The 57,671-nt window shown below is 40.8% G+C and carries 49 protein-coding genes and 1 pseudogene (1 of these 50 running past the window's edge); 9 read left to right on the top strand and 41 right to left on the bottom strand.

Annotated elements, in window-relative coordinates:
* The 4 genes from CA600_RS07180 to CA600_RS07165 all read right to left on the bottom strand — a co-directional run.
* Positions 1-224, bottom strand: partial view of an AI-2E family transporter gene (locus CA600_RS07180; RefSeq protein ID WP_094869578.1) — the 5' portion only. The gene continues 892 nt to the left of window position 1, outside the view; the window shows 224 of its 1,116 coding nt (coding positions 1-224); its start codon is at positions 222-224; its stop codon lies beyond the left edge, outside the window.
* Between the two features lie 41 nt (positions 225-265).
* The gene (locus CA600_RS07175; protein ID WP_094869577.1) at positions 266-1,684 is read right to left on the bottom strand and encodes a sensor histidine kinase; all 1,419 of its coding nucleotides are present in this window, start codon (positions 1,682-1,684) and stop codon (positions 266-268) included.
* Positions 1,662-2,366 carry a response regulator transcription factor gene (locus CA600_RS07170; RefSeq protein WP_094869576.1) on the bottom strand — a complete coding sequence of 235 codons (705 nt, stop codon included), beginning with the start codon at positions 2,364-2,366 and terminating at the stop codon, positions 1,662-1,664. Before CA600_RS07170 ends, CA600_RS07175 begins: the two co-directional genes overlap by 23 nt.
* A 196-nt stretch (positions 2,367-2,562) precedes the next feature.
* Positions 2,563-3,402 (bottom strand): DegV family protein, encoded by an 840-nt coding sequence (locus CA600_RS07165; RefSeq protein ID WP_094869575.1) that lies wholly within the window; start codon positions 3,400-3,402, stop codon positions 2,563-2,565.
* 171 nt (positions 3,403-3,573) lie between these two features.
* On the opposite strand from CA600_RS07165, the gene CA600_RS07160 reads away from it, so the two are divergent.
* A complete protein-coding gene (locus CA600_RS07160; RefSeq protein WP_094869574.1) occupies positions 3,574-3,798 on the top strand; it encodes a hypothetical protein in 225 nt (74 codons plus the stop codon).
* Positions 3,799-3,874: 76 nt separating this feature from the next.
* On the opposite strand, the gene CA600_RS07155 is transcribed toward CA600_RS07160, so the two are convergent.
* From CA600_RS07155 to CA600_RS07125, 7 genes are all read right to left on the bottom strand, one after another.
* Positions 3,875-5,110, bottom strand: a complete 1,236-nt coding sequence (locus CA600_RS07155; protein ID WP_094869573.1) for an MFS transporter — start codon at positions 5,108-5,110, stop codon at positions 3,875-3,877.
* A 153-nt stretch (positions 5,111-5,263) separates the two neighbouring features.
* Positions 5,264-5,737, bottom strand: a complete 474-nt coding sequence (locus CA600_RS07150) for a MarR family transcriptional regulator (protein ID WP_094869572.1) — start codon at positions 5,735-5,737, stop codon at positions 5,264-5,266.
* Between the two features lie 200 nt (positions 5,738-5,937).
* Positions 5,938-6,585, bottom strand: a complete 648-nt coding sequence (locus tag CA600_RS07145; protein ID WP_094869571.1) for a FusB/FusC family EF-G-binding protein — start codon at positions 6,583-6,585, stop codon at positions 5,938-5,940.
* A gap of 231 nt (positions 6,586-6,816) precedes the next feature.
* Complete coding sequence (locus CA600_RS07140; RefSeq protein ID WP_094869570.1) at positions 6,817-7,611, bottom strand: PHP domain-containing protein; 795 nt, start codon at positions 7,609-7,611, stop codon at positions 6,817-6,819.
* Between the two features lie 34 nt (positions 7,612-7,645).
* Entirely contained in the window at positions 7,646-8,479 is an 834-nt protein-coding gene (locus CA600_RS07135) for an energy-coupling factor transporter transmembrane component T family protein (RefSeq protein WP_094869569.1), read from the bottom strand.
* Positions 8,466-10,214 (bottom strand): ABC transporter ATP-binding protein, encoded by a 1,749-nt coding sequence (locus CA600_RS07130; protein WP_094869568.1) that lies wholly within the window; start codon positions 10,212-10,214, stop codon positions 8,466-8,468. Before CA600_RS07130 ends, CA600_RS07135 begins: the two co-directional genes overlap by 14 nt.
* A complete protein-coding gene (locus CA600_RS07125; protein WP_094869567.1) occupies positions 10,207-11,085 on the bottom strand; it encodes a cell division protein FtsQ in 879 nt (292 codons plus the stop codon). Before CA600_RS07125 ends, CA600_RS07130 begins: the two co-directional genes overlap by 8 nt.
* Positions 11,086-11,265: 180 nt before the next feature.
* Here CA600_RS07125 and CA600_RS07120 point away from each other — a divergent pair, with 180 nt between their 5' ends.
* The 3 genes from CA600_RS07120 (at position 11,266) to CA600_RS07110 (ending at position 14,699) form a co-directional block, all read left to right on the top strand.
* A complete protein-coding gene (locus CA600_RS07120) occupies positions 11,266-12,099 on the top strand; it encodes a MurR/RpiR family transcriptional regulator (protein WP_094869566.1) in 834 nt (277 codons plus the stop codon).
* Positions 12,100-12,335: 236 nt separating this feature from the next.
* Positions 12,336-13,853 (top strand): glycoside hydrolase family 5 protein, encoded by a 1,518-nt coding sequence (locus tag CA600_RS07115; protein ID WP_256989776.1) that lies wholly within the window; start codon positions 12,336-12,338, stop codon positions 13,851-13,853.
* Positions 13,854-14,024: 171 nt separating this feature from the next.
* Positions 14,025-14,699, top strand: coding sequence for an SOS response-associated peptidase (locus CA600_RS07110; RefSeq protein ID WP_094869564.1), 675 nt, complete (start codon positions 14,025-14,027; stop codon positions 14,697-14,699).
* A 146-nt stretch (positions 14,700-14,845) separates the two neighbouring features.
* Here the strand turns inward: CA600_RS07110 and CA600_RS07105 are convergent, their stop codons facing one another.
* From CA600_RS07105 to aroA, 3 genes are all read right to left on the bottom strand, one after another.
* On the bottom strand, positions 14,846-15,526 hold the full coding sequence (locus CA600_RS07105; RefSeq protein ID WP_094869563.1) for a hypothetical protein: 681 nt from the start codon (positions 15,524-15,526) through the stop codon (positions 14,846-14,848).
* A 224-nt stretch (positions 15,527-15,750) separates the two neighbouring features.
* Positions 15,751-16,806 (bottom strand): chorismate synthase, encoded by a 1,056-nt coding sequence (aroC, locus tag CA600_RS07100; RefSeq protein WP_094869562.1) that lies wholly within the window; start codon positions 16,804-16,806, stop codon positions 15,751-15,753.
* Positions 16,807-16,824: 18 nt separating this feature from the next.
* On the bottom strand, positions 16,825-18,171 hold the full coding sequence (gene aroA, locus CA600_RS07095) for a 3-phosphoshikimate 1-carboxyvinyltransferase (RefSeq protein ID WP_094869561.1): 1,347 nt from the start codon (positions 18,169-18,171) through the stop codon (positions 16,825-16,827).
* A 105-nt stretch (positions 18,172-18,276) separates the two neighbouring features.
* Here aroA and CA600_RS07090 point away from each other — a divergent pair, with 105 nt between their 5' ends.
* Positions 18,277-19,218, top strand: a complete 942-nt coding sequence (locus tag CA600_RS07090) for a LysR family transcriptional regulator (RefSeq protein WP_094869560.1) — start codon at positions 18,277-18,279, stop codon at positions 19,216-19,218.
* On the opposite strand, the gene CA600_RS07085 is transcribed toward CA600_RS07090, so the two are convergent.
* The 13 genes from CA600_RS07085 to CA600_RS07025 all read right to left on the bottom strand — a co-directional run bounded on the left by CA600_RS07085 (position 19,215) and on the right by CA600_RS07025 (position 31,581).
* A complete protein-coding gene (locus tag CA600_RS07085; protein WP_094869559.1) occupies positions 19,215-19,475 on the bottom strand; it encodes a helix-turn-helix domain-containing protein in 261 nt (86 codons plus the stop codon). The genes CA600_RS07090 and CA600_RS07085 overlap by 4 nt on opposite strands.
* Positions 19,476-19,490: 15 nt before the next feature.
* Positions 19,491-20,483 (bottom strand): hypothetical protein, encoded by a 993-nt coding sequence (locus CA600_RS07080; RefSeq protein WP_094869558.1) that lies wholly within the window; start codon positions 20,481-20,483, stop codon positions 19,491-19,493.
* Positions 20,484-20,773: 290 nt separating this feature from the next.
* The gene (locus tag CA600_RS07075; protein ID WP_094869557.1) at positions 20,774-21,538 is read right to left on the bottom strand and encodes a VOC family protein; all 765 of its coding nucleotides are present in this window, start codon (positions 21,536-21,538) and stop codon (positions 20,774-20,776) included.
* 2 nt (positions 21,539-21,540) lie between these two features.
* Entirely contained in the window at positions 21,541-22,347 is an 807-nt protein-coding gene (locus CA600_RS07070) for a pyrroline-5-carboxylate reductase family protein (RefSeq protein WP_094869556.1), read from the bottom strand.
* 18 nt (positions 22,348-22,365) lie between these two features.
* Entirely contained in the window at positions 22,366-23,193 is an 828-nt protein-coding gene (locus tag CA600_RS07065) for a MetQ/NlpA family ABC transporter substrate-binding protein (RefSeq protein ID WP_094869555.1), read from the bottom strand.
* An 11-nt stretch (positions 23,194-23,204) separates the two neighbouring features.
* Positions 23,205-24,224, bottom strand: a complete 1,020-nt coding sequence (locus CA600_RS07060; RefSeq protein WP_094869554.1) for a uroporphyrinogen decarboxylase family protein — start codon at positions 24,222-24,224, stop codon at positions 23,205-23,207.
* 31 nt (positions 24,225-24,255) lie between these two features.
* Positions 24,256-24,915, bottom strand: a complete 660-nt coding sequence (locus tag CA600_RS07055; protein WP_094869553.1) for a methionine ABC transporter permease — start codon at positions 24,913-24,915, stop codon at positions 24,256-24,258.
* Positions 24,890-25,933 (bottom strand): methionine ABC transporter ATP-binding protein, encoded by a 1,044-nt coding sequence (locus CA600_RS07050; RefSeq protein WP_094869552.1) that lies wholly within the window; start codon positions 25,931-25,933, stop codon positions 24,890-24,892. The genes CA600_RS07055 and CA600_RS07050 overlap by 26 nt, the downstream gene beginning before the upstream one ends.
* Positions 25,934-25,979: 46 nt before the next feature.
* On the bottom strand, positions 25,980-27,131 hold the full coding sequence (locus CA600_RS07045; protein WP_373455876.1) for an amidohydrolase: 1,152 nt from the start codon (positions 27,129-27,131) through the stop codon (positions 25,980-25,982).
* 30 nt (positions 27,132-27,161) lie between these two features.
* Complete coding sequence (locus tag CA600_RS07040; protein ID WP_094869550.1) at positions 27,162-27,833, bottom strand: GntR family transcriptional regulator; 672 nt, start codon at positions 27,831-27,833, stop codon at positions 27,162-27,164.
* Between the two features lie 322 nt (positions 27,834-28,155).
* Positions 28,156-28,641, bottom strand: coding sequence for a DUF2199 domain-containing protein (locus CA600_RS07035; protein WP_094869549.1), 486 nt, complete (start codon positions 28,639-28,641; stop codon positions 28,156-28,158).
* 130 nt (positions 28,642-28,771) lie between these two features.
* On the bottom strand, positions 28,772-29,866 hold the full coding sequence (locus CA600_RS07030) for an ABC transporter substrate-binding protein (protein ID WP_094869548.1): 1,095 nt from the start codon (positions 29,864-29,866) through the stop codon (positions 28,772-28,774).
* Between the two features lie 101 nt (positions 29,867-29,967).
* On the bottom strand, positions 29,968-31,581 hold the full coding sequence (locus CA600_RS07025; protein WP_094869547.1) for a helix-turn-helix domain-containing protein: 1,614 nt from the start codon (positions 31,579-31,581) through the stop codon (positions 29,968-29,970).
* A gap of 247 nt (positions 31,582-31,828) precedes the next feature.
* On the opposite strand from CA600_RS07025, the gene CA600_RS07020 reads away from it, so the two are divergent.
* On the top strand, positions 31,829-32,668 hold the full coding sequence (locus tag CA600_RS07020; RefSeq protein ID WP_094869546.1) for a YitT family protein: 840 nt from the start codon (positions 31,829-31,831) through the stop codon (positions 32,666-32,668).
* A gap of 35 nt (positions 32,669-32,703) precedes the next feature.
* On the opposite strand, the gene CA600_RS07015 is transcribed toward CA600_RS07020, so the two are convergent.
* From CA600_RS07015 to CA600_RS07000, 4 genes are all read right to left on the bottom strand, one after another.
* Complete coding sequence (locus CA600_RS07015; protein ID WP_094869545.1) at positions 32,704-33,051, bottom strand: hypothetical protein; 348 nt, start codon at positions 33,049-33,051, stop codon at positions 32,704-32,706.
* Between the two features lie 69 nt (positions 33,052-33,120).
* A complete protein-coding gene (locus CA600_RS07010; RefSeq protein ID WP_094869544.1) occupies positions 33,121-34,473 on the bottom strand; it encodes a sodium-dependent transporter in 1,353 nt (450 codons plus the stop codon).
* Positions 34,474-34,685: 212 nt separating this feature from the next.
* Positions 34,686-35,558 (bottom strand): carbohydrate ABC transporter permease, encoded by an 873-nt coding sequence (locus tag CA600_RS07005; RefSeq protein ID WP_042129067.1) that lies wholly within the window; start codon positions 35,556-35,558, stop codon positions 34,686-34,688.
* 15 nt (positions 35,559-35,573) lie between these two features.
* Positions 35,574-36,524 carry an ABC transporter permease gene (locus CA600_RS07000; protein WP_094869622.1) on the bottom strand — a complete coding sequence of 317 codons (951 nt, stop codon included), beginning with the start codon at positions 36,522-36,524 and terminating at the stop codon, positions 35,574-35,576.
* Positions 36,525-36,679: 155 nt separating this feature from the next.
* Here CA600_RS07000 and CA600_RS06995 point away from each other — a divergent pair, with 155 nt between their 5' ends.
* The 3 genes from CA600_RS06995 (at position 36,680) to CA600_RS06985 (ending at position 41,903) form a co-directional block, all read left to right on the top strand.
* Positions 36,680-38,491, top strand: coding sequence for a sensor histidine kinase (locus CA600_RS06995; RefSeq protein WP_094869543.1), 1,812 nt, complete (start codon positions 36,680-36,682; stop codon positions 38,489-38,491).
* A gap of 4 nt (positions 38,492-38,495) precedes the next feature.
* Positions 38,496-40,106 carry a response regulator transcription factor gene (locus tag CA600_RS06990; RefSeq protein WP_094869542.1) on the top strand — a complete coding sequence of 537 codons (1,611 nt, stop codon included), beginning with the start codon at positions 38,496-38,498 and terminating at the stop codon, positions 40,104-40,106.
* 105 nt (positions 40,107-40,211) lie between these two features.
* Entirely contained in the window at positions 40,212-41,903 is a 1,692-nt protein-coding gene (locus tag CA600_RS06985) for an ABC transporter substrate-binding protein (RefSeq protein WP_094869541.1), read from the top strand.
* A gap of 93 nt (positions 41,904-41,996) precedes the next feature.
* Here the strand turns inward: CA600_RS06985 and CA600_RS06980 are convergent, their stop codons facing one another.
* The 10 genes and pseudogenes from CA600_RS06980 to CA600_RS06935 all read right to left on the bottom strand — a co-directional run bounded on the left by CA600_RS06980 (position 41,997) and on the right by CA600_RS06935 (position 57,376).
* Positions 41,997-43,433, bottom strand: a complete 1,437-nt coding sequence (locus CA600_RS06980; RefSeq protein ID WP_094869540.1) for an FAD-dependent oxidoreductase — start codon at positions 43,431-43,433, stop codon at positions 41,997-41,999.
* A 200-nt stretch (positions 43,434-43,633) separates the two neighbouring features.
* Positions 43,634-44,230, bottom strand: coding sequence for a DUF1349 domain-containing protein (locus tag CA600_RS06975; RefSeq protein WP_094869539.1), 597 nt, complete (start codon positions 44,228-44,230; stop codon positions 43,634-43,636).
* A 173-nt stretch (positions 44,231-44,403) separates the two neighbouring features.
* Positions 44,404-47,526 carry an ATP-binding protein gene (locus CA600_RS06970; protein WP_094869538.1) on the bottom strand — a complete coding sequence of 1,041 codons (3,123 nt, stop codon included), beginning with the start codon at positions 47,524-47,526 and terminating at the stop codon, positions 44,404-44,406.
* A 166-nt stretch (positions 47,527-47,692) separates the two neighbouring features.
* Entirely contained in the window at positions 47,693-48,301 is a 609-nt protein-coding gene (locus tag CA600_RS06965; RefSeq protein ID WP_094869537.1) for an ankyrin repeat domain-containing protein, read from the bottom strand.
* 87 nt (positions 48,302-48,388) lie between these two features.
* Entirely contained in the window at positions 48,389-49,234 is an 846-nt protein-coding gene (locus CA600_RS06960; protein WP_094869536.1) for a sugar phosphate isomerase/epimerase family protein, read from the bottom strand.
* Between the two features lie 310 nt (positions 49,235-49,544).
* Positions 49,545-49,707 (bottom strand): annotated as a pseudogene (locus CA600_RS06955) (DUF255 domain-containing protein); the annotation flags it as partial.
* A gap of 97 nt (positions 49,708-49,804) precedes the next feature.
* On the bottom strand, positions 49,805-50,554 hold the full coding sequence (locus CA600_RS06950; protein WP_094869535.1) for a hypothetical protein: 750 nt from the start codon (positions 50,552-50,554) through the stop codon (positions 49,805-49,807).
* A 191-nt stretch (positions 50,555-50,745) separates the two neighbouring features.
* A complete protein-coding gene (locus CA600_RS06945) occupies positions 50,746-51,615 on the bottom strand; it encodes a hypothetical protein (RefSeq protein WP_094869534.1) in 870 nt (289 codons plus the stop codon).
* 108 nt (positions 51,616-51,723) lie between these two features.
* Entirely contained in the window at positions 51,724-53,208 is a 1,485-nt protein-coding gene (locus CA600_RS06940; protein ID WP_094869533.1) for a hypothetical protein, read from the bottom strand.
* A 325-nt stretch (positions 53,209-53,533) separates the two neighbouring features.
* Complete coding sequence (locus tag CA600_RS06935) at positions 53,534-57,376, bottom strand: AAA domain-containing protein (protein ID WP_179281562.1); 3,843 nt, start codon at positions 57,374-57,376, stop codon at positions 53,534-53,536.
* Positions 57,377-57,671 lie beyond the last annotated feature (295 nt).

The following is a 57,671-nucleotide window of genomic DNA, read 5'->3' as shown; positions in this document are numbered from 1 at the left end:
ATGATGATCGCAACAGAGCGATTTAGTTTATATCGCTCCAAAGTATTGATTAGAGGCCGGAGTAAATAATAGAAAAATCCTGCCAACATTAAGGGCACGATAATAACATTGAACAAAGACAAGATTGGACTGAAAATAAAATTAACTTGTGAGCCTAAAAATACGATGCCTAACACCAAAAGGATCGCTATACAAACTCGAATGAATGTGTTCAGTTTAGCCATAGTTCTCTCCTATCTTCTATTTTCGGGAGGCTTTCATCTCGCTATTTGGGAATACGGATGGTGAATACCGTTGGTTCCTTCTTTTCGCGACTGAGATGAAGCGTGCCACCCATTTTCTCTGTATTTTTCATAGCAATGGATAAACCAAGACCCGTTCCACCTGTAGTTGACCGCGCTTTATCTCCACGAACAAACGGATCAAAAAGCGTTGACCAAAGCTCTTCAGGAATACCTACTCCGGTATCTGCAATTTCAATTGCAACCTCACTCTCCGAAGGGATAACCTCCACACGTAGATGAGTACCTGGCGGATTATAGGTCAAAGCATTGGAGATCAAATTATGAACTACACTCGAGAGCAGCTCCGCATCGAAGCTTGCGAATACTTCCTGTTCAGGAACATTCAGCTGCAGGATGAAGTTCTTTTGTTCAATCTCACCATAGGAGTCTGCAACGATTTCACGAATAAACTCACCCAATTCATGACGCTCCATTCGTAGTAAAAAATCTGGGGAATCTATTTTAAGCAGCTCCACCATATTTTGAATCAGCTTGGTCACTTGCGAGGATTTATTATAGATATAGGTTAAATACCTTTTCTGGCGTTCTTCATCCTCCCCACGACCTTCAACCAACGCCTGTGCAAACCCCTGTATACTCGTAATGGGTGTCTTCAGATCATGAGAAAGATCAACCATCATGCGTTTCTTACTTTCTTCCGCTTGACGTTTTTCTTTCGTTGTCTTCTCAATGACGTCCGCCATATAATTAAAAGTCTCCCCTATTTGCGAAAATTCTTTCTCTGCATATAGCGAGATACGAGTATCATAATTTCCTTCAATCATCTGCTTCAAACCAAGCGTAATAATACGCAGCGGCTTCCTGATTCTTCGTGCCACCCAATAGCTGTACACGATAATAAGCAAGAGAACCATTCCAACTCCTAAAAAAACATAATATGAGAGCGAGTGGTTGAAGTATTCAACTAATGGATCACTGTTAATTGAAATGTCGATAACTTCTCTAGGGATCTTCAAAAGCAGCCACTCTGATTCATTCTCATTATTACGTGTAGTCAACGAGTAGAAGTACGCCTGATCTTCTCCGTTTTCCAGATTATTTAAGAGCTGGTTGTCGGTATATTGTGTTACATCGTCTTTCTTCTCACCAACAACGTCGATGACCTTCTTGTCTTGACCCAAGATCTCAATCCACCCACCGCTACGCAGAAGCCGTTTGGTTTCTATACCATGCTCCAGATTATCTCGATAGGCACTCGCTTCAACCTTCAAATCAGGATCAGCGATTTTATTTTTTTCGAACATATGGGTCACATCAAGATTAATGAACAAATAATAAACAATCACAAGAAAAAACAAAATGCAGATGAATAACAAAAAATCCAGCGTCAGCGATGATTGTAAAGGTCGTTGATCTCTATTGCTCCATAGGCGCTTCAATTTTGTATCCCAGCCCTCTAATAGTCTTTAAATAAACCGGCTTTTTGGAATCTTCCTCGATCTTTTCCCGGATATTACTGATATGTACCATGATACTATTATCTTCGTACACATAGAAATCTTCCCATACCGCCTCATATATTTTTTTTCGTGTAAAGACCCGGCCCGGTTGTTTCATCATTAATTCCAGAATTTTGTACTCAGTAGAGGTAAGAACGACGGGTTCTCCTGAACGATAGATCAGACACTGGCTTTGATCCAGCCTCAATTCTCCCAACACAATCTGTTCAGCTGTCTTTTCTTCAATTATCTGTGCGTCAAAATGATGTACCCGCCGCAGTAAAGCTCCCGCACGAGCTACAATCTCCAATGGATTAAACGGTTTGGAAATATAATCGTCGGCACCGAGTTCAAGTCCCAGTATTTTGTCGTAATGTTCGCTTTTTGCAGATAAAAACAACACCGGGAAATGATGAGACTCACGAATCTTCTTCAATAATTGCAGTCCATCTAGACCAGGCATCATAATATCAAGAATCGCTAAATCAATTTTATGGTTCTGTACTTGCTTTAACGCTTCAGTCCCACTGTTCGCTTCCACAATGTTGTACTCTTTCTCTAAATATAATCTCAACAATTCCACAATTTCTGCTTCATCATCTGCGATTAGAATTGTATACATAGTAATCACCCCATCTAACTATAATCTTCGATTATTAAACCCACCTAAACGCAATCTAAAGAATAGCTAAATTATTACATCCATCAAATTCTTATATTTAAATAAAAATCGCACACAGGAACCCGTCCCATGTACGATCGTATAATTCCAGAAATCCGAACGCCTGCTGGCAAATATAAACGCCCTCAGAGTCCTATTAAAAAGCAACACCAATTCCACCTTCACCCGCATAGGTTCCCATTACAGGTCCCATACTTGAGAGTAAAACTTCTTTGAACGGGTGCTTTTGTAAGATGCGTTCTTTAATCTCAAGCGCAAGCTTCTCACAGTTACTGTGTACTATAGCGATAACAGCCTTTTCGTAGTCATGCTGCTTCTCATCCAAATGTGCAAGCAGTCGGTTTAATGCCTTTGGAAGACCCCGGGTCTTCTCCACTACCTCAACAGTACCCTCTTCGCTGATTTTGAGCAGTAGTTTGATATTTAACACGGAAGCAACCGCTCCAGATATCCGGCTTAAACGTCCGCCCTTCATCACATTCTCAAGTGTGTCCAGTGTAAAATATGCTTGAACTTCATCCATTTGCTGAAGCACCTTGACCTTCAGTTCCTGCAGACTTGAACAAGTCTGTGACCACTTCGCCGCAAGACCCACGATCAGCGACAACCCGCCAGAAAAGGTCTTGGAATCTATAACCTCTATCGCATTGGTGTGTCCTTCTTCTTGGTACATTTCCATAGCGATCATAGCCGTCTGATAAGTGCTACTAATATTAGAGGACATACAAATGACCATAATGTCAGTACCTTCCTCTACTTGCCTGAATGTCTCAAGGAATTGGTTTGGACTGGGACTTGCTGTAGTAGGTAGCTCCTTGGATTCACTCATTTTAGCATAAAAGATTTTCGTATCCGTATCCGCAGGCATTAACTCATGCCCAAAATGAACAGGTAGATGGACCACGGAAACATTATACTTCTCCATGTAGTCAAGGGGTAGGTCAGAACCGCTGTCTGTTATGATCTTGATTGCCATAATATAAGTACTCTCCTTTCAATATCAGTACTATTATAGCTATCGGCAAATGAAATCTCCAGTAACCAATATAACTTGAAAAATCCTTCGATTTGTGCTTATGTCTTTCTTCCTTAACTTGTCCTAATATGATATGGTTTATGAATAAGCGTATAGAAATGGAGTGTATGTATGAGTAAGGGAAGAGTATGGAACAGAGGCAAGCATGATGGAACAGGACTATCGAGGAAAAAAACCGCAGATCAAGAAGTAACGGCGTCTACCGAAACAGAAACCACTGAAGCTTTAAATGAACCGTCAAATGACAGAATTGATACAGTTAAACCGATGAATCGTTCGAACTGGGTAACTCGTCCAGCACGGGTCATCAATAAAAATTCTAAAGACAAACAATGAATTTGACAAAAAGGGTTTCAGAACTTGTCCCTGAGTTCTGAAACCCTATTTTTATATGTTCTTAAACGTAGGTAGTTTACATATTTACATCCGGGCGCTTATACAAGACGAGTATGGCTGCTGCTATAAGGATCATCCCCATAAATGCGGGTGCGGCATGGCCTAGTGATACATAAACCTGACCTCCAATGATAGGCCCAATCATTCTTGCTAAAGCCTGAATAGACTGGCTACCTCCTTGAATCCTACCTTGTTCACTAGAATCGACAGACTTGGAAAGCATCCCGTTAAATGAAGGCCCAAAGATCGAATCCCCAAAGCCAAATATAAACATTCCAGCGATTAAAAGAGGATAGAATGAGAGCAAAGCAGATAAAGCAATAAAACTGTAACCGATAATTTCCGAAGCCATTCCAAGAATTGCTATATGTTTATCACTAAGTTTCTTCAAAAGCTTTGGCATGATCAAACCTTGTGAAATGATGTCTTGGAGACCCATAATCGAAAACATAACTCCGATTAGTGCAGGCTTCCAGCTGAAAGTATCTATCGTAAATTGAGAAAATACTGCCTGTAAAGATCCGTTAGGAATCCAGAGTAAAAAAGCTGAGACTAGCAGCCTATTTAAGTTTTTCGTAGAAAGTAAGTTGGCAAGCTGTGAAAATGGATTCAGTCTTACAAATGTAATCTCCTTCAGTCTATTCTTCTCGGCAAGGCTCTCTGGCATAAAAAAGAATCCATAAACAACATTCAATAAAGTTATGATTGCTCCAAAATACAAAGGAACAGAATAACCAAACTTAGCAAGTAATCCGCCTATCGTTGGGCCAATGACGGTGCCTACACCTACAACTGCACTCACCCATCCGAAGTATTTGGTTCTCTGTTCTGCAGGAATGATGTCTGCAAAATATGCGAAGATCGTGCTTATGCTCCCGCCTGTTATACCTTCGATTATGCGCCCAGCAAATAGTACCCATAGAGCCCCTCCTATACCAAAAACCAAGTACCCGATGGCGGAACCCAACAGGCATACTAAGAGTAATGGACGCCTGCCATATTTGTCGCTCAAAGCTCCAAGTACGGGGGCTGCAAAAAATACACAGACTGCATAAACCGAGGTCAGCATCGTAACAACTATTGCTTGTTCTCCCGGACTGCTTGTATATGGCTGCACTAAGAAAGGGACGACAGGCATTACGATACTAAAGCCAATTCCGCAAAGAAACACAGAGATAAGACCGAATATTAATGCGTGCTTATCTACGGATTGTCCTGTGTTCTGTTCATTGTGAGATTTAAATATGGACATTTATGTTCACTCCTTAAAGTTGCATTTTGATTCCTAGGAAACATGTTTATCGTATCGCCATTTTGTTTCCTTGTCAACAAAATAATCACAATAAAAATACAGCCGTTCTCCATAGAGCCCGACTGCATCTGGTTCATTTTCATTATTCAAATTTTATTCCGATTTCATATCTTTACCCTGTTTTTTTATTTCCGCATCCAAATGACTACTATATTTTTCCACGAAACTAAGCATACTATCAAATTGTTCCTCGGTTATCTGCTCAAAGACGGCCTTATCCCGCTCTTGAAACTCTTTGTGAAGGTTCTCATGGATTTTATAAATTACTTTTCCTTGCTCAGTAAGCCTAAAATAGATTTCTTTTTTGTTATCCGACTTCTGGTAGCTTTCGATCAGGCCTTTTTCTATGAGTTTCTTAGTTAATTTACTTATGGCACCGCGCGTCATAAAAAAGGACTCCGCAAGTTTTGTTACGTTGGAATCTACATTTTTTTCAATGTATTCAATACAATGTACTTCAGAAGATGTATAACCCTTAAGACTGGCTTCCATCTTATCTTTGTTAAGCCAGACCATCTTATTATATAGGTCCCTGACACCCGTTAGGATCTGATCTTCTTTGTTCATGACCTGTCCTCCCACCCGCTCTTGCATTAACAATATTATATCACATTATTTTTTGTTTCTATTTCAACAATATTTAAAATCATTAATTCAGGAATTGAGCGAACAGCAAATAGGGTTTCGAAACGAAATCATTCGTTTCAAAACCCTATTGCTCTATAGTCTGAAGCTACTTACAAAAGCAGCCTTTGCTAATCCTAACATTATGCACGAGTGGAGAGAATGAATCTCTCTAGTGCTGCTGTATCCGTAATCCTATGATTACATGCTTGGCTCTCAATGCAAATATATTGGCCAATGGAAGAGTAATCATCCGGCGAAGATTTCGCAAGCTTGGTCTTGACCGTAAAAAAGGCGAGCTGTTGCTGCCGATTACAGAACAGGCAATACCCCTTCTTGTTCATTGGTGTCATTCTACCTTCAATACCGATAAACTGCCCTTCGAACGGATATACAATAAATAATTTATTGGTAGCAATATCTATCCAGCTCAAATATGTCATATATCGAAAGTCGATGGCTGATAAATCAGGTACCTTCAGCTTTTTATTCTTAGGGAACAACTTCTGAATCTGTTTCGGTGTAATCTGCGGAAAAGGTTCTAAATAAGGCTCTAATCCACTAAGATACTTCTGAAAATCGTATGCAGTCTCAAAGGCTGATATTTGTTGCAGCAACTGCTGCTGACTATCACTTAGTGTTGAAAAAGCTTCTACAACATTCAACGATGAACGATATCTTACCGTCTCCAAGACTCTTCGATCCGCTACAGTTCGCAGTGTTTTTAGAAGAAAGTCTGTTTGTTTTTTAATAAAATTATATTGATGGTTTCTAATAAATGGTGTATTCATTGCTCTTCAGCCCCTTATTTGTTATGAAAATTTCATAAGGTGCAAAGCCCATTATTAGAAACGATAATATTTAGTTTGGGCGATCATCCATCCTATCGCACCTCACGCAAAGTATCGCCCTAATTTAGGCTTTGCGTGAGGAACTTCTAGCTAATGGGCAAACCAGCATTAGCACAGTACCACCTCCGATTACATTCACGAAAAAAGTATAACAGGAATGTTTGCCATCGGCTAGACCATGTTGCCAACCTCTGCTTCATCTCTGGAAGGTGCTTCACCAATGAGCTGCTTCAAAAGTTTCTTCATCATGACTGAAGCTTTCACTTTGGTGTGTAGACACGGCGAAAGCTCAATTTCGTAGTTGCCTTGCTTAATGGTTTCTTTCAATTCCTCAACCGTTGAGCAGGTAATATTCAACCGATTCAGAACACTACCATATTGCAGACATTGATGACTATCACTACCGGCAATCACCGGTACACCAAGCTTTTCAGCAAAAGGTGTGATCAGGTTCTTGTAAGTCTCTGCCCCCTGCATGTAAATATCCTTTGCATTGAAATCAAAAGCATCTAATCTCCGAAGCAGCTCTGGATCCAGTTGATGTAATGGCGTAGAGATTCGGAAGGGATGAGCTCCGATTTTCCAAAGCTTATGTTCATCAGCCATGTCCAGCAGATCCTTGAAAGGAATAAAATCCCCCTCCTTCGTATGCTCATCCAGTAAAGCGCGAACGGCTAGAATATTCTCCTTAAGTCCGATCAGCAGAATATGACCCGTCTCCGCGATATCCACCTCCATACCCGGAAACAGTTTAAGTCCGTTTACATCATAATAATGTCCGTTATAAGGATACGTCTGGTCCAGCGTCTCATACATCGCAAAGAAATTAGAAGTGTTAAAGTGCTCGGTCAAAGCTACTGCCTGTAATCCGTTCGCTTTCGCCTCAAACATCATTTCTGCAAAGTATTCAGGGGAAAAGGTTGATTTCTTAGATAATTTACCGTGGGTATGCAAATCAATATTCATGTCTAATTCGTCTCCTTTGAGCTTATGAGTGATGTCAATACACCAGTTTAGGGTAGAGGTAACCGATCCAAAAAAGCAAAATAATATAAACGGTGGATCCGGATAAAAAGTACCAGTCGGACCGCTTCATTTTTAAATAAGATAGCTTAATCTTCTTCACTTTCTTATTGTTAAGACCGTAGCTAAATCCCCGAGTCTCAAGCGCCTCGATCGTGGTCCGGGAACGTTTAGCGGTATTTAGCATGAGTGGATAAAAAGCCAGGATCACAATGCGCAAATAATATGTTGCTGTTCTCCAATACAACAAACCATGTTGCAGCGGTCTTTGCCCTCTCAGTCTGAAGGATAACAAAATCTGATGGAATTCCTCCAGTAACGTAGGTAAAATACGATAACCATAAGATAAGCTGAAAGCAAATGTATCAGGAATCCCTAAGGATAGCAGGCCGTCACTAAGTCTTTCCGGATCGAGACTGGAGAACACCGTAATACTAGCTAGTGATATTACTGAGAGCTTAAGTGTCAGCGTCAACATAGGCAGCAACGATTCAATTCCTCCGCCGAAAAAGAGAGACAGGATGAACATCCACCCAATTTGGCTGATTAATCCCAGACACAATATAAAAATAATATACGGGCTGACCCGGGAGAGGACAGTCGTTAAGACCATAAGCACGAACATCCCTAACAAAACTGTACGGTTATGTACGAACCAAGGCACGATGGCAAAGAACAAATACCAAAGTAGCAGCGTTCGCGGGTCGAGCCTTCCCAGAAATGTACTGCTACTGTTATAAGCAGTCCCTAAGAGCTCCAGTTTAATTTGTTCAACAGATATACGGTCAAGTGCCCGTTTAACAGCTTCCATGGATTGCAGCCACCTCCTTTTTCACTTCCACTAGACTTACGAATTCCTCTAAGCTGCTGCAAATTTTGGGCAGACCGAGCATACGGCTCAGCTCCATCAATTGCGTCTGAGCCAGACCCGCCCTCCGTAATAGAAGTCCGTCAGCGAAGATTTCATCTTTCGTTCCGTCAGCAATAATCCTGCCTTGATGCATAACGATAATCCTGGTCGCCCACTCAGACACAAGCTGCATATCATGTGTCGCGATCACCACTGTCTCAACATGACTGCGAAGCGTTTCCAGCACATGAACCATTTCCTGTTTGGTCGAAATATCCAAATTGGCCGTTGGTTCATCGAGCAGCATGACGGCAGGACGAACAGCTGCACCAATGGCTAGCGATACCCGGCGCTGCTGACCCCCACTCAGAAGTCGAGCGTCACGTTCTGCTAATTCATGGAGCCGGAATGCTTTTAGCATTTCTTCTACTCTCTCTTCTGCGTCTGGTAGCTTCCGCGCCTTCAAATAATAAGCAATTTCTTTGCGTACAGAATCCTCAATGAACATTTCCTCTGGGTTCTGAAATACGTATGCTACGGTACCGGAGAGACGCTCGGGTGGCAGACCGTTCACGGTCATCCCTTTCACATTTACGGTTCCAGCTGTAGGTCTGACAATTCCAGCAATCAGCTTCATTAAAGAAGATTTCCCCGCCCCGTTGTTGCCAATAAGAGCGATAGACTCACCCTGCTGCAGTTCCAGCTGAACACCATTCAAGACAGGATGCATCGTCTTATGAATGGTACGGTATGAGAGGTAAACGTTCTCCATCTGAACGACACTCTTCACTTCCCGATTTACAGTAAGGGACTGCTCCTTCATATAGTCAGATGGATCATTTCTCTGGATCCTATCCTGCCGCAATATCATGTGGGCATTCCCTTCTTCAGCGCTCAAGGGAAGGAATTGGGTTAGCGGCGCATCAGATTGCAAGAGCCAAGCTGCCCGAGTCACATCCGGGGGATAAATGCCCAGCTCCAGCAGTTCTTTTACAGATGATAAAGCTTCGCGCACCGGCTTCTGCCAGCACATTCTCCCCTTATCCATCAGGACGACATTCTTACAATAGTCGGCAATAAATTCCGCATGATGTTCGATCACTACAATGGTCTTCCCATGCTCCTCATTCAAACGGCGCAGAATATCATAGATATGGCGGGCATGCTGCGGATCCAGCTGAGCTACCGGTTCATCAATGACTAGAATTTCTGGATCCATCGCTAGTGCTCCGGCTAAAGCGAGCAAATGTTTTTGCCCGCCACTCAATTGCCAGATGAATTCATTTCTTAAATCGCTAAGTCCGGTTAGTGCCAGTGCCCGCTCTCCCCGCTCCCTATAATCGGCAAATCCATAATTAAGTGGCGTAAACGACACATCATCTAGGACCGTCGGACGCACCAATTGATTCTCAAAATCCTGATAAACATACCCGATATGCCTGGAAAGCTCAGCTACACTTTTCCCATCCGCCGGTTGTCCACAGATCGTCGCCTCTCCAGTGAAGTCCCCTGTGTAATAATGAGGAATCAAGCCATTAAAGCATTTACACAGCGTGGATTTTCCCGAACCATTACTACCTATAATGGCAATGAAATCTCCTTCTTCTAGCCGCAAAGATACATCTTGCAGTACAGGTTGTTCGGCTCCCGGATAAGTAAAGGTGACTCCATTCAGTTCGAGTATTGATTTACGCATCTACTTGACCCGCTTCCTGTCTTTTACGTACTGACCGCCGAATCAGGGATATAATTGCTGTTGCTGCAACAATTGCCGCTACCAGCATACTTAGCCAGATTAAGCTCTCTTCATTCGACTCTGCCCAAGCAAACTCAAAATCACCAAAGTTCCATCCGGATTCCGAGAGCAATTCTGATCCAAGCGCAACCATGACCAGAATCGTTCCAAAAATAACTAGCTTAGGAGATAGCCAAGCCCCTGTAGCATATTTCATGTTCCGTTCACGCGGCTTCATACCAAGCAAAGGTTCGATTTTCCCATATAAACGTGGGACCAGATACATAGTAGGAATTAGAGCGAACAAGATACCGGAGAAGAGTACGTCGTTCAAAAAGCCAACTCCCTCGATTACAACGATACTCTCTGCCAGACCTTTAACAGCTTCAAGTTCTTCTACACCCACCCATACTTTCACTATATCCACAACAGAGCTGAAGAACTGGTGAATCGCTACGCCAGTAATCGCTGCTACTCCAACCTGTCTACGATTCTTCGGATCAGATACCATACGGCCAGCGGTATACATCGCTAGTGAGAAGGTGATGAATTTCTCCAATTCGCCCAGCCCGCCAAATTGACCTAACATCAGTTCCCCAAAGATCACTTCACCCACAGCTGCCCCAATGGCCGCATACAGTGGATGAAACAGCATACATAAGGTCAAAGGAATGAATGCGAAATATTCAATCGATAATTCAATGGGGCCTAGTTTGATCCCAGGCACAAGCTCCGTAAACATATTGGACAAACCGTAAAGCGACATCGACAGTACAAAAATCATCATTTTTTGTGACTGAGTCAACGTGTAGCGCGTTTTTATCGTACTCATGAATATTTGACCTCCCTACAAGAATTTATCTTCATTATAAGAAGGTCATGTCAGCACAACTTTTACCAATTGTTAAATGGGAGTAATATTTTTTTCAGTATTTTTAACGTTGTAAAAATATTTACAACATCTTCATACGTTATATTCTATTTAACACTTCATATTAGGAGGAATGAGAGATTGTATAAAGATTGGAATCGCCGCGCCTTCTCACCAAATCAACGAATAATTGCTGACTTTATTCAGAAAAATGAGCAACGTGTAGTCTATATGACGGAACAGGAAATGGCAGATGAACTTCAATTAAGCATTGCCTCCGTCTCGCGGTTCTGGAAAGCGGCTGGATTCAAACATGCCAAAGATTTCAAAAACCGGCTCCGTTTCCGCTTTGAATCCACCCCTTCCATAAAAATGCGTGATGCCATGCAAAGATCGGATGATCGTTCACTTCCTCAAGTGCTGCTGGACAATTGCTTACATCATCTGCAAGAGACACGCCGCTATTTGAGCGACGAGGCGCTGCAGCGTGCAGTAGTAGCACTATCTGCAGCACGCATTGTATATGTATATAGCCCAGGCCCTTGTGCTGGACTAGCCGAGCTGATGATTTATCGAATGGCGCGTTTTGGACTACAGATGAAAAAAATGGCCCCCAGCGGACACGAACTGCTAGAGTCCTTAATGCATGCTGATCAAAAAGATGTATTGCTTGTCTTTGGATTCGTTCAACTGTTACCTGAAATCGAAGTGATTCTGGACCAAGCACGTGAAGCTAATTACCAGGTCATCCTGATCACCGATAGACTCGTGTATCCACGATCCCAAGATGCAGATATTGTACTGTATGCCGGAAGAGGTGAGGTTTGGGAGTTTCACTCCATGGTCGGTCCCACGTATATTATCGAGAATCTGATTCTTGGGGTAGGTTTAGCAAATAGAGATAGTAGTCTAAGCAAATTAGACAAATTACAGCAGCTAAGAGCACAGTATGGAGGGAAGCTTCCGAGGAATTGAGTTCTTAATAAAAAACAATTTTTAAAGCGAAATTTAGTCAATTGCATAAAATAATCATACGCTTTCAAAATAACATAATGCTAATATAATAACGATAAATCCAAAGAAATTAGTGAATTCATGAACGCACAGTTAAATATGACTCCCTCATTATTCTAACAATAGGAGGTGAACGGACGTTACCAGTATAAACTTAATGAGGGTTTACATAAATAAAATTCATGAGGTGGTTTTTGGTGATTTTACGCAAGTGGTCGATTACATTTGTAGCATTCTTACTGATTTTCACATGGACCGGACAACTTTCGAACAAAGCACATGCTGCGAGCGGATTTTATGTAAGCGGTACCAAATTAATGGATGCTACAGGACAACCATTTGTTATGCGAGGAGTCAATCATGCGCACACATGGTATAAGGATCAATTGTCTACCGCAATACCAGCCATTGCTAAAACTGGTGCCAACACGGTACGCATTGTATTAGCGAATGGATACAAATGGACGATTGATGATGTGAATGCCATCAAAAATATCATCAGCCTCTGTGAACAAAATAAACTAATTGCCGTTTTGGAAGTACATGACGCAACAGGAAGCGATAGTCTATCCGATTTGGACAACGCCGTTAATTACTGGATCAGTATTAAAGACGCACTGATTGGCAAAGAAGACCGTGTACTCATAAATATAGCTAACGAGTGGTACGGAACATGGGATGGAGTAGCCTGGGCTAATGGTTATAAGCAAGCTATTCCTAAATTACGAAACGCCGGTCTAAATCATACGCTGATTGTTGATTCTGCTGGCTGGGGACAATATCCAGATTCGGTCAAAAATTATGGGACGGAAGTACTGAATGCGGATCCGTTAAAAAATACATTGTTCTCTGTCCATATGTATGAATATGCTGGGGGCAATGCAAATACCGTCAAATCCAATATTGACGGTGTGCTGAACAAGAATCTTGCGCTGATTATCGGCGAATTTGGCGGACAGCATACAAACGGTGATGTGGATGAAGCCACCATTATGAGCTATTCCCAAGAGAAAGGAGTCGGCTGGTTGGCTTGGTCCTGGAAGGGCAATAGCAGTGATTTGGCTTATCTTGATATGACGAATGATTGGACAGGCAACTCCCTCACCTCGTTCGGCAATACCGTTGTGAATGGCAGTAACGGCATAAAAGCAACTTCTGTGTTGTCCGGCATTTTCGGAGGTGTAACTCCAACCTCAAGCCCTACTCCTACACCTACACCTACACCTACACCTACACCAAGCCCGAGTCCGGGAAATAACGGGGCGATCTTATATGATTTTGAGTCGGGAACTCAAGGTTGGTCGGGAAACAATATTTCGGGAGGACCATGGGTCACCAATGAATGGAAAGCTACGGGAGCGCAAACTCTCAAAGCCGATGTCTCCTTACAATCCAATTCCACGCATAGCCTATATATAACCTCAAATCAAAACCTGTCCGGAAAAAGCAGTCTGAAAGTAACGGTTAAGCATGCGAACTGGGGAAATATTGGCAACGGAATCTATGCGAAACTATACTTGAAGACCGGGTCCGGGTGGACATGGTATGATTCTGGAGAGAATCTGATTCAATCGAACGTCGGTACCACTTTGACACTATCCCTCAGCGGCATTTCGAATTTGTCCGCAGTCAAAGAAATTGGGGTGGAATTCCGCGCCTCCTCGAACAGTAGTGGCCAATCCGCTATTTATCTAGATAGTGTGAGTCTGCAATAATTTATTAAAACTGTTAAATAACAAAAAAGATAAACTGCGAGGGGCCGTACCTTACGGCTCCTTTATTACTGTCAACCACAGGATTCAGGTCAATTAATAGGCGACCTCGGAAGCCATGAATAATTTACCTCCTTTTACAAACACTACGAAACAAAAGGAGGCTGATGTTTCATGTGTCAACGTTTTTCGCTAGCGGCCGAACTGCAGGAAATTAGGGATCATTTTGAAATTAACCGAGTGATGTACTACTATAAAGACCGCTATAATATTAGTCCCACGCAGGATATGCCGGTAGTTTTACAACAGGATGGTGAGCGAATTCTAGATGAGTTCCGCTGGGGATTCGTTCCTTATTGGGGAAAAGATGCGATCAATGCGGATCTCCGTAACGTGCATCAGAATCCAACCTACCGCAAGATGGTGGACAAGCATCGTTGTATTATCCCGTGCAATGGGTTTTATTATTGGAAAAAGGAAGGCAAGAAGACTTATCCAGTTCGGGTAGTCATGAATAATCGCAGTATGTTCGGAGTGGCTGGTCTATACGAAATTTGGCGGGATACGCGCGGGGAGCCTCTTCGTACCTGTTCTCTGGTCATGACTGATGCCAATCCACTGATTAGCGAATTTGAGAGCCGGATGCCGGCGATTTTGTCCCCACAGGATATCACTCGATGGCTTGATGAGGAGACAAATGATCTGGAAGCACTGAATCCGATTCTGCGGCCTTATTCAGCAGATGAAATGCAGGTGTACCCAGTTACCCCAATGATTAACGACAACAGGAATGACTCGGCCGATTGTATCCGGGAAATGGATCTGAAGGGCTCCTGGGTAAAACCTTGAGATACTAGTAGAATTGGATTAGAATACCTTAATAATGAAGCAGCGGTGCTAGGGCGGGAAACTAAAGCCTTAACATACCGCTGCTTTTATTGTTACCGCTGAATATTGAAAGCAAGTTGCTGCTCGGATCTCTATTCTTCTACTGTCTACTTGACGGAGAGTTCGGCTTCATATTGTTCAAGCTTTTCAAAAACACCATCCACCCATTCTTGGTCATCCCATATTTGTGGATTGTCAAAGTTTCTTTCCGCAGGGTGACCCGTTGTGAAAGTATCTACACCATCTTTGTAGCCAAAGTACAAATCAACAATTTCCAATGACTTATTTGAAGATTGAACTAACAGTGTGCAAGTCAATCCAGACCCTTCGTTTGAAAAAGGTAAGCTCAGATAGTAAAGATTCTTATCAATTTTATTAATCACTTCTTCTTTAAACTCATTATCGAGACCGAAATTCACACTACTGGCACCGTTCAATGCCTGCTTTTGTGTTAATTCCAACATTTTATCTGTGAATTTAAGAAGATTTGCACTCGAGATGTAATTCTCAAAGGATACAGTTTCTTGTTTTGCAACAGCTCCGGTATAAAGATTAACGAAGGCTTCTCCAAAGGTCACAATAGAATCATAATCTTCTTCATTGTTCTGACCTTCTTTTATAGAAAATTTACGATTAGCCAATTCACTTAAGCTTCCTGCTGCTAATTTCTCTGACGGTTCAACAGATGCTTCTATCTTCGATATAGCTGTATTTGGATTGTCTTTTATTACGGTAGGGTTTAAAACAAATAACATCAATACTACAATTCCTAACGTGAATATTCTCATAAAACCACCTTTTCCAACCCGTTCTTTGTTTCTTTTTGAAATATTACTGGTGCTCTGTCGTTGTCCATTAACGCCCCTCCTTTATTTAGTATTGCATGAGTTCTTTTCCGCTTTTCTAATTCCATAATATACTAAATCAAGTTTCTATATGGGGTAAAATCGAAGTGTGAACAGTAAAAAGCCCATTAGCGCAATATGTGCTAATGGGCCATGCCGCTTTTGTATCATCCAAGCATAGCGGCTTGTCGTTTATATTGATCCTCCAGTACTAAACAAGCCATAGCCTCTACCACAGGTACGATTCTCGGACAAATACAAGGATCATGTCTGCCTTCGGTGCGTATCTCTTGCTCTTCCCCTTTAATGTTAGTCGTTTGCTGTGGCACAGAGATGGACGACGTCGGTTTTACACTGATCCGAAATACGATTTCTTGTCCGGTGCTAATCCCCCCGATGATTCCTCCGGAATGATTAGTAAGAAAGCCATCGCTATTCCTCGCGTCATTATGCTCACTACCCAGCATCGTTGCCGCTTCAAAGCCAGCTCCAAATTCTATCCCTTTAACAGCACCAATGGACAGCATAGCTTTCGCCAGTTCTGCATCCAATTTATCAAAGACCGGCTCTCCAAGACCCGGAATCACGCCACGAATACGGCATTCCACAATACCTCCACAGCTATCTCCAATCTCGGCTAACCCCTCAATCTTTTTAATCATCTTCTCAGCTGCAATAGGATCACAAGCGCGGACAGCATTTTGTTCAATCATTCCCTCATCGAAGGATTCACACTTTATGCCTCCGATTTCTTGCGTGTATGCTACTACCTGTACACCTCTTCTCTCTAACAACTTACGAGCTATCGCACCTCCAGCCACTCTTGCCGCAGTTTCTCTACCAGAAGCACGTCCGCTTCCACGATGATCCCGAATCCCGTATTTCTCTAAATAAGTAAAGTCGGCATGGCCCGGACGAAAAGCGTCCTGAATCTCGCTGTACGCTTCTGGTCTCATATCGTGGTTTTGAAGAACTACAAAAAGCGGCGTACCTGTTGTTTTTCCCTCAAATACTCCTGATTGTATGTGGACAACATCATATTCTTTACGAGGAGTAGTTACTGAAGATTGGCCCGGTTTTCTCCGATCCATCTGTTTCTGTATATACGCTTCGTTAATCTCGACACCAGGTGTTACACCATCCACTATGACACCTACCGACACACCATGTGACTCACCGAAGGTTGTAATTTTGAACACTTCACCGAATGTATTTCCTGCCATTATATATGCACTCCTTAGTTAGTATTGGACCTGTACGCCTAACGCTGACAAACGGTCAAAATAATCTGGACAGGTCTTGGAGACACAACCAGGGTCGATAATCTGAATATTCTCAATCTTCAAGCCAATTAAAGAAAGCGCCATAGCCATCCGATGATCGTCATGAGAATTTAGTAAAGCTGGGATTGGCTGACCCGGATATACCGTTAGACCATCCTCAAACTCTTCCACACGTATTCCGAGCTTACTTATTTCCTCGCATATCGCGGCTATCCGATCACATTCATGATGTCTGATATGTGCGGCATCCTTTAGAGTGATTGGACCATCTGCAAAAATAGCCATAGCAGCCATGGTTAGTGTTTGATCCGACCACTTCTTCATACTCACTGTGAATCCACCCTTAAGCCGTGGGACACCTTGTACTTCAACAAAATTCTCCCCACGAAGAACGGTACAGCCCATTAACTCCAGAACGTCTAAAAATTCGATATCAGGTTGACTTGTATGGCTTGCATTGATTCCTTCAATTCGAACACGGCCTGCCGTAAGCGCCGCAACAGCCCAAAAGTAACAGCATGTGGATACATCAGGCTCTAAAGTGATCGTATGACCGTGATACTTTCCTGTAGGAACCGTTATCGATTGACCATCCTGAGATGCTTCTGGTGTTACACCAAAGGAGGCCATCATGGCAAGGGTCATCTCGACATAATCTCTTTGCACAACTTCTCCATCTATATACACGGTCACCTGGTCCTTGGCATACGGCGCCGCGAGCAGCAATCCACTAATAAATTGACTTGAAGTGGAGCCGGGCAGCGTAGCCCTTCCTCCTTGCAGACCTTTTGCCTCCAATGTAAAAGGTAAACAGCGCTCTACTTGTTTATACTCAAAATGTGCACCAAGGGTCGTTAATGCGTCGAGTAATGGAGCGAGTGGACGCTCACAGAGTCGTTTACTTCCATTCATTGTCCAAGTACCCGTCCCTGCCGCGAGTGCAGCGGGTAAGAATCTTGCAACCGTACCTGCCGCTCCTACATATAGCTCACCAGTCGGATTCGGCCAGTTGCCGCCACATCCCTCCACAACAGCTGTCTCTCCTTCTATCATAACGGGAATCCCCAGTTTCATTAACGAATCAATACACCAGTAAGAATCATCACTTTTTAATATACCCTTTATTTCTGAACGTCCTTCAGCCAAAGCAGCGATTACCAAGGCCCGATTTGTCAGACTTTTGCTTCCTGATATGGTTATCGTCCCATAGATTTCCGCTTTCGCTGGGCTAATCTTCACTATGTGTTTATCGCTATTCGTTGACCATGGAGAACGTGCTTCTAAGTCCGGTTGATTGGATTCCATTTCATCCACCCCTTTGAATTATTCCTCTAGCCTGATTATAATGAATGAGATGCAATAAATGAAATTGGATTTTTACCATAATGATATAGAGGTGATCTATACCACATGTTCAACTTGGAATGGTATCGTATTTTCTGGCAAACGGCACGTCATCGTAATTTAACAAAAGCTGCAACGGAACTGCATATTACACAGCCTTCTGTGAGTTACGCCATTAAACAATTGGAAGAAGCCTTAGGACTGAAGCTTTTTCACAGGCTGTCCAAAGGTGTAGAGCTTACAGAAGAAGGGCGAGCGCTATTCGAATATGTGGAGCAATCCTTTTCCATGCTGGATTCAGCACAGAAGCATCTGGAGAGCTTGAAGCAGTTAAATGAGGGAGAAATACGAATCGGAGCCAGTGATTATCTGATCAAGCATCTTTTGTTGCCGCAGTTGAACACCTTCCATAGCACATACCCAGGTATACGAATCCGTCTCTCTCACGGGAAGACGCCAGACATCACTAAGCGTTTAAAAGATGGCGAGATCGACTGCGCCTTTGTCCATATGCCTCTTCACGATCCACTGCTAAATATACAGACGCTGGCTGTGCTGGAGGATTGTTTTGTAGTAGGAGAAGCCTATCAAGAATTAACGAGTCGTTCACTAACCATGAGAGAAGTGTCAGAGCTGCCTTTAATCCTATTTTCTCAAGGGAGCAGCACTAGAGTATTTGTTGAGCAATGGTTTGCGACTAAGGGATTATCGGTAATCCCAGATATCGAATTGGGGAGTATAGAACTGCTAGCAGAGTTCGCTAGATTAGGGTATGGGGCAGCTTTTATTAGCCGTTCTTTCGTGCAAGAGGATCTTCATAGTGGAATACTTTATGAACTGAAGCTAGACGATCCGTTGTTACCTCGCAGTATAGGCTTTGCAGTACGACGGGATCGAAAGCTGTCTGTTGCGGCTGAGCATTTCGTTCGGATGATTGGTGCGAAGTTATCAGAGGATGTTAATTCTTTGACTAAAAAAGCAAAAAACACCGGGAATCCCGATGTTTAATTCATTCCTAAAGCTTCTTTCATTTGTGGGATCGATAAACCGTCTGCTTTCAACTCTTTGATCCAAAGAATGCGTGCGACGGTTTCCTCTCTTTTATATCTGCGTGTTAAATTCTCCTCGGCCTGTTCAAAGGGAAGCATGCCTTCTTCTGTGTAATGTTTGAGTGTACTATAACGAGAATTTGTGATTCTTACCAATTCACCTATAGAGACATACTCTGAAGCCAAAATATTCTCCATAGAACGTTGTCTAGACATGGATAACCAACTCCTTTACAGCGGGCGCTTCGGAACAAGACGCACACCTTGAATTGGCACTTTCATCATAACAAAATGCGGGATCGCATCGTATAACAAATTATCAATTTTAAGGGTCGCAATTGATCCTCTCTCTATCACCTTAATTTCATGTCCACACGACATTAATCTTATAATCACTGCGTCTAGTCTTTGACTAGAATTATCAAACCAAGACTCTGTTTCTATAAAGACAGCTTGTGATCGCTCAAGGGCTGGGAAAATAAAATTAATACTACCACCGACATCCGTCTTCACAAACTTTGTCTTCAATTCTAGAAACCGTTTGATCCCTAACTCAATTCCATGATGAATTTGAATTGGAAATAATGTTTTTGCCCATAAGTTACTTTGATATAGATCATGAAATCTGATATTTACCTTTTCAAGTTCGTTCTTCGAGAAGTAATCATGCATACATCCACATTCACGAAGTAGCCACAGCATACAAATAACTTCATCTGTTACTGATCCCTCTTCCAAAATCTCTGCCCGTATATTCTCTGTAATGCTTGTGTACGCCTCCATTTTACTGCGATATGCTTTAATTTCAACTTCAGCAGAATCAAAATACATGTCGCTCCCTAACAGGCTTGGGATTTCTTCAAGTAAATTCATTGACTTAAGATAATCTGTAATCGCCGTTTCGAATTTTTTTAACTGATGGTTAGACTTTGTCGAAGCCTTTTTTAACCACCAATTTAAGTCACCCTCCGTAACAGCGCTATTGTGAAGTAAGGGTTGTAGAACCGTTTCTCTATAAAGTGTTGAATGAGATGGATCAAGTTTTACTTTAGGCAAAGTGATCTTGTTCTCAGATTGTGATAAACATCCCTCTAAGTAAAGCTCCAATACAACCGCCGCGGCCATGCAGCGTAAAGATACTTTCTTAACAGTAGTCATATGAAGACTTCTCTGTCCATTAAGCGCGAGCAATGCAAAACTTGGTGCTAATTTTAAATCCATCATAACCATCCACCCCTATCCATAAATTCGTATTTACTGGATGATATTTATTCCGTATGGTGAGCGTTTTGATTCACTTACTACTTACTACTTACTACTTACTACTTATCACTTACTACTTATCACTTACTACTTACAACATACCACTTTTACATTAATTGTCAAGAGCTCTTAGAAGATGTCATTATATCCATTCATGCAAAAAAAACCAGATCATTAAGCAATTTCGTACATTGCTTAATGATCTGGTTTTTGATTTATTCAAGAAATCATAAGTGTATTTATGATTACCCTTAAACAAAAACATACTCCCCGGCACCAATCTGAATCGTCTTCCCCTTTAGAACTAACGAATCCGTCTCAAAAACCACCTGTTTGAACTGGTTATCATTCCCTTGCACGAAAGCTAACGACTTATCGTCAATCTTAAGGCTGAAACTATCGTCCTCTGACTCTGTTACAGGTAGTCCGAACAACGTTCCCCAATGTTTAGCGGTAGCTGCAGGATCGGAGACATGGAATACAGCACGCACGATTTCGACAGGTCCAGCAGGATGAGGCTGTATGACTCCAGACGAAAATAATCTCTCTAACCTCTCTGCATCTGTTCCGCTCCATTGAATGATGAACGGATAGACTAGTCCTTGAAAGTCACCACCGATAGTCATCATGCGCCACTCGATTAATCTTCCCTCGTTATCCAGACGTTTCCCATCAATAATTGGAGATAGTGATAAACCCGCTGCCTTAAGGGAAGCCGCTACTTCTTCAATATCATCCGTCCGGATGACTACTCTGCTTAAGACCTCATGCTCCGGGAGAAGTTTTACCGCGTCTTTCACCACTAGATTATGTTCAGTTGCCTCTGCTAGCTCAAGATTCTCAATGCCTAGAAATTCGAGATAGGTTAGCCCGAAATAACTTAATGTGTTATAGGTTCCCCAATCTTTATGAGAACCTCCTTTAAAAGCAATCAAACCATGTTCTGCAAAGATTTCAACCGGTTTAGCCAGATCATTGACGTAATGTACCAAATGATCCCATTTCACCGTTGCCATGATTACTTCACTCCCAGCTCAGTAGTGCGCTTCACAGCTGCCAGAACACTTCTTTGCAGACCTGCTGCGAAATCACTGTTATTTAATTCGTACAAGCCATGCATCCCAACTCCGCCAGGTGAATTATTAATATCAAGCAGCTGTCTTGGATGCAGCCCTGTCTGCTGCAGCATAGCTACAGATCCCATCATATTCTCAAGTGCAACACTCCAGGCTTGCTCACGCGGCAATCCGGCAAGCACACCTGCATCTACAAAAGATTCAATGAAAAAATAAATATAGTTGGGGCCAGCCACACCAAATCCAGTGAAAATATCCATGAATGCCTCATCCAGATATTGTACCTTACCAAATCCGAGTAAGAAAGGCTCCACTTGATCACGGCTAGCGTAAGCATTTAACGCTACACCGCTGTATCCGTATCCTGTATCCGTCAAAGTATTTGGAATGACACGGATAATGGACCGCTCAGCTCCAAAATAACCCGCTAATTGGACATTCGTCACCCCTGCCACAATCGATACGATGACTGCGGTAGGTGAAGCGAATTGTTGTACGATTTGTCCAAGTGTAGTCAAATCATCTTGTGGTCGCACCGCAACCACAATCAGATCTGCAGAAGATAGGCCTTGCTCCTGTGAGCTCTTCGTATCTATTCCGTATTTGGTACTCAAAAACTGAAGACGGGCTTCGTTAATGTCAGATACACTAATTTGATCTATAGACAGGGTGTTGTTGGAAATAGATGCGCGAATGATCGCTTCTGCCATCTGTCCTCCACCAATAAAATGAATCTTTTCTTGTGTCACTTACATTCACTTCCTTAATTAATTGTTGTCCCATGCTTCAGGCAGAATGAAACCATTATATTTCTCTATTCCATGAATATATTCTTCAAACTCTTTAGATTCATAAGCGGCTTTCAAGTCCTTGGCCCACTGCGCATTTTCATCCTTTTTATTAACGGATACGATAATTCTGTGTTCCATAGGTGTATTCTCGATCTTCAAAGCATCTGTAATTTTCCTGTCCGAATTAGCAATATAATTGCCGTTTACAACGCCATAATCCACATCTTGCAGTGAAACTAAGATTTGAGCAGGGTCCAATATTTTAATATCAATATTATATTTGTCCGGCTCCATGCTGTTGATGTTAAAATCAGCTACACCCGCGCCGTCTTTAATTTTGATCCAACCCAATTCCTCCAGAATACGCAGTGCACGCTCTTGGTTCACCGGATCATTCGGAACAGCTACGGTTGTTCCATCTTTAACATCGTCAAGTGTAGTATGATTTACGGAGTAAAGACCTTGTGGTGCACCAGGCGCATAGGCAATTCCTACCATGTCAGCTTTGATTTCTTTGTTGATTGCCTCCATATAGGCTGTGCTTTGGAAGATACTTGCGTCAATGGAGCCTTCCTTCATGGCAGGATTGACCTGCATGTTTTGTGAAAAGGACTTAATTTCAACGCTATAGCCTTGTTTCTCTAGGATCGGCAGAATCGATTGGCGGAATTGCTCCTCATAGGTTCCTACACCAAATCCAATGACAAGCTTCTTCTTATCACCTGAATTATCGGATTGACTATTCCCGCATGCTGTCAACACCGCTAGAACCCCGATCATCAACACTAACATTAACTTTTTCATAACTTCATCTCCTATTCAAATACAGATTGTTTTAATTGATCTAATGCTTCATCCGTCACATTTAGTGGAATGGCGCAATTTGGCGAGAGGATAAATGGCTGGTCTTTCATGAATGTCAGTGCTTCTTTAGCCTGCTGCTTGATTTGTGCAATGTCGTTTACAGCGAACAACCCATGATCGACGCCACCTACTTTAGTAGCTTTGAGATTCGCCTCTAAACCAGGGTTCCCCTCGGCTACAGTATCCCAGCTGATCCCATCAATTCGATAATCATTGAATTTCTCTGGCTGGGCATAGGCCCCACAAGTATGAAGAATGTTTTTGCCGTAGCTTGCAGCTTCTAAGACAATAGAGTCATAAGGTCTGGAGAACTCGTCAAACATGGCTTCATCAAATAATCCTGGGTGAGCGGTGCCCGTCACAGCGTAGAACAAACCGTCAGAACCTGCTTGCTGCAGCTCTTGTACATAATCGGCTAAGGTTAATGAAATCGTATGTAATGCATGGTGCGCTGCCGCTCGGTGTTCCTTAAATAAGGACTCCAAAGTTACCGGGTGCTCAATGCCAAACACTGTTTTTGTAACATAAGCAGAACGGCCAACAATAAATAGCAATACCGTCAATGGAGAGAATACCGTTTGGATTAGTGGGGTATCAGGTAAACCTAAACGTATTTTTCTAACCGCATCTAAATGTTCTACTAAGGAAGCTGTGTGAATTGCCTTTTTGACTTCGAGGTCCCATAGATTAGCCGCTGTTGGAATTGCTGTTGTTTGCTGCCTTGGAAATACAGTCTGATAGTCCGAGAAATCATATTGATTCCCCCAAGCTTCCGCCAAATAAGTTGCTCTAGGATTGATCTTGACCCAGTCCCAATCATATTGTTTTGTAAAAGAAATCGTAGTTTGCGCTAAATCATCTGCCATTTGTTCTTTGTCGATAAAATGCCGCCAACCACTTACAATTGGGCGATCTGCCTTTTCTCCAGATAATATCGCTTTAAATCGTTCTTGCTTGCTCCATTCACTCATCTGCCAAACTCCCTCCCGGAATATGTAATGACTAATAACGGCGAATTTTTCTCGCTAGGGTGTTTCCTAAAGTTTGAATGCCTTGCACTAAAATAATGAGAATAACCACAGTGGCTACGACGACAACCGTATCAAAACGTTGGTATCCATATACAATCGCCAAGTCTCCAACCCCGCCGCCCCCTACCGTTCCAGCCATTGCAGTTGCACCGATCAACCCGATCGTCGCTGTGGTCAAAGACAAAATTAATGATCCAACCGCTTCTGGCAACAAAAAGTACCATATCACTTGAAACGGTGTAGCTCCCATTGCCTCAGCGGCTTCAAGTATTCCCGGGTTTACTTCAAGCAAGGAGTTCTCTACTAAACGTCCGATATAAGGTGCGATGTAGATAATTAAGGGTACGATCGCTGCGCTTGTACCAATCGAAGTATGAACAATCAAACGAGTGAAGGGTACAATTGCCACAAGTAAAATAATAAAAGGCAGAGAGCGTATAATGTTGATGATCGGATTCAGTATGGCGTACAGCGCTTTGTTCTCCAAAACCCCGCCTGGACGAGTGATTACAAGCAATATCCCAAAGGGTATCCCTATCAAAGAACCCACAAACAAGGAGACGCCAACCATCTGAATGGTTTCCATAATCGCCTGCAGAAATTGATCACTTGTTAATGTGGTCGAAAACATTTGATTCTACCTCCTCTACACCGACTCCATGACGTTTTAAGAAAGATAACGCATTGTGAATTTCCGCTGGATCTCCATTACATTGAATAATCACTGTTCCCAATGTCGTTTCCTGAATCTCCGTCGTATTCGCAAATAAAATATTGACCCTCATATCGAAGGAGCGAATCATCTCGAACAGGATTGGCTCAGAGGCGCTTTCTCCAACAAAATTCAGTTTATAGATTACACTTCCAGGCTCTGTTTTGATGGATTTTTGCACGCTCGGTGTAATGCTATTTTGAATAACCGTCTTCACAAAATTTTGTGTCGTCTTATGCTTGGGACTACCGAATACATCTAGGACGCTTCCTTGCTCAATAATCCGTCCTTCTTCCATAACCGCCACTTTGTTGCAAACCTCTTGAATGACAGACATTTCATGTGTAATGATCATCACTGTAATGTTGTACTCCGCATTGATTTTTTTTAATAGCTGTAAGATAGAATGTGTTGTCTGTGGATCTAAGGCAGAAGTCGCTTCATCACATAATAGGATGGAGGGATTCGAGGCAAGCGCTCTGGCAATTCCGACACGCTGCTTCTGTCCACCTGACAATTCACTAGGATAGCTCCCCGCTTTGTCACTTAATCCAACAAACTCTAGCAACTCTTGTACACGCTGGCGGATTTCATTCTTATTCTTTTTTAAGAGAACTAGAGGAATTGCTACATTATCAAATACTTTTTTAGATTCTAATAAATTAAAATGTTGAAAAATCATACCGATATTCTTCTTAGCCGCTCTTAACTCTTTATCGTTATAGGTTCCTAAATCATGTCCAGCAACGAAAACCTGACCTTCTGTAGGTCTTTCCAAATAATTGACTAAACGAATTAATGTACTTTTCCCCGCACCACTATAGCCGATAACTCCAAAGATATCGCCTTTATCGACCTTTAAATCGATCCCTTTAAGAGCATCAATCGTGATCCCTTTCCGAGTGAACGTTTTGGAAACCTGCTTTAGTTCAATCATATACATTCCTCTCAATCATCTTTAGGATTTAGGTCTAGGAGATTAATTAAGCTTTGACTTGTAGCTTCACCAGCGCTTGTTCTGCCAATAAAGCGAAGTACTTCGCAGCGGGTAACATCGCAGCCTCATCCACATCGAACCGAGGGTGATGCAAAGCATAGGCTGGGCCTGACCCTATATTTACAAAAGCACCCGGGATCTGTTGTAAATAAAAAGAGAAATCTTCTCCGCCCATTTGCGGAGGGATATCATGTACTATATATCCGGCATCTGAAGCGACCTCTTTGGTAAAGTCAGCCCATTCGCCATGATTTATCGTTGCTGGTGGTCCTGGATACCAATGCAGCTTAGCCTCTGCCCCAGCAGCTGCAGCAATTCCTTCGATGATGCGGTTCATTTGGATTGGAATCTGGTGACGAATCTCTTCATTGTAAGTTCGCACCGTACCTTCTAATTCCACTTTTTCTGGTAAAACATTCCATGTAAAGCCCCCATTAATTCTGGTGACACTTAACACCACCGGTTCTGTGGTACTGTTTTGGCGGCTTACGATAGTTTGCAGCGAAGTAATGATTTGAGCCGCAGTTACAATGCTATCCACACCTTTTTCCGGAGTAGCCGCATGAGCACCGACACCTTTTATCGTAATTTCAAACCGATCAACACCTGCTGTTAAAGCTCCTGTTCTTGTTCCAAAAGCTCCTGTAGGCAGGTCTGGTGAATTATGTAGACCAAATATAGCGTCTACACCCTTGAGTCCGCCTGATGCTAAGACGCTCTCTGCCCCATGCCCTGTTTCTTCTGCTGGTTGGAACAATACTCTAACCTTGCCAGGCAATTCACTTTCACGTGCCTTTAACAATAGGGCAGCTCCTAGAATCGTAGCCGTGTGAAAATCGTGCCCACAAGCGTGCATTTTTCCAGAAATCTCAGAAGCAAAAGGTAATCCAGTCTGTTCCTCTATCGGAAGTGCATCAATATCACAGCGAATGGCTACAACAGGTCCGTTACCTTGCCCGATCTCCGCAATAAGTCCCGTTTGTAAAGGGAGGTCTAGAATATGAATATTGGCATGTGTCAGCCATTCTCGTAATTTCTCTGTGGTCTTAAACTCTTCATAAGCTAATTCAGGCTCTCTATGCAGGTTTCTTCGAACATCAATTAATTGATTCTCTAAGGCTTGGTCAACCTCATTCAGTATATTCATCAGTAAAGTGCTCCCCTTTCTTTACGCTTCCAGCTTGTCTTCAATGCCTTTAATCCGGTCAAGTGCAGTAGCTAGACTGCTTAAAATATGATCTCGCATTGCTTTTTCAGCGCCTTCTTCATTGTGGTCAGCGATCATTTGCAAGATAAGATCATGTTCTTCATCCGCCTGTGTATTCCAATCTCCATGCATGGAAACGAATCGACAATAGCGAAGGGAATGATCTCTTAATTGATTCAGAACTTTCTCGAATGTTTTTAGTTCACTGATTTCTGATAAATAATCATGGAACTCAAATCCATAGGTTACAAAATTCTGATTGTCGCCAAGTTGGAAGGAGTGCTTCATTTTTGTAATCATCGTCGTTAAATTAACAATATCCTTCTCTGTTGCATGCTTAGCTGCATTTCTTGCGATATAGCCTTCAAGCATGCTGCGAATTTGGAATATTTCTTCAACCTCTTTGAGTGTTACAGAAGCTACCCGCAGTCTTCCATTTGGCTGTCGAATGAGAAAATCCTCGTTCTCCAATCTCTGTATGGCCTCTCTTAGTGGAGTACGACTAACGCCTAGTAACGCCGCCAAATTTTCTTCATGCACAGGTTGATTCGGCTCTAATTCATTATCAATAATTTTTTGCTTTAATGCATCATAGGTATTATCCTTTGACAACCTCCGTGATCGTATCGCCATATCTATGTAACTCCTCATCGATAATCTGTCGGGCAAAAACCTCAACAATATATTTGTATAATTGTATACAATTATTAGTTTTGACCTAGTTCATAAATACAATCTCTTCCATAAGATTCAAGCTTTTTTATACTATATTCCAATTATTCCACCTAGTCAAGTAGGAATTAAAATCAGCATTACTTCTTTTTTCCAACACAAAAAATCCCACAATTACTGTGGGGAGGCTGCTGAGGAAAAGGCGAATTTCCATTCAACAATGAATGAGAATTCGCCTTCTTTGCTTCAATTTTACTTTTCCCAATGCCATTTCCCACTAAAATTAACCATGATTGATTAGATGGGCAATTTCCTTCACTCTCTCAATAGAAATTCCTTCTCGTTGTTCAACTGCAAGTGGATGATCCGTTTGTTCTAATTCGATTAATGGAACAGCACCAACTTCCTGTGTATGTACCCTTGTCTTTAAAGACAATGTTGTTAATGGATATATTGAAAGCTCGGTCGATAACCAACCAAAATAAGGCTCTTCCTCTTCTCTTCCTTCAACAAGTAATAATTCATTAGATTTCAAGAAGTTCTCTGCGCTCAGGGATGCCCAAACACTCCAAATAAACTTCTCATGACTATCAATGATCGGTATTTCGATATGTCCTCTAATAAAGAAATGTTGTTCATCAATGACACAAAAATCATCTGTTAGTTCTGTTCTTTTCTCTTCTGGCACCGTGTAAAAATATTGTGGTGCTTCAATTCCATAACATAGTGGGAGTTCATTCAATTCGTTGTTGCAGTGAGGACATTTCATGTTTCTGCTCCTTAGTCTAATCTGTTCCTAGCTATTGTCGCTTTATTATACTATTAAATTAACACTACAAGCTCAAAAAAATCAGGCCGCATGACAAGCGCCCTGATCTAACAAAACGCCTTTTTCAATCTTACCGCTTCCCAGTAATTGAAGCTAACACTTCGTCCATGACTTCTCCCTCAGCAATCGGTCCAGAAGACATCCACGTTCTGGCCGATACATTAAACACCTGATTGTTCTTAGCCGCCGGCATCGATTGCCATACCTGAAGGTTCTCCAGACCTGTGGATGCTTCTTTTTCTTTGGATAAAGCTTTCTCCGTATCGATTGACCCTCCATAGATGGCAAAGACGTAATCCGCTTTGATCGATGGTAATTTCTCCAGTGAGGTATTTATGCCCCAATCGTCCGGCGATTCCTTCTGGAATTCAGCAATGCTGTCATCCGGTTTCAAGCCCAGCTTATCGTAAATCAAAGGTGCAAAGCTTGGGAAAAACACCTGTAAATCCTTTTCAGACGGACGCATAAATACAACCGTTTTATCGGGACCTACCGCTGAGACAATCGCTTCCTTGGTTGTATTCAGTTTGCCGTTGTAATCATCAACAACCTTTTGCGCTTTATCCTGTAGGCCCAATACTTTACCCAGCTCGGTGATCGTCGAGACCCAATTATCTGGGGTATAAGCAATCGTCGGAGCGATTTTATTCAACTCCGCATATCCGTTCTCATCCGTGAAGTATTTTTGGAGTATAATCAAATCCGGCTGAGCTGCTAGAATTGCTTCCAGATTTGGATTGGTATCCGCACTGCCGGATAACATAATGTTCTTCTTTTTTAATTGGTCTTCGAGGTAATATCCATCGAATCCATAAGCGTAAACAAGTGGTGCTTCAAGCGACAGCAGAACATCTTCCAGCCCGATTACAACAATGCGCTTCGGATGCAAGGGTACCTTTGTCTCCCCATAGGCATCTATGACCGTTTGCGTCTCGTTTTCTTCTGCTGGCACAGCCGCCGACGAATTAACTGCAGATCCTGGACTAGTCGAAGGCGCAGCAGTTGGTGCTGCATTCGCCCCTCCATTTGAACCGTTGCTATTTCCACAAGCACTAACGATCAGCAAAAGCAGCAGCAGGGCCATTCCCCCTGTAATTTTTTTAAAGCTTCTTGAACCCCTTTTTAAATTCCAGCCAATAAATTCGGCTTTTTGTAGTTGAAACATGACTTCCTCCTTGAGTTACCGATATTGAGAATCATTATCATAGATTATTATAATAATAATCCCTCAATTAGAGAATAGGAGATGATGCCATCTTTTGTGCCTTAGAGGACACGAAATAACAAATTTAATTCCTGAAGTAATTGTTCATGTCGATTGGCTGTGTATTCCAAAATCGGCTCTTGAAGCCATTTGTGCCCAGAGGTAAGATAAACATTACCGTTCTGAACAGCCTTCAGTTTAATCCACGGCTCCGTTCGTTGCAGCCGCTCCCATTCTGTTTGGGACTGGTGGTCTTTCGTAACGCTAATCAAGATGATATCTGCATCAAATGTCATCAGACGCTCAGCCTCCACATATTCTGTGAATTCAATATGCTCAACGCCTTGCGCGTATTGAAATTGCAGATCATCATACAGCACCGTACCGGCTCGTCTCCCCCAGAGCTGAATTCCGCGGTGCGAAATATTGAAGATTAACATCTTGCCTTTCCGGAAACAGCCGGAGACATTTCTGCGAACGGCTTCCACCTGCTCATCATAACGGGAAAGCCAGCTTTCCCCCTCCTTCTCCCGGTCAAGGAAACCAGCAACGCTTTGCAAATGACTTCGCCAATCTTCTCGGTGCCACCCTAAGAACAACGAAGGGGCAATCTTCCGCAACCTCTCTTTCTCTTCTTCCGGAATCATTTCATCCAACGCGATAATCTTATCCGGGCGAGCCTGCTGAAGCGCCAGCCGATTGAAGTCGTAGTCATGGCTCAGTGGTACTTTTATATCGTAGCGGTATTTCCGCCTGTAATCATCTGTCCAATTCTGATCTATTGGAGCGGCGTATGGTATCATCCGCAGCGTTAGTAAATGCCCAATATTGGGCCAACTGTAAGCAGCGATCTTAGTTTTGCGGTTCTTAATATAGATTCGCGGAGGAATGCCGACCTGTTTCTTGAACTGGCTGCTGAAATACATCGGGTCCTTATAGCCGACCGCCTCAGCCACAGTGGCTAACGGGCAACCCGCTTCCAGCAATCTTTTAGCCTCGTTTGTACGAAGCTCTGTCAAGTAGTCTATCGCGCTTTGACCAAACCTTTCCTTAAACATCCTCATAAAATAGTATCGGCTCATCCCGACCATCTCGGCCAAGCTTTCGATAGTAACTGTATCGCGGTAATGTTGATCCATATGTAATCTTGTTCTCTCTAGTGCGCCTTCATTAGAACTGCGCCTTTTAAGCAGTAGGTGCAAAAGCTCTTGGAAACCAGACTGGCTGGCTAACCGATCTGCTGGATCACCTGTATTCCAGTGAATAACAATCTTCTCACACAGCGTCTCCACAACAGTGTCAGCTACAGCTTTCAAGCTTCTTCGATTGGCTATCCATCGCTCGGTCAGCGTACAATCTGCATCAGTGCCGATGAGGTCAAATTGAATATTGTATAACAGCCGGTCGCCAAACGACTCGAACGACACCTCAACACGCTGACCGGGAAGAATGAAATAGACCGTCTGAGAATCAAATGGATACAGATGGCCGTCAATGACAATATGACCTGACGGACCGGCAGTGGTAATGAGCGCATGGGCAGGAGCCGTCGTATACAACAGACGATTGTAGCTGCTGCCTTCTGTATCCCGGAAGCAGTCCCGGATACGAAACCATACACGTCCTAGCGGATTATCTTCTTCCAGCCTGCCAATGTTGTCTGAAAATTGGTCCATTTTGCATCTCCCTGGCTTTTGGCTTCTATATGAAAAAGCATTATAGTATAGTGAAAATTTTAATAGATAATGATTATCATTGTCAAACATAAGCGGCTTATCCATTATACAAAACCTTGCATATTCATAATCTACCAGAGTTCTTTAAACTTCTATGCATTCATAGTCTTCGAAAAAAAGAGATTGCCTAAGCTCACCCATATGAGATATAGTGTTTTGATTATTGCATAATGTAAGGATGGTAACGATGGTAAAGAAACTAACTCATGATTTATTTTATTTAGTGCTTGGAGCATTTCTGTTTGCCTTAGCAGTCAACGTATTTGTAATTCCTAATGAACTTGGTGAGGGTGGAGTTACAGGGGTTTCCATTATTTTTTATTATTTATTTCAATGGTCTCCCAGTCTAGTCAACTTAATAGTGAATGCTTTATTGCTGATTTTTGGATATCGATTCCTGGATAAGAAGATGATTATTTATACAATTATTGCCGTATTGCTTAATTCCGTATTTTTACACCTTACCCACAATTGGAATATTCAATCTGATGAAATGATTGTAAATGCCATATTCGGAGGCATACTTGTCGGAACAGGCATTGGGCTGATCATCCGGGTTGGCGGCAGTACCGCAGGTACAACCATTCTCGCCAAGATAGCCAATAAATATCTCCATTGGAATATCAGCTACGCGCTCCTATTTTTTGATTTGATTGTTGTATTCTCTTCGTTCTTCATTATCGGGACTGAGAAGCTTATGTTAACCATCATTATGCTCTATGTCGGTACTAAAGTGATGGACTTTATTATTGAAGGACTGAACCCTAAAAAAGCAGTCACTATTATTTCCATGCAGCAGGACAAAATCGCCGAACAGGTCAACTTGATCATGGACAGAGGTGTGACCGTTCTGCAAGGAAAAGGTTACTACAGCCAAAAGCCCAAAGAAGTGCTCTACATTGTCATTAGCAAACAGGAAGTGTCCACCCTTAAGAAAATCGTTGAAAATGCGGATAAGGACGCCTTCCTCACCATTCATGATGTTAGAGATGTGTTTGGAGAAGGTTTTGTAGAGTTATCAAAGTAAGCATAGCGGATAGTTATTACGACATTTAGGAATTGTCAATTCAAAAAAACTGCTGGCAGTTCCCCATTGAGAAGCGCCTTGGAAAGCACCTCTGACTTGTTCTTTATGTAGTGATAAACATAATAATAATTGGCTTTGCGGGAAAGCAATGATTTAGCTTTAACCAAAAATCCCGGGGCAGAGATAAAAGACTGGTTGAACAGGTTAGCAGATTTGAAGCTGGCAAGCTTAAGCGCATCGGTATTTATCACCCCGTCGCTACCCTCCCGACGATCTAAACCCGCAAGTAACATCATAGGCTCTACCGATACCTTATTTACCTCTATCGCAATCATTGCATTTTTCAAATGCCAAGACTTATTACGATCATTACCGGGAATCAAAAAAAGCCCTACGACCGAAAGGACCGTAGAGCTTTTTTACCGTTCACTAGCTAGACTGACAGCGTTAATTTAGAAAGAAAGAATCCCCGAAGTATGAAGCAACACCAAGAACACCAGAATCGGCGCAACATACCGGAGCATAAACAACCAAACGCGGAACCAACCTGCTTTAAGTCCAGCCGCTTCTGCTGCCCCTTTCCAGAAATAACCGGCAAAGATGGTAACAAGCAGACCGCCTAGTGGCAACATAATGTTAGAAGTGACAAAATCCACCCAATCAAACAAAGCTTTGCCGCCAAACGATAACTCAGGAACCATTCCCAGTGACATCGCCGAAGGAATACTGAGGAGGAAACATACTAATGACAAAATCCAAACTGAACGTTTCCGGCTCCAATTCCAGCGCTCCATCGCGAAAGATACAGGCACCTCAAGCAGAGATACGGCAGATGTTAAAGCGGCAATCGCCAGCAAGATAAAGAACAAACCACCAAAGAATGCACCAAAAGGCATTGCTGAGAAAGCTGCTGGCAAAGCAATGAAAATTAGCGAAGGACCTTGATCAGGAGCAATGCCGAATGAGAATGTCGTCGGAAAAATAATTAACCCTGCGATAAACGCATATAACAAATCTCCCGCTCCGACTGCGAGTGCAGCAGTTCCTAGCGACTGTTTTTTATCCACATAAGAGCCGTAAGTCAAGAGAATCCCCATCCCAAGCGAAAGTGAAAAGAAGGCATGTCCCAATGCGACTAGCGCAGATTCTGCATTCAGTACCGAAAAGTCTGGTTTTAAGAAAAAGGCTACTCCTTCGTTTGCACCTGGTAAGGTTACTGCGCGAATCATTAATACAATTAAGAGAACGACCAGACCAGGAATCAATACCTTATTAAATTTCTCAATCCCGCCTGATACTCCAAGAATAACAACACCCGCCGTTATAAGGATTGCTATCCCCTGCCAAACTATTGGCATAGGTCCAGATATAAAGGAGTTGAATTCACCTGCATAATTACTGGAACTGAACAATTGTCCATTGAAGGCAATCATTGCGTAGTTCAACGTCCATCCTGCAACAATGATATAAAAGGAAAGAATTAAAAATGGTGCAAGGACTTGCAGAAAGCCGACTGCCATCCAGTTCTTCCCGCCTCCGGCTCGTACAAATGCAGTAGCCGCGCTTCCACGTCCGCTACGACCGATCGCCAACTCTGCCAACAATACAGGTAAACCGATCAACACCAAACATACAATGAAGAGTAGGAAGAAAGCCGCTCCCCCATTTTCACCAGTAATATACGGAAATTTCCACATGTTCCCCAGTCCTACTGAGCTCCCGATGGCTGCGAAAATAAAGCCGGCGGAAGAGAAACGCTCCTTCTTCTCTGAGAGAAGATTTTTTTCACCTTTAAATTGATTCATTCTTATGCCCCGTTTTCTTTTTTTTCTTTTTTAGACCTCATTATAGCCTATGTTAGCATGATCGTCATATGAAAATTTTCTGAATGTTTTTAGTATTTTCAATAATTATCCAATTCAGTCATGAAATTCATCGCAATAAAAAAAGAGCTACATGTTCTAGTCATGGACTAGAACATGTAGCTCCTTCTTCAAATTCTTTTTCTACAAAGCGATTATTCTTTTACAGCACCAACCACAATCCCAGTTACAAAGAAACGTTGCAGGAAAGGATAAACCAATAGAATTGGCAAAGCACTTATGAAAATCTGCGAGGCCCGGATGGTTCGTTGTGATAAATTAGCAACGGCTGCCGGATCAAGCTTAGACATATCTGCCTGAACGATAATCGTCTGCATAAACGTTGCTAACGGAAGCTTGTCTGCATCTCTGATATAAATAATACCGTCAAAGTATGCGTTCCAGTGTCCTACCATAAGGAATAGAGAGACGGTTGCAATAACAGGTAAGGAGACCGGTAAATATATTTTTACAAAGGTCTGAAAGTGTCCTGCCCCATCAATAAAAGCTGCTTCCTCAAGATCTTTAGGTACGGTACGGAAGAAATTCAGAAGCAAAATGATGTTAAATACAGCAACTAATCCAGGAAGAATAAGTGCCATCAATGAATTCATAAGACCAAGCTTCAGAATTAGAATGTAACCCGGTATCAGACCACCGCTGAACAGCATGGTGACAACAAAATACCAAAGATAAACGTTTCTTGCCCGAAAGACTCTTGTTTCCTTAGACAGCGCATAAGCTGCAACCGTATTTACCACCAGCGCAAGTCCTGTTCCGAGTACTGTCCGTTCCACAGACACCCACAAGGAGTTAAGGAAATTGACATTATTAAACGTCTTTGCATAGGCTTCAAAGGTAAAGCCAATCGGCCAGAATGTGACTAATCCAGCATTAGCAGGTGCGGATGCACTAAGAGATACCATGAGTAAGTGGTACAAAGGTAGCAGGCAGAGCACGGAAAGGATAGTCAAGCATACATTATTGATAATACTGAATATTCGATATGGAATTGTTTTATGGTACATCAGTTGTCATCCTTTCTAGAAAATTCTGTACCCTGCAAATCTATAAGCAAGTCGGTAAGAGACTACGATTAAGACTAAGCTAATTAACGATTTGAATAGATTAACTGCGGTTGCGAAACTGAACTGTCCGCTTAGCAGACCTTCTCTATACACGAAAGTATCAATGATATCTCCCTGCTGATAGATCAATGGACTGTACAAGTTAAAAATCTGGTCAAAGTTTGCGTTGAGCACATTACCCAGTGCCAAGGTGGCGATTACGATAGCGATTGGGATTAACGCAGGAATTGTGATATACATCGTTTGTTTCCAACGCCCCGCCCCATCCACTTCAGCAGCTTCATAAAGTGATGGATTGATACCCGAAAGTGCCGCTAAAAAGATAATCGTATTGAAACCAAACTCTTTCCAAACATCACTAGCAATGATAGTGAACCTGAACCAGTTGCCGTCTCCTAGGAAGAAAATCGGCTTGATGCCGAATACAGATGTGAGGAATTGATTGACAATACCTGTCTGAGCAAGGATATCAATAAGAATCCCTGAAAGTGTAACCCAAGACAGAAAGTGCGGAAGATAAACGAGTGTTTGAATCGTTCTTTTAAGGCCCATTCTTCTTACCTCATTAAGCAATAAGGCGAAGATAAACGGAATAATCAAGTTCAAAACAATTTTGGAGCAAGCAAAAAATAACGTATTCCACGTAATGGACAGGAAATAATCATTCTCCCACATGTACCTGAAATGCTTAAGTCCGACCCACTCGGAATCAAAAAAACCTAGTGCAGGTTTATAGTCTTGAAATGCCATAAGAATTCCGGACATCGGAATATAAGAAAAAATAAAAACCATGATTGCCGCTGGCAACACCATAAAATGGAGAATCCATGGTTGATTAAAGCGTTTTTTTCTTTTTTTACTCGGCTGACTTTCTAGGCTCGCCTGTGGTATCGAGTTAACCTCCATATTAGCCTCCATAGCTCTCTCCTGTTCCCAAAAAAAATATTTTGTGTGTGATGGGGATCTCTGCTATAAATAGTATCAGGCGTTTCTCAGGTTTGACTATATAACATTGTTAGGCTTGATAGGGTTTTATTAGGACAACATCTGGAGGGGCATTTATGAATTTATGGAAGCGCTTTACAATACTTAGAGGAAACTTACAATCTCGATTTAGTCTGTTTGCCAAAATAAACAGCTTGATCATACTTCTTTTCATTCCCATCATTATCATGTATACCTTTTCAAATAATGTCACCTTCGAGGTAGTAGGCAAAGAATTGCAGACGTCCAATACGAAACAACTCACTTTTTTATCCAATCAGATCGATTCGCGAATTAATCAGATGATGGACTTCACCCTTATTCTTTCAAGAGATCCCAACGTCAGGGCATTCAATGGACTAAATGTATGGGAAGATCGATATGATCAGATGCAGACCAGATATATTCTTCAGGAAAAGATGGTGCTTCAAGCTGGGGTTACAGATATTTGGCCGACCAGATACGCCGTTCATTCACAGCAGAATAAAGATGTCATCGCCAATTACGACAGAACCATCGGGTATGATGAGGATTATTTAAAAGCAAATATGAGCGGAAGATGGACGTATGGTGATCATGGTGTGGAATCTCAAGGCGATCTAAAATCCTTTTACTGGTTCTTAACGGATTCTTTAGCACAACCGGGGACGTTAACAGGAAGTAGCCTAGTGATTGAAGCCAGCTTCAGTTATACGAACATTCAGAACATGCTTGATTCGTACAAAGCAGGTGGGCAGGGCGATCCGTTCTTTTATCACAAAGGGGAAAAACCGATCCTCAACCGCAGCGCGGACAAGCAGCTATCCGACGAACTAGTTAATTACCTGGATAATCACTCTCCGGAGAATACAACTCAGGATGTAGTGAAGCTAAATGGGAAGAACTATTTGGTCAGTTCTGTGAAATCAGCCTCTTTGGATTGGCATTTAGTAGATGTTGTCCCCCTTTATCAAATTCTCAAACCAATTTCTCTTAGTCGGGATTTATTCTATATCACAATGATCCTGCTGTTTGTTGTGGGAGTATCCTCCTCCATTCTGCTATATAGAAACGTTCAATATCCGATTAAAAAACTAGTCAGTGGTTTACAACGCGTACAACAAGGAGATTACTCCGTACGGCTTCATAGCAATGAGCAAAATGAGTTTTCGTTTCTGTTCCGTCGTTTTAACGATATGTCCCATCAAATTCAAGACCTGATAGAAAATGTATTTAATGAAAAGATCCGTGCTCGAGAAGCTACCCTGAAGCAGCTTCAAGCGCAAATTAATCCACATTTTCTCTATAACTGTCTTGGTTATATTATCAATATGGCCCAGATGAAAGATGAGGACGCTGTCGTCTCCATGGCTTATAATCTAAGTGCTTACTATCGTTATACCACCCGGATGGAACGGGAGACAGCTTCTTTGGAGGAAGAAATCAAGCTCTTAGTCAACTATTTAGATATACAGAAACTGCGTAATGGCAGAATTGATTATCATATTGATATTCCTGAGGATATGCTTAGCCAATCTGTACCTCGCCTTATGCTTCAACCTATGGTGGAGAATTCTGTGATTCATGGCGTAGCGAAGTCCTATTCCTCAGGCGAAATTAAGATTAGTGGTGAGAAGTCCAACGGCTTCTGTAGAATTTATATCGATGACGATGGTCCCGGCTTGAATCCGGATCAGCTAGAAGCATTAAACCGTAAAATGCAGGAGCCTTTGCAGGAGGAAATGGGTTGTGGTCTTTGGAATACAAATCAGCGGATCATTCACCTGTTCGGCAATCATTCAAGTCTTACCTTCAAGCCATCCCCTCTCGGTGGATTCCGAACAGAAATTATCTGGGAAATCCCAACTGAGGATGATAGTTATAAATTAAAGGAACATCAAGGAGACTAACAACATGCAGATGATCATAGTAGACGACGAAGCACACTGGGTAGATAATCTTTCCATGACTAAACCCTGGCATACGCTGGGAATTGAACATGTGCATAAAGCTTATTCCGCACGTGAGGCGCTACAAATTATCGATACGCATCCCATTGATATAGTAATCTCAGATATTCAAATGCCAGAAATGACGGGAATTGAATTGATAGAGCGGATAAGAAAACATAACAAAAAAATTAAATGTATTATATTATCCGGCCATTCAGAATTCGATTATGCCAAAAAAGCACTTCAGAACAAGACCGTGGATTACTTGCTTAAACCGCCCACTGATGATGAATTGCTCGGAGCCGTCAAAAATGCGATCAATCAATTGAATGCTGAATGGGAGCTTATAAGTTCTCTTAAACGAACCCAGTTTACCCTCCGGGAGAACCTTCCTGTTTTACGGGGGCGATTGCTACTGGATGCCTTACAAGGTCATCGTTTTCAAGCCGGTGAATGGGAACGGAAGCTCGTGAGTTACGATCTGCCCTTCCAATCCGGAGAATCCGCATTGATGCTGGTACGAATGGAAGAAGAATTCAGAGAATTTGATAATACCGATCAAACCTTAATTGAATATGCGATTATTAATATGGCTGAAGAGATTATGGGAGAATTTATGGAAGTCTGGGGCGTTAAAGAGGAACATGGATATCTCGTGTTTCTGCTCCAGCTTAAAGAACAAGGAACTGACCTTGGAAAAGAATCCATATTAGAGAAGCTTTCTCTACAACTTCAATATAAGGTTAAGCAATTTCTGAAAGGCTCACTATCCATTGTAATCACGGAGTGGTTCAAGTTTCCTGAGCAGCTATCGAATCGTTTCCATCAGGCCTCCTCTTCTTTCCGCCAAATTGTCGGAGATGAGCGAGAATTCATTATGCGGGTTAGTGACTTAGAGCTTCCCTCAGCACACGGGCCTTTAGACGCTCTTTATACCCCTCCCTCTTTGATTCATCTATTGGAGAGTGGACATTGGGATGCGGCCGAAGAGAAATTACTTGCCGTCTGTGCCGAGCTGGATGAGAAATGGTCTGAATCCTGGGAGCATTGCATGGAGGCTGGTTTTTTAATTACAGCTTCTTTCACGAATCTTGCACATCGCAATGGTCATACACTGGCAAACTTAATGGGGACCGACATAGAAGCGTTGCAGAGCGGGGATGCTTTTACCAGTATTAGTAAACTGAGAAAATGGTCGCTAAGTATTCTAGCTAATCTAAAAGAAGGCACATCCAACGAAATCAAAGATATCCGTTCCGAGTATGTGAAGAAAATTCAAGATTATACGGATAAGAACTTGCATGATGATGTATCATTACGTGTTCTGGCTGACCATGTAAATCTCCATCCGACCCATTTATCAAAAATTTATAAGATTGAAACAGGTGAAGGCATTAGCGATTATATCTCGCGCTTGCGGATGGATCGTGCCTGTCATAAACTGAAGACCACCAATAAAAAAGTCTATGAAATCAGCATGGAGATTGGATATATGGACCCTGCTTATTTTATCAAAGTATTCAAACGGCAGTTTGGGGTAACGCCGCAGGAATATAGAGATACTAACAAATAACATGATAGAGTCCTATCGAAACTAAAAATCTCATATAGATGACATCCCCGACAAGTTGTTAAAGTTACACTTGTAAAGATCATACACAGTAGGGGGAATTGAAGAATGATCAAGTTCAAGAAAATGTGGTCGCTTCTCACGGTCACAGCACTTATCACTCTCACAGCATGTGGCAGTAGCGGCACATCTAATGAGAACGCCAAAAATGGTAACGCTACCAATAATACCCAATCCGAAGCAGATGCTGCTTTCGCAAAAGGCAAATACGATCCACCGATCGAGTTCAGTGCCGTATTGATGCCTAAGAAGTATGTTCAAGGTGATACCAAAGAAAACAACGTTCACGATCGCTGGATGCTTGAAACATTGGGTATGAAGCATAAAGATACTTGGTATCCTGCAAATGACGATCAATACAGACAAAAGCTTCAACTTGCCATTGCTTCCGGCGAAAAGCTTCCTGATTTCGTTTTTGCACCAACTAACGCAGTATTGACCAATCAGCTTATTGATTCCGGTCAGTTCATCGCTATCGATGAGTTGTTTGATAAGTATGCAAACAAAATTCTGAAAGATCACGTTGCAGCACATCCAGAACTTTGGTACCCATTCACTAAAGACGGTAAGAAATATAATCTGCCGATCCTTGAATATACCGACAATGATGATACGCTCTTGTGGTTACGTGAAGATTGGATGGAAAAGCTGAAGCTGGAAGCGCCTAAGACCATCGCCGATCTTGAGAACATCATGGACAAATTTAAGAACGAAAACCCTGATGGCTTAGCGCCTAAAGATGTGTACCCGCTTGCAATTTCTTTGAAAAACAACACAAATACCTGGATGGGCCAACTAGACTGGTTATTCGGGGCATACGGTACAATTGAGGAACAATGGAACAAAGATAAAGATGGCAATCTTGAATATGGTTCCATTAACCCAGGTGCTAAGCAAGCACTCGCAAAGCTTAGCGAATGGATGGATAAAGGATATATTCACACGGACTCCGCCCTTTGGGATGAAGGTAAATCCGCTGAGAGCTTCACGAAAGGTGCAGCTGGTATTCTGCCAGGCGCCAACTGGGTTCCAGACTGGCCTGCTCCCGATCTTATGAAGAATGTACCTGGAGCGAAGATTAAAGGTTATCCGGTTCCAGCAGGACCCGATGGTTTGATTGGAACCAAATGGCAGAATTCCGGTGTAAATGCTAGTATCATGATTAACAAAGATGCTAAGCATCCAGAAGCAATTTTCTTGTACTATAACTACTTGCTTGATAATTTAGCTAACCCTGCTGCAGGCAGTCAATATGAATATGGCTTTGCTAAAGGTTATGACTGGGATATGATTGATGGACAACCAACAAGTGATAAAGACAAGATTAAAGACTTCTCCAATGAATTCCCATTCTTAACAGGTCCGGCCCGTATTCCTGATCTGTTTATGAAGACTTTGGTTAAACTTGCTGACGGCGAGACACCTGTAACACCTTATGAGAAACAAATGGCAGAGTTCCGTAAACCAGAAAACTGGGCGGCAGGAAAAGTAGTTATGTCACAACTAGACGTTCGTAAACAAAACTACTTTACTGGTGCTGCTACACCAACGATGGTTTCCAAATGGAACCTGCTTCGTCAGTCCGAAATGGAAACTTTCAACAAAATTATTTATGGCAAACTGCCAGTAGACTCCTTTGACCAATTCGTTGCCAATTGGAAATCCAATGGCGGTGACCAAATCACCAAAGAAGTTAACGAATGGTTCAAGTCTGTATCCGCACCAGTAACCACGAAATAAACTTTAACAACCATAGGAACAAGCCGGAGCGTGCATTCGCTCCGGCTTGTTTTTGTATAAACCGTATTAACTTTCAATCTCTAATCTACAGTTCTATTTCTTCAGTGTAATCTTATAATCCTTTTCCAAATATTTATGAATTCGCTCAAAATCAGCAGGAGTTAGATCCGCTAAACGCTTACTCTCCTTGCCAAGGATAATCCCGATGGTCTGTGCCGCCAGAGCGGTCGTTGGCATGATGCGGGCGCTGCCGTAAGCCTTAATATTAGCTCCTACATTTTTCCCCACTACTAGCACATTGTCATAAGATTTCAATTCAAAAGAGCGTAAAGGTAAACCATAACGGTCCGGTTTACCAAAGCCAATTCCGGTAGGAATCGTTTTAGTTCCTTGAAGATCGATGGAATAACCGCCAATGCTGACATTATCCCAGAACATCGTCCCATTCATTAGATCAGAATACTCAAGCACATAATTAGTCTCATGACGGTTGTAATCGCGAATATAAAGATACTCAGGAAATCCATTAAGCTCTGCTTTGGAGAATCCAGGTATATTACTGCGTAAAAAAGCTAATATACTAGGGGCTGCGGCTCTAGCCTTTGTAATCGCAGATTGAACAGACTTCGGATCAGCAGGATTCACGTTATAAATAAGAAGGCCGTTTATAATAACCTGTCCATTCTTCTGGTACGTTGCATTCAGTCCACGAAGCTTTAGATCACTGTTATCCGCTTTGAACTTATTGGTAATATTGCTGAACCCTGTGGCGAAATTCCAATCGACGTAGGTGTTAGGGCCATATTTGTTACGAACATTCGTTAATGGATAATCTTCCAGAATGGCTTGATGCAGTCGGTTCCAGTCTACATTTTTGAAATTCAACATATAAGTGGCCGCCATATAATCCGCTTGTTTCCCCTTATAAATACTTTCCATACCTGGAATTCGTTTAACCTGCAAGTGGCTGCTAAGCGCATTAAAATCTGTATTTTCAACCCAGTATTTAGACTGTATAGTAGTTTGAGTGCCATCCTTAGTATGATATGTAAGAGTCTTTAGTGCCTTATCTTTATTTGATGGAACAGTAGCAACGGCATCAATGACAATTCCACTTTTTAAAGGAATCCCTTTAATTACTTTGTTGAAATAGTTCTCGAAATCTTCCTTTTTACGTATAGATCCAGCCTTATAAGCTGTGAACAGATCTTTCATTTCCCCTTGCACGAGACTCCGCTTCTTATTGTCGTTCACATCATCCAGGAAAAACATCTGCCCTTGAATCAATTCACCGCCTGGCTTACTTCGAGGATCTAAGATCATCACTTTTAAGCCCAAGTTCTTGGCCTCTCTGGCCAATAAAACACCTTGAATCTCACTGCCAATGACAACAACATCATAACTTGCTGCTGTAGTTGGAATGCTTGTCTGAGCTACCGCTACTTGTGGAGCAAAGCTTCCATAAACCATAATAAATGCCGTAATCAGAAGACCAAATACGAAATAACCTTTTTTTCTCTCTTTTAACATCTTATAATAATTCTCCCTGTTTTTTATTGAAAGCATCCTATTATTTATCGGCTTCTCGATTTGTTTTATTAAATTGACTCTGTACTTTAATTAAATACGGATAGCTGTCTCCTTATTTATTCAATCATGGTTTTTATCATGCAAAAAGCCGCGATTACGCGGCCACATACAAATATGTTCACTGTACTATCGCAAATCATTTAGAAGCGGCTTTCAGCCTTCGATTCCGACAAACTCAAATAGTCGAATTTCACTGAACAGCCTTCACCTTGGGGAGATTGTGCGACAACACCAGCTACGCATTCAGCACCTTCACTCATTCCAAAATATCGGATCAGTGACCAGTTCGCTCCGTCCTCTGAATAGGAGAAAGTAACACAATGATTTTGCTTGGTGATACGCAAATATGGATTATCTACACCAACTTGTACGGAGTTACAATCATCTGACATTCCTTCTCTGGTTACCACAGACACGATTATGGGATACTGTCCGTCAAACTCAAAGCAAATCTTGGCCCAGTTATAATGGTCCATCATAAACATGAGGCATCCTGAATCATATTTATGCCGCATATTGACACTAATTCTGGTCGTCATTTCAAAGGAAGTACCCACAGGGGTAGATAAAAATGGCGCTGAGCTTGCGAAATGTTTACCTGCCGGGTCTTGGAAAAAGTCTGATTTGGGAGGTGCTATTAATGTCAGTTCATCTAAATCTGTAAATTTCCAGGTTTCGGGACGATTCATCCAGATCAGTTGTTCTCTTGTCTCGTTTACAAATAAGTTATTAGTCATTCTAATTCTCCTATCATGAATGATCTTTGATTACAAATTTTCCTTTCTCTGTAATAATGGCAGGTAGCTTTTATTTTTACAATCAATGATGCAACAATATTGAAATAATCACATAATTTCCTAAAGAAACCACCAAAAAGGGATAACTCCAAGGAGTTACCCCTTGATCACAATCAATCTTTATCAGGAATGATAAATGACACCGTCGTTCCCAAACCAGGGACACTTTGAATTTGCAAGCCACGTCCATATAGTTGTGTCAATCTTCTATCCGTATTAAGGAGTCCAATACCTTGATTCTTATAGCCTTTTGGATCTAACAGCCTGCTGACTTGAGCTTCGTCCATTCCCAACCCTGTGTCTACAATGTTAAAATGGACAGCATCCGCACGTGTCTCAATGTGAATACGCAGTGTTCCACCTTTAGCCCGACTTAAAACGCCATGTCGAACAGCATTCTCAACCAGAGGTTGAATCGTAAGCGGAGGCATCAACATTTCAAGATTCGCATCTACTTCCCATTTCACATGGAGTCTCTCCTCAAAACGCTGCTGCTGGATATATATATAATTCTCCACCAGTTCAAGCTCCTGTGACAGCGTAACGAGCTTCCCTGCATTTAAGAAGTCAAAACTTATGCGCAGATAAGTTGTGAACGCATCTGATAGCTCTCTCATTTTGGCAGTATCAAAGTCACTTAAGGACATGATCGAATTCAGTGTATTGAAGAGAAAGTGTGGATGGATCTGCGCTTGTAAATAAGCACCCTCCATCCTCAACCGGTCATTGACCGCCCGCTTCATAGATGAAAGAGATAAGGCACGATACTTCAACTCCATTGCATCTACCGGCTTGGTAACATAGTCGTTTGCTCCAGCCAAGAAGCCTGCATAGACATCTTCCCGTTCACTGCGTGCAGTCAGTAGAATAATTGGCAATTCATACATTGTAAACCGCTCGCGGACTAATCTTGTCATTTCATAACCAGACATACCCGGCATCATCACATCAGCGATGATCAGATCGAATCGTTCATTGTTTAACTTATCCAGCGCTTCACGTGCAGAAGTCGTAGTAACTATCTGATAGTTTCCATCTGACAAAATATTTTGCAAAACTTTTAAATTGACCGAATCATCGTCAACCGCCAGAACACGAATAATATCAGCGTCTGTATCAAGCTTCGAGAGTGGCTCTACTTCCTTCGTGGAATAGGTGGCGGCCACCATAGTAGAAGCTTCAGCAGTGATCCATTCACTGAAAGGTGACAGTGAGTCCACATCTTTTTCTATATGGACATCAGAAATGGAAGACTGTACACTCTCATTAACTACAGGTAATTTGAAGCTGAACTTACTTCCCTTGCCCGGCTGCGATTGCAATAATAATTCACTACCGTGCAGCTCAACCAACTCTTTACAAATACTAAGACCAAGACCGATACCACCTTCACCGTAAGCTCCTTGTTCATAACGCATAAATACACGCTTTCTCAATGCCTCATCCATACCAATTCCTGTATCCGTGACATGGATCCATACCTGCCCATCCACTAGTTCTGCTGACAGTACAACACTTCCCTGTTCGGTGAACTTAAGCGCATTATGAACTAGATTAATCAGAATCTGTACCAATCGCTCCTCATCAGCATATACACACGGCAAATCCTCATTAATGTCCATGCGAAGCTCCACCTTAGTCCCACCGGTCAGGAAGCGTAACATATCCAGTACACCCTCAGCCAAGGACCTTACTTGCACCACCTTGATGTTCATCACAATCCGTTTATCCTGCAATCTCACTACATCTAGCAAATCGTTCAGCATGAGCGACATCCGCCGACTGACCATTATTAGCAGTTCCATGTCGCGTTGACTCTCTTCATCCAGTTCATGTTTCTTTCTTATAAGCACACTCTGAGCAATATTCATAATCCCATGCAAGGGAGTCCGTAGTTCATGAGATGTATTGGCCAGAAAACGATCCTTTAATTTGTTGGATTCAGCCAATTGAGCATTCAGTAGTACATTTTGATGGGATTGATGAAAATATCTCCTAAACCAATAGGTAGAAAAGGCAGCAAGTGCAGCAATTAAATCTACTGGATAAAACATAAATTGTGAGGTTCCTGCGTAATAGACAGATGCCCACATTATATTATTAATCACAGCTAGTACTGAACATAATAAAAATAGAGCTCCCTCAGCTTGAATAAATACCATTTTCATAAAATAATAAGCCGTCCAAAATACTGGAATGTAATACAGGATCATATAGACCCCTTTTTCGATCGAAAACAGCACGGTCTCTTCTGGACCAAAGATTATAAATAGAGTAAAACCGAGGAGTGAGAGGATATAACTATAAAAAGCCTTACCTTTCCGCAGGTTCCCAAAGAGCTCTCTTCCCATCAGGAACAGAAACAAGCAAAAGCCTGTGTAAGAAAGAACCTTTAGCTTCAATGTCCAGGCAAAATCAACTTGTAGAAACCGGAACAATAGTCCATTATGTTCAACCCCAATAGATACAGCTGCTGCGACCATCATCGAAAAGAAAATAATCAACTCTGTTTTTCGCACATCCATCAAATAAATAATCAGTAAATAGAGCCCGTGGATCAAGAGCAATACCCCTACAACTAGCTGCAAGCCAATTGAATTCCAGTAGACTGTATCTATCTCATGTTGAATGCCAAACTCTACAGACCTAACAATGCCTCCTTTTAACGGAGACCCATAATTTGACGCTCGAACAAATAGATCCATTTGGTTCTGATCTGTCGGTACATAACTGATCAAGAATGACTTTGTGACAGAAACATGGCCTTCTTTCTCTTCAGATAACTTACCGAATCGCGAGAGAATTGTTCCATTAATCTCCACTTCAGAAGCCGTATAGACCGATTGAAACCAAAAGCTAAGTGGCTCAGACAAGGGTTGATCCAGTAGAATACGCAAATGATAAGTTCCGTATCCATATGCTTTCTCTTGATCTGCTGGATTGAATTTAGAAGTCCAGTTCCCCGGCACCTGAAGCATCTGCCCCTTCGTCGCATTGTCAATATTGCTAGTATTCACCCATTGTTCAGGATAGAATTCCCATTTACCATCCAGCGGAAAGGAGCTTAGTGATTCAATATCCACCCCACGTAAATCTAACACACCTTGCTTCACAGCAGGTGGATTGGACAACGAAAAATGATTATGCCAGCCCCAGCGCACCACAATCAACAGACCGATAAACACTACTATGTATACTAAATGACTTAACTTAATCTTATTCTCGGAAGTTCTCATGCACGCCTCATTCTTCGATAAATTTAATAGTGCTATATTCCCATCTTCCACTATTGAACATTATAGTCTGATTATACTATATTACGAGATCAGTGGACGTAAGTAATCTTGTATTTAAAGGACAAAAAAAGGAAACTCCAAATAGTCGGAGTTTCCTTTTTTGAAATTATAACGACTCACTACGTTTATTTATCAGCAGATCAACCATTTCTTGGTAACCCCTATTTTGTGCATGCTGTAAGGGGCTAATTCCATTAGAATCCGCAAGTTGAATGTCAGCACCATGCTGAATTAACAATTCAAGTATAGTCTGATGTGCCTTCCCGCCATCGCCCAGTATGATAGCTTCAAGTAATGCCGTCCAACCCAGATTATTGACATGATCAATATTGACATCAGAACTTGTAAGAAGCTCTTCCACAATGTCCACATGACCGCGGTCAGCAGCAGGAATGAGGGCAGTTCCCCCAAACCTGTTCAGAATGGATGTATCAGCACCTGCAGCAATAGACACCTTCACAAAATCAAGCATCCCTTCAGCCCCTGCATAGAGAAGTGGATTATCCGAGCGATTGTCGCGGATATTGATGTTGGCACCTTGTTCAAGCAATAATTTGAAAATATCCAGTTGATTCGTGTGTACAGCGATTAATGCGGAGGTTCTACCATCAATGTCTGTAGTATCAATATCTGCACCATCAGCTAATAGCTTAGAAATAAGATCCTTGTCGCCTTGCTTAACCGCAGCTAACAGTGTTTGGTTCATCTTATCCATTTCAGTATTCACCTCCTGAGTTGATTGCTGCCCTTGGTTGTTTAACACTTTGAAATCATTCTATAGCACTTAATACACGCGAGATCATCAAATGCCAGGTAGATTTTCCAGCGATGAGAATACTTTGTCGAAACCAGCTTTGGAACGGGAAAATAATTCAGATGAACTTTGCGAGGAAGCTGGCGCCAGAACTTCTTGGGCGATCACACCGGTATACCCGATCTTTTTCAAGCTTCCCAGGAATCCTGTAAGATCAATAGATCCTTCCCCGGGATACAATCGATCGAAATCTAACAATTCCTCTAACGGTAGAGGTTTAGCATCATTAATATGAACATATGCAATTTGATGCGGTTGTAATTTCAGCAGATCCTCACTCGTTAATCCATTCGTATGCCAATGGTAAGAATCCAATAACAATCCGATGTTCCTTACTTGAATCGTCTCCATCCAGCTCAACGTATCTTGCATCGTCCAGATCAGTGGATTTGCCCATTGTGTACGTAAGTGATGAGGGCCTACGAACTCTAATGCTAATGTAATTCCATAAGCGCCTAATATTTCCGCGCATAGTCTTAAACGTCTTGTGGCTGCAATCATAAAAGGTGCGACCGGAAGATCTGTCGAAGGTAAAATATATGTACAACATGTCGTGCAATTTAAGGCAGCAGCGGTCTCAGCCATCTGGGTAAGCGATTTCAACCCATCCCTGAAGCTAACCTCTGTCGTGCGCCAATCTACCGCTAAACCAAATGATCCTAACATGATCCCATGACTTTTCAGCAATTGAACAGCCCCATCCTTACCATACTGCTGCACTAACTCCAATGGATTTGCGTCTATCGACTGAAAGCCGAATTGGCTCGCAAGTCTGATATATTCTTCATTAGAGCTGAGTTCACCTAAGCCTGCTGTTGTTAATCCTCTTATCATCGTTGTTCTCCTCCTTTATGATTAATTATCAAAATAGACAATAATTCCAGGAATAATATATTACGTCCAATATTCAATAGCGGTCCACTCGCTAAAGTATGATGAACATTAAGGTGATAAATATATAGGATATACCACAAATGCTGGTCGCGGAATATCCCGGTTGTTAATTTGTTCAAACTTGCTGATTTAAATCAGACAGGTACTAACTATCTTTTAAACAGGTAACTTTTATCGATAGGCTCATACTAACAACAGGCTAGAATTGTTTCACGCCAACATCCCATCAATGACAGGTAAGTGTGAATCAACAACTAGCTATACCAATAGATAAAAAACAGGCTTGTTATCGCGCTTGGCGACTTCAAAGGCCTCTTCCGACCACAGAAACCAGTTCACCGGGTTATTGCATGTTGCAGCAGATATGGTGACTTTTCCTTGGATAGTCTATTGGGTACTTTTGGAGTTATCATGGGGCCTCACTTCTTTGCGGTAGGATTTGGGTAAAGATATGCTTAGGGTTAGTTTAACCAAAATGGTGGGGGAGGGCGCAAAAAACTATTTTTCTAATTACGTCCAACTCAGTTCTTCATTAATTTTGTTCTTTATGAACAACTCTTGTTCAGTTCCTTTATATGAATCCCATAACATAGCATTCTCATTCGAAACACTAAACATTTTATCTATCATGTAATCGATGACAAAATATACAACTGGAACAACAATATATGTTTCAGAATTATGATTCCTAACAAGGATTACATCAGCCTCGTTAGGATTTCTATTAATGGTGGGCAATAGTTCTAAAATATTATTAAGATCCGGGTTATCCATAATAAGGATTATTTTATCTAATCCAAAATAATCTTCGTTTACATAATACTCTTTAAGAAAGTTTATTGTATTGGCTATAGTCCCCATGTAGTAATCATTGTTTGAGAATTCATAAAAAACTCCATTTGGAGTTTTATCCATAAAATCATCTATAGTATTTAAATTTTCACTTATTTTATACTCTTCTTCATTTGAGTAAAAAACAAAAAAACGTATTTCGGAGTCGTTTTCAATATAATTATCTATAAACCCTTTGATCTCTCTCAATATATCACTTGTATTTACCTTAATATATATTCCTTCATAGTGTTCAAAGCGTTCTTTAATTTTACTAAAAAGATAATTGAAATCGATAATAACCACACTATTAACATCAAAAATATTACTCATATCAATTTTCAAACTTTCTGGAATCGCGATTTCTACTTCATTCAAATCGAAATCATAAATCTCATCCCTGTCACTTACGTCTTCAATGTTTTTCACATCATTTAGTAGATCTTCTCTTGGTATATAGGGAAGCTTATGCGAGCGAATATAAAAAACTGGGATATTAATTTTTTCTTGCGATTGACGTGAACATAATTCGATTGCTAATAAGGGATTCGTTATAAAAGCAATTTTTATTGGATCCCCACGTTTGAAATATCTGTATCCTATAGTTGTTATAGACTCTTTTAAAGTGTCACAAAATATATACAGTTATAATATCTACTATAATAAACTACAATCCTCGGAGATGTTGTATTTATTATTTTTAATAACTTTCTAATATATTCAAATTTATTATGAATTGGTTTTACTCCAAGGGATGCAAATATCTTATTTATATGACTATAATCAGAGCCAGTTAATAAAATACTGTCTCTAACGATAACATTTAAAGTCATTCTTTGGTCGAAATTTTTCTCATAAAACAGATAAAATAAATCCTGATTCCATTTTATTTCATCTTTTAAGCAAGCACCACACACAGTTCCCCCAACACCAAACTCTAAGAAACCATTCTTATATATAATAATTTGTAAAAAAACAACCATCTTACTTACCAAAATTTCTACATCATCTACATCAAACTCAAATCCTCTTGTGAAATTCCATAATGTTTCGGTAAGCATATCAATATTTTTGCCACTACCAATACTTTTATAATTTTCAATTAATTCAACTGAAGATCCATTTACATAATATAGAAGATTAGAGTTGCCGTTTTTTTTTGCTATTAACAATTCAAATTCAGCTGTATGGCTATATGAATTACATATATTCTGAAGAATAACTTTGAATTCGAATACATTTAACTGTAGTTCGATTATTTCCACAATTTCATTATAGTACCATTCATTTACAGAAAAGGCTATTAATATATCTTTAAAATGAAAAATTTTTGAGCTCGTTTCTTCGACGTAATATCCTCCATACTCCCCGTGGACTTCACCTATTGAACTCTCGTTAGAATGAAATCTTTCTAACTTTCTACTCGACATCAGCGAATCGCCAACCATAAAAATACATCCATTCTGTTTCCAAGCAAGACAATAAGTCATGTATATCTCCCCATATAAATAATAGACATGAAAATATCTTCAATATAAGATTTTGCATAATATCACTTTAGATGTAAGAGGCCATTAGATTTCTGTATTTATATGGTATTAATTGTTTAGAATAATCTTCTTCTTTATTATTTCCAAAAAATTTTCCACCTCATCCTTTTCACCTTTTAAAGATTCCAACATAAAAATAATATCATTATCATCCAAAGGAATTATTAGGCCATTATCGTTTTTATACGTATCAGAGCATCTTTGATATAAAAGTTCCTTATTATCAATATTTCTGCACATCAATATCCCGAATTTTCCTTTATTAAAAGAAAACCTTCCGGATAATTGATCGATTTCAGGGTTAGCTACATCTTTGCTATAATTTTTACATTCTATAAATATATAGCCACAGGGAATTTTGTTGATATTGTGTAGACGATGAAAAAAGCCCCCTAGAGCGATATTACTCATGACAATATCTACTCTTTTTCTTCCTTGATGGATTTTCTCTTCAATTATTGGATTATTCAGATGAGGATAGAACAATATTTCGAGAATTGATTTTATGTATTTTTGATACTCAGAAGCATTTTTCGTACCAATAGGTATACTTTTCAAACTAACTATTAATGCATCAACTAGTTTATCAATAGATACAGATCCCGAATGCTTCATAAATTCATCGTTTGTTAATGATTTTACTTCTTTTGATTTCGAATTTCGAAATCGATCAAATAATTCCGGCTTACTTTGAGTATATTGTCTCAAATAATCTTTTCTACTCTCAAAATCCCCATTACTAATTTGATTAGTAATTTGATTATCAACATCTTTTTTTGGTAAATAATATACTCCTTTTCCATTCTTATATTTCTTAAACTTCACTAGAGATGACCTTCTCGCTAGTTGCTCATCACGTTCATTGGTAACCACAAAATGCCATCCGTATTTCTGAGCATTATATTCTGAAATATATGACACTATAGCTTTTGGAACCAAGAGCAACTCTCTTCCTTGATAAAATAACAAATCTTCTTTTGAGATTTCCCAATCTTCAGAATATCTATTCCAATATGGAAGTGAATCCTGATTAAATAAAGAGATCCCCCAAATTTTACATTGCTCCTTAGTATAATCAATTAAATGCTTTCTTATTATATTTGTAGTCATATCAGATAATTTATCTTTGTCTATATCATCAACAAATACAACAATGTCTTCAATATTCTGTACAACTCCTGTTTCTATCGCTTTGCTCTTAATTATTTCATTAATAATATCGGTAGCATTGCCTTGTCCTACTCCTCGGCCATTTTTTGTGCCCGTCTTACTAATCCCAAGACACGTTTCTTTAGGTTCAGACATAAACCGAAATAGTTCAATAGCCTTCGAATGTTCGGAATTTCTAATATAATCAACAACTTTGGAAAAAAAACTTTTTATTGTTCCGTCTACTTCCACAGACCATGGATCACTTCTAGTGGAAATAAGATAAGGATCGATATATAATGGGTAGTCTCTGTTTATTTCAATATTTACAAAATCTAGCTGAACTTGATCTACTTCCAAGTCATATATATCACTAATTTTCAAGAACTCTACCCCCTTTATAATTGGACACTCCTTCCTAGTAATGATAACATGTATCCATTAATAAGTGGATATATTGTACTTTATTGTCATCTTTTGTTTTAGAAACTATTTCAAAAGTCTTAATCTATTACAATACAGAAAGCCAAAATGGACATACCTCTTTCCAAAGGGTAATATTCTACACAAGACAGACCGGAAACTTACACATAAAAACAAGCCAGAGCGCATGACCACTCATGCTCCGGCTTGTTTTTATTTCAAGTTATTTCGAATATATTCCGGGTCCGCCTTTTTCAAATACTTCAGCGAAATTCCAAATACATTCTCATTTCAATTTAATATGAATATATCTTTCTTTTAAATACTGAATCATACTATCTTCAACGATCAAACAACTTACTTCATCACGTTTGCTAACTTTCCCAATCTTGGATAACCAGTTATGAGAACCTATAAACAAATACTTATCATCAACTAACAAAATTTTAGAATGAATAGGAGGAATATATTGAAGTGCTTCGCCCATTACCTCTTTTAGCTTTGAAATTGATAGTTCAATATCTGATTTTCTTCCAAATGCATAATCCTTCATAACAATACTATTAATATCATGTATATCGATCCCTTTTCCCCCTCTATATCCAAAACCAATTCGGATCTCCACGCTTTTAGCCATCGCTGCCTCAACAATATCAATAAACTCTTCATTAACCACGTACGGCATGATCCAAGGGGAGAAGATAACTATTGACTTCGTGGCATAACGCATTGCTTCTATCAATACCTGATAATGCTCTTCTGGTGTTATAATTAGATGTTGCGGTATATGTTCACGAATGTATGTTGAAAACACTTCATTTTCATTCTCCATCTTATCAGTTGGAGTAGTAAACAACCCAAAGGAAATAGCTTTCATATCTGGACTTACAGTATGAAATTGTTCGTCATAGGGGCTAATACCTACACCCTTTTCCATAATAATCCTAAGAACATGCTGCAAATAATTATGTTCGAGATTGGAAATAATATCAAGATTTCCAACCAACACAAACTGTTCTTTGGCACGGGATAAAGCTACGTTTAGCATATTAGACCGACCACCAATAAATGCAGTAAGTCCTTGTTTTTTGGAAGTGTTAGTATCAATGACTGAGCTGAAAATTATATACTTCTTTTCCTGCCCTTGAAAGGTATGTACAGTGCCGATATCTACTCCAGCAATAGCTGCCTGCAACTTTTCCTTTTGTTTACTGAATGGAGTTATAATTCCGATTTGTTCTTTAATATCTTCACCATACTCCTTCACATAAGCATCTACTAAATTCTTACACACCTGCACCTCTGAAAGGTTAGAGTGGGCTCTGCGATCCTTTAAACCTCGCACGTCTATTGCTACCAAATTTCGTTCGAACAATTTGTCATGGTTGTCTTTATTAATGATGGTAAGTATGTTTCCATAAACATATAGATTCGAAAATAACATTATACTTTCCTCGCATCGGCGATGCTCGGTTAAGATCATTCCTTTTCTTTTTCCTTGGTAATCACATTCGTATATATCAGAATTAAGATCAACGTAACTTTGAGCACTATTGCGCTGCACACAGAGCGTATCATGATGTGTCTCTGGTATAGGCTGAAATTGCTCAATAACATTGCTTTTTAAGAGCCTTATAGGCTCCAATTGCTCAATATCCCCCACGATTATAGCTCTTCTGGATCGAAACAAAGGGCTGCTCAAATAATGCGCCATAATTTGCCCTGCTTCATCGACAAGTAAGGTGTCAATTAGTTGCGGCAACAAATGAAAAGTTCTCTCTCCGAAAGAATGTAAGGTAGAAGTAGCGACTGGAAAACAAAGAAACATTGTGTCCCAGAGACTCTGAATCCCTTTTGCATACTGAATGTCTCTTTTATTTCCTTCATTGAAAAAAGGATTGAACCAGCTGCCTTCACATATCAAATTCAAGTTATGTATTACTTCTTTTGCATGTTGTAAAATGTACTGTTCTGTCACTCTCAAGGAGAGTAAATACAGCTCGTGACGTTTTCTTAAAATAATAGGATTGCACGAAAAGTCAAATCTGCTGTTTAATGAGGTTTCTTCTAACTCCCATTTATCACTGAGTTCTTGTTCCTTTAATATCTGTAATTCCAACAATTCAATCACCTTATAAAGAAATTGCAATTTCAGGGTCAAAGCCAGTTGTTCTATTTCTTGATCAGTAAGCTGTTCTTGAATCTCTAATGCAATCGATTTCTGAACATTAAGATCGTTTATGGAGGATGGTAATCGCTTATTAAGTAATTCTTGTTCCTCGGTTTCTTTATTCTTTATCAAACGATTTTCAATATAAGTTTCAGATGGATATTCCTTAAAAAAAACTTTTCTTTTTGGAATAAGCCAACCAAACCAACTGCCCTTCTTCCACCTTAGATATTTCTCTAAAATACTGTAGCCTTCCTTGATCTCTTCGGGTAAGACTCGCAATCGCAACTTGGTTTCTTCTACTTTCTTTTCCAAATTTCTGATATTCTGTTCTGAGTCTGTATGTCTATCCTTCAAATCATTCATTGAAATTTCGAGTTCAATAACCCTTTTTTCGGACTCCTCCCTTTCACTTATAAATCTCGATCTATCTTCAGCTGTGCTTATAGATGTTATTTTATTGTCAGTATAGAAACGAACAGTCTCCTCTCTTACTTCAATGAATCGCTCTATATCACCATACATATCTTCAAGTTTGTTATATGTATCAATAAATTGAGTTTTTACTTCAGGCAGGGGATGTTGGTTGTACTCAGCTTCCAGCCCTTTAAGAAACATTGGAACAAACTTCTTCATGAATGACTCTTTATTAGTGGCATTACCTAACCTTGCGCAAAAGAAGCCATTAATTTGCTCGTTTTCTTCTTCGTTTGTTACAAATCGAGAAAAGTATGCCACTTCTTTAAGTAGCTCTAATCCAATATTATCCACAGCTTTATTATTGGTGCTAGTTAGAACCATCGAGTAAGTTCGTTCACTACCAGTGATCGGATAACGATATAGTTCGCTGCTTCTTTCCTTAAACCGCTCCCATGGCTGCTCCCATACCTCAATAAGCCCCCTTGCTTTTTTAACCATATTATCGGCAAAAATTTCTTTGAGCAGTGTGCTTTTCCCTGTACCAGGGGGGCCATTTACCGATAAAAGAGTGTAGTTTTGAGCTGCATCAAGCGTATGCCACTGTTTCTCATTGATCGGATAAGAACCTGAATAACTTCCATAATGAAATAACTTGCCTTCTTCTGAGTTGTTATACTCTACAGTGGAATGTCCCCCTATTAAATAAGTCGACAACAACTCCGGAAACTTTACTTTCTCTGAAACTAATTCAATAATACGTTGAATCTCCTTTTGAAAAATCGGTCTTGTCATCTCCTCCAATGTTTCAAATGTAATAAATGCCTGATTGAGTTTCTGCCAGCCTTCATAAGATTTAAAGTGTTCAAGGGTTTTTCCGTATCTTGACGATAACTCTCTATTCAGAATATTTATGATTTCAAACATATTCGTTTGTTGTGCATAGTCATTTGCACTTAGCAATTCCTGTAAGTTACTCTTTTCAATTTCAGCAATCTCAGATGTTGAACAATTTGTGAGCTTAGCGATAATGATCTCTAAGCTTTCCCGATTGATAAAAAAACTATCTACCTTAAGGTTTTGATTCTCAAATCTGCACATAAAAGTAATCAAGGGCTTTATCGTTGTCTCTTGTTTCGTTTTTTTCTTTAAAAGTGGATAGCAAATTGTTGTGGTATCTACTAGTAAATTTTTTATAAATTCTTCAGTATTCAATCTATTATCCGCATATACGAAGGGTATCCAGGATAAAAAATCGGCTACCTCCATTTCTCCTGAAACAACAAGTTTAATACTAGATCTAAGCTCATCGTCGTTGTACTTTCGTTTCTTAAGCTGATCTTTTATATCCTTGTAATCCGTAAGCTTTTTGAATATAGTGGAAACTTTCTTATCGAAAGAATATTCTTTTAAAGTACTGGTATTACTCAAATGATCATCACTAAAGAGTTCACCTTCCACCTTTGAAAGCGTATTTTCCATTAACGCTGTCTTTTTCTCATATTCAATAAAATACCTAAGTACGGTTCTAGCATCTAACAAGGAACTAACCTCCAAAAAAACCAAATTTCTATAAGATAGTCTCATTATAGAACATTTAAAGATGTTGTATAAAGTTAGTTCCCGATAAAAAAGCTTCTGCCGTTTTTTCGGCAGAAGCTCTAATAATGTTGATTCACACAAACATCCCATCAATGACAGGTACGTGTGGGTCATTACATAGCTGTATTTAATAGATTTAGGACTAAACTACCTATTCCTGAAACAAGAGTCATTTACGATGTCCTCAATTGCTCGATAAGAGTTTGCCTTGTTACCGCACCACAACTAACAGTAC

Source organism: Paenibacillus sp. VTT E-133280, assembly GCF_002264385.1.
Lineage (GTDB): Bacteria > Bacillota > Bacilli > Paenibacillales > Paenibacillaceae > Paenibacillus_AQ > Paenibacillus_AQ nitricinens.
This window is presented reverse-complemented; position numbering and strand designations above follow the sequence as displayed.

Bases quoted from the DNA above. Each gene is read 5' to 3' on its own strand.
- CA600_RS07090 (WP_094869560.1), top strand. From the start codon at position 18,277: ATGTTCAACTTGGAATGGTATCGTATTTTCTGGCAAACGGCACGTCAT.
- CA600_RS07110 (WP_094869564.1), top strand. From the start codon at position 14,025: ATGTGTCAACGTTTTTCGCTAGCGGCCGAACTGCAGGAAATTAGGGAT.
- CA600_RS07030 (WP_094869548.1), bottom strand. From the start codon at position 29,866: ATGTTTCAACTACAAAAAGCCGAATTTATTGGCTGGAATTTAAAAAGG.
- CA600_RS07005 (WP_042129067.1), bottom strand. From the start codon at position 35,558: ATGTACCATAAAACAATTCCATATCGAATATTCAGTATTATCAATAAT.
- CA600_RS07160 (WP_094869574.1), top strand. From the start codon at position 3,574: ATGAGTAAGGGAAGAGTATGGAACAGAGGCAAGCATGATGGAACAGGA.
- CA600_RS07000 (WP_094869622.1), bottom strand. From the start codon at position 36,524: ATGGAGGTTAACTCGATACCACAGGCGAGCCTAGAAAGTCAGCCGAGT.
- CA600_RS07135 (WP_094869569.1), bottom strand. From the start codon at position 8,479: ATGGAAGCTGTTAAACGGGCACTTGACCGTATATCTGTTGAACAAATT.
- CA600_RS06960 (WP_094869536.1), bottom strand. From the start codon at position 49,234: ATGATAAGAGGATTAACAACAGCAGGCTTAGGTGAACTCAGCTCTAAT.
- CA600_RS07060 (WP_094869554.1), bottom strand. From the start codon at position 24,224: ATGAGTGAATGGAGCAAGCAAGAACGATTTAAAGCGATATTATCTGGA.
- CA600_RS07065 (WP_094869555.1), bottom strand. From the start codon at position 23,193: ATGAAAAAGTTAATGTTAGTGTTGATGATCGGGGTTCTAGCGGTGTTG.
- CA600_RS07165 (WP_094869575.1), bottom strand. From the start codon at position 3,402: ATGGCAATCAAGATCATAACAGACAGCGGTTCTGACCTACCCCTTGAC.
- CA600_RS06970 (WP_094869538.1), bottom strand. From the start codon at position 47,526: ATGAGAACTTCCGAGAATAAGATTAAGTTAAGTCATTTAGTATACATA.
- aroA (WP_094869561.1), bottom strand. From the start codon at position 18,171: ATGGAATCCAATCAACCGGACTTAGAAGCACGTTCTCCATGGTCAACG.
- CA600_RS07150 (WP_094869572.1), bottom strand. From the start codon at position 5,737: ATGAACAAAGAAGATCAGATCCTAACGGGTGTCAGGGACCTATATAAT.
- CA600_RS07085 (WP_094869559.1), bottom strand. From the start codon at position 19,475: ATGTCTAGACAACGTTCTATGGAGAATATTTTGGCTTCAGAGTATGTC.
- CA600_RS06945 (WP_094869534.1), bottom strand. From the start codon at position 51,615: ATGACTTATTGTCTTGCTTGGAAACAGAATGGATGTATTTTTATGGTT.
- CA600_RS07105 (WP_094869563.1), bottom strand. From the start codon at position 15,526: ATGAGAATATTCACGTTAGGAATTGTAGTATTGATGTTATTTGTTTTA.
- CA600_RS07035 (WP_094869549.1), bottom strand. From the start codon at position 28,641: ATGAAATGTCCTCACTGCAACAACGAATTGAATGAACTCCCACTATGT.
- CA600_RS07145 (WP_094869571.1), bottom strand. From the start codon at position 6,585: ATGAATACACCATTTATTAGAAACCATCAATATAATTTTATTAAAAAA.
- CA600_RS07130 (WP_094869568.1), bottom strand. From the start codon at position 10,214: ATGCGTAAATCAATACTCGAACTGAATGGAGTCACCTTTACTTATCCG.
- CA600_RS07055 (WP_094869553.1), bottom strand. From the start codon at position 24,915: ATGTTTTCGACCACATTAACAAGTGATCAATTTCTGCAGGCGATTATG.
- CA600_RS06965 (WP_094869537.1), bottom strand. From the start codon at position 48,301: ATGGATAAGATGAACCAAACACTGTTAGCTGCGGTTAAGCAAGGCGAC.
- CA600_RS07025 (WP_094869547.1), bottom strand. From the start codon at position 31,581: ATGGACCAATTTTCAGACAACATTGGCAGGCTGGAAGAAGATAATCCG.
- CA600_RS06985 (WP_094869541.1), top strand. From the start codon at position 40,212: ATGATCAAGTTCAAGAAAATGTGGTCGCTTCTCACGGTCACAGCACTT.
- CA600_RS07050 (WP_094869552.1), bottom strand. From the start codon at position 25,933: ATGATTGAACTAAAGCAGGTTTCCAAAACGTTCACTCGGAAAGGGATC.
- CA600_RS07155 (WP_094869573.1), bottom strand. From the start codon at position 5,110: ATGTCCATATTTAAATCTCACAATGAACAGAACACAGGACAATCCGTA.
- CA600_RS06995 (WP_094869543.1), top strand. From the start codon at position 36,680: ATGAATTTATGGAAGCGCTTTACAATACTTAGAGGAAACTTACAATCT.
- CA600_RS07125 (WP_094869567.1), bottom strand. From the start codon at position 11,085: ATGAGTACGATAAAAACGCGCTACACGTTGACTCAGTCACAAAAAATG.
- CA600_RS06980 (WP_094869540.1), bottom strand. From the start codon at position 43,433: ATGTTAAAAGAGAGAAAAAAAGGTTATTTCGTATTTGGTCTTCTGATT.
- CA600_RS07040 (WP_094869550.1), bottom strand. From the start codon at position 27,833: ATGGCGATACGATCACGGAGGTTGTCAAAGGATAATACCTATGATGCA.
- CA600_RS07080 (WP_094869558.1), bottom strand. From the start codon at position 20,483: ATGATGGATTTAAAATTAGCACCAAGTTTTGCATTGCTCGCGCTTAAT.
- CA600_RS07140 (WP_094869570.1), bottom strand. From the start codon at position 7,611: ATGAATATTGATTTGCATACCCACGGTAAATTATCTAAGAAATCAACC.
- CA600_RS07075 (WP_094869557.1), bottom strand. From the start codon at position 21,538: ATGGCAACGGTGAAATGGGATCATTTGGTACATTACGTCAATGATCTG.
- CA600_RS07020 (WP_094869546.1), top strand. From the start codon at position 31,829: ATGGTAAAGAAACTAACTCATGATTTATTTTATTTAGTGCTTGGAGCA.
- CA600_RS07010 (WP_094869544.1), bottom strand. From the start codon at position 34,473: ATGAATCAATTTAAAGGTGAAAAAAATCTTCTCTCAGAGAAGAAGGAG.
- CA600_RS06975 (WP_094869539.1), bottom strand. From the start codon at position 44,230: ATGACTAATAACTTATTTGTAAACGAGACAAGAGAACAACTGATCTGG.
- aroC (WP_094869562.1), bottom strand. From the start codon at position 16,806: ATGGCAGGAAATACATTCGGTGAAGTGTTCAAAATTACAACCTTCGGT.
- CA600_RS06990 (WP_094869542.1), top strand. From the start codon at position 38,496: ATGCAGATGATCATAGTAGACGACGAAGCACACTGGGTAGATAATCTT.
- CA600_RS07170 (WP_094869576.1), bottom strand. From the start codon at position 2,366: ATGTATACAATTCTAATCGCAGATGATGAAGCAGAAATTGTGGAATTG.